We start from the raw sequence: 50466 nt of genomic DNA on the forward strand, positions 1-50466 counted from the left end.
ACATACTTTTCTCCACTTTTAAAGTAAAGTACCAGAGGTTGTTGCTGCTTTACACAAACATTATCTGTAAAAATTTTAAAATATAAAAAAATCTTACTTTTTCTTTTTCCTAATTGAAATACGGCATATTCATAATCCTCATTAAAAACACGTAATAAAATTGCTGGTGCACTTGCAAAAAGTTTCCCTGAAAGCAATAATTCATTTTGCGAAATAGAGCAATTTAAAGTATCTATCGGATTAACTTTTTGGGCTTTAATCGAATATGAAATTGAAAACAATACGATTAAAAATAAAATTTTAAGTGCATTCATGAATTTGAATTATTTGGTTTGACCATTCAAAAGATCAATGTTTTGTTTAAAAAAGGAAACACAAAGAATGTGTTTCCTTTTTATAATTTTCTATACAGCTACTATTTTTGTTCGTAATCTGTATCCCACTCTGTTCCATCATCTCCTTTTTGGCCATCCATTTTTATAAGGAAATTTTTGGCTGGAAAATATGGTTTCATATGGATATCCATATATATTCTGTCTTTTTGAATCGGATCTTGTTCGAATCTGCGAATCTCAAAATTCTCAATCAATTTGTCTGGTCCTGTTATACCATCAAGGAAAGCAACAATTTGATTCATTATTTCTTTACGAGTTTTGGCTGTAAAGTTTTCGAAAGCACGACGATTAAGAAAATCCATTAATACTTTTGTTACGTAATCAAAAACACGAACTACTGAATACGTTTGTAATCCTAAATTGTCTCCGCTAAATAATGTTTTAGCTGAGAAAGCCATCACTTTGCCATACTCATTTACCATAGGAACTAATCCTAAGTTTTCAAGATTTGCAATTTCACTTTTCTTAAGGTCAAATTTTACTCCATCAACTTCATTGATACCACCGAATTTTTTACCAGCAGTAACCTGAGACATTAATGTTTTGTATATTTTACCAGCTAGCGCTGCAGATGGAGCAATATGTAAATCTTCATTTTCACCTAATTGATCAAATCTTCCGCGTCCTACCAACCAGTTACATGTCATAATTACATTTGAGCGGTACACATCTCCTCCTGTTAAAGAAGCAGCATCAAACATTTCCATTACATCATCCGGTTCATCTAAATGCTCAAAATCTGTAACCAACATTACTTTGTTCTCATGTGCAATTTTTGCCCATTTTTCAATTACTTTATTTGATCCTAAATAACCAGGAATAACAAGAATACCATAGTTATTTTTAAGATCTAAACGATCATAATTATCTACTAACTCTGAGTGAATTGCATCAATAAAACGAGTATTATCTAGGTCTTTTAATTGCTCTAAATCAGCATTTACGATAGTAACATTCTTTACTTTATCTGTTTCGGTATTTTTGAAAAATAAAGCAACCGTTCTATATGCTGCTTCAATTTCTCTTGTATCTTCAACAGCTTTAATCAAGTTCTTTTTTAATAACGCTTCAGATTCTTTAGCTTTATCTTCACTTTGAGCCACCATATCAGTCAAAGCTTCATTATTGCTTAAAACCGAAGTCCAAAGCTCTAATGTCTTTTTAAGTGTTTCTCTTTCTTTGGCTTTGTTTACTTCTCCAAGAAAAATTTTTCTTCTTGCTTTTCTTTCCGGATTAAGATTTTGAATTCCTTCAATAGACATTTCCAACAAATCAAACCCACCGTATTTAGCTAGTTTTTCAATGTTTTTTTCAATAGAAGAACCTCCTGTTACTTTACGTTCTAATACTGCTGTATCAACGTCATTACTTTTATATGCTTCTTTATTTGACATGCTTTCTATTTTTTTAAAATTTCTTATTTATTCTCTTTCAATTCATTAATCAGAGTTCCAAGACTTTCTAATAATGCTTTTTTAGCATCAGCATCTTCTAATGCTGCCTTCAAAATTTTATTCGATTTTAACTGACGAATAATTTTTTGATATTGATCTTTCTCTGTTTCCAAATCAGATAAAAAGCTACTTTGTCCTGTAATACCTTTTATACCAAAATCACCTAAATTTTTAAATTTTAAAGCTTCTACTTTAGTAGCACCATCTACAGTTTCAAAATTTACTTTTACCTCTGGTTTAAAATGCTCAAATGCTTTTTCTATGCTTGTAATTCCTTCTACTAATTCTGGTTTTACAGGTGCATCAACTGTTAATTTTTGAGCAACAAGTGTTCTGTTTTGAGGGATTGCAATGATTGCTTCATCTGCATCTAATTTTACTTCATTACCTCCAATTCCATAATTTGATAACATAATTTTAAATTTTAAATGATTAGTTTATTAATTCGCGTTTTTTTTTAAACTCTTAGCCTATTGATTTTGATAAATTTGACGACAAACATCTAAATCTCTGCTAACTTTTTCCAACTCTTCTTTATATGTTTTGGCCGATTGGTTCAAACTATCTATTAAATGAGAATTATGTGTAAGACTCCTGATTTGTTTTTTATAATCAATAATATTTTTATAAGCTAGAATAACATTATTATATAGTTTTTTATTCTCTGTAGTATCCCTTGGGATTTTCTGGTAAATATTGGCTATCATTACATTTGCCAAACGTTGCTGAAAATCATTATCTACTTTTGGCGAATTAATAGAATCTACAGTCATCCTGATACTATCAATTTTTACCGAAAAATTAGTTTGATAATCGTATTCTCTTTTCATCATTTCATTCTCTGCTTTAAGCATTTTATTTTCAGCCATAGGCATATAAAAATTAAATGATACTGCAATTAACATCACTGCAAAAGTTAGAATAAAGGCTACTAGAAAAGCTATAAATGCTTTCTGGCGTTCTGATTTGTTTAATACTTCCATTATTTATTATTTCTATTTATTTTTAATCTTTTATAAAAAAACCATGACGTTTTGGGTTATGAACAATATCTTTTTTATCTGTTTCGGCAACAAATAATTCAATATTTTCTTTTTTCTTACCTATATAATCCAGCTTACTTAAAGTCTCGAACAATTTCTCTATTTTGACTAAGAAATTCATCGTAGGTGTAGCTGTTTTATCTATATATACATGATTATAGCCTGTATTGATAAGTGACGTAAATAATGTCTCTAAATCACCTTGTGAAAGATCACACCACTCAGCAAAATAATTTAACAACTCTTCTTTCCCTGCTCCAGATTTTGAATCAATGAAATTTTTCATCACTCTGGCGAAAGATACCACTGTACTTAACATCGATGACGGATGTTGATACAATGAAACCCAATGAAACTGTGTAAGACAATTTCCTAAAAAATAAGCAGTATTATCTGCCAACTGCAACATTGCATTAGCAAGAAGACCTGTTTGCTGAATTCGGTTTATTTTTTGAGCAATCTGTACCGAATAAACTTCAATCTGTCCAAATGACCGCGCAATTTGTGCTTGCATGTCAACTAATTTTGGATGACAAGCTACAGTCATAGATGGCGGAATATAAGCATCATCAAGAATTGTAGTATCTCCAACTAAAACCTTACCTATAGCCAGATAAAAACCTCCATACCCTATTCCTGAACGAAAATCTTCTGCTTTAATTAAATGAAGTTTATATTCTGGTTGTGAATATGGATATCTAGGTGGTACTTCTTCTGGATCAGGTTCTCCAAAAGGAATCCTTTTCATAGAATTAACAGATATACAAGCAAGTAATACCAATTGTTCTCCATCTTTTATCTGATAAGTATCTTCTGGGTATGGAACTTGCAAATCCAATGTATCTGTATGACTCTTACTTATTTCAATTCTGGATCCATTTGGGGTAATCGCATGACATTCTTCTACACGTACACGAAGTAGTTTATGATTGTCTATTCCTAATGTAATTTTTGTTGATTCTCTATTCTGATTCCCCAAATCAAGTAGTCCATAACTCATAGGTGTTGTATGAATACCTATTGCATCACTTACTAATTCAGAAACATTATCCTGCATCGATAAGAAATGACTTTTATTTATCTTCATCCCATCAATCCAGTTAACAGGAAAATGATTTAATTTTTCTATCATAATTTTTTAATTGAGTTGTGTCGCCTTATTTTCACTTTTGGCAGATTTTCCTGCTGCGGATTTTCCGTTATCACTACCTACACCATATACCGCTTGATCATCTTCATTCTTTTTACCGGAGGTCCCTACTATTTTTTCTTTTTGTCTTTTACAAATAATTACCGAATTCTCAGTAATACCGTTCATTCCCAAAGTATATTTAGCATCAACATACTTAGCACTTTGATACCATTTGGGCTGCAGAAAAAATACCCAATTAGAATTCCCTCCATCACTATCATGTAAATCAATTTTACTTTCGCTATTATGGTCATTATACCCCGAAACAGTATGATAAAATAAATTACCAAAATCGATTCTTACAGGCCCCTTAGATCTAAGAGATGTATATACAAGGCTATCTTCATTTTTTTGAATCAATAAGGTTATAAGTAATAAATCTTTCATTTCTACCCCATCAATCTCAGGATATGGATTATTTCCCTCACGTATTTTCCAGGTAACATATTCTTTGGGTGGTATTTGCATCATATAATTAAATACTGCATAAATTCCAGTAGGAACAATAAACACTAAGAAGTGTGAACACATTAGGAAAGTAAGCCCAATACCATTAAGTGCTGTATAAATAATTATAAACAGAACACTTGAATACAGAATAATTAATAAAGAAAACAACAATTCAACACCAACAGATTTGACATTAAATTCTTCAAAATACCATCTATATAAATAAACATGAAGGCATCCAAACAATAAAGAAGCTATTTGATAAAACAGAAATTCATCAGATAATTCTGTAAATAACTTATTATAACCCAAGAAGGCTACTAATGCGTAAATAAGCACAAATGAAAATATATAGATATAGAATTTCTTTTTATATTTTACTGCAAATTCTTTTATTTTATCACTAAATACCATTGTAAGAATAACACTTACTGCTATAATTACAACCAGAAATACAATGAGCCTAATATCTATAAGCGCTGTTAAATGTTTTTTTATCATTTCTAAATTCGTGTTGAATATCCCAACACAGGCTGTTTACTAAAATTAAATGCTTCTGTTTCTTCATTCATTAATAAGATTGTTTTAAGTTCAACTTCCATTGGAAAAAAATGCTCATAAAAACAATCTATAAATTTTTTAACCCCGCCTTCATGAATATAATCTTGAAAAGGCTTATTGATTATAGGTCCTATCTCGACGGTTACATTCATGGAGTAATCCATATACTTGTTACCGCAAATAAAATCGACACCCAATCTATTTTCTCCTAAATTAATTTGCTGACTCTCATCACTATATTCTTTAGAACTTGTTATTTTATATTGTACTTTTTCTTCTATAATACTGCCTAAACAGCGGCATGCTAAATCAATATCACCAACAATCTTATAAGCGTATGGCAAAAGCTGAATAAACTTAGACACCAAAACTGCTGGGTAAATATGTGGCAAACCCCAGAAATCATAAAAAAAATCTAGTGGTTTGCTTCCGTTTAATTTGTATAAAAAATCTCTCTCAACACTTTCTATCTTAGTCCTATAATGAAAAATTTCATTTTCAAAAGGAATAAAAAAATTACGAGCTTCGGCTTCTTGTTTTTTCTGATGCTTATGCTCTTTTATCATTTGCCGAACAGACTTATCAGTATTGTTCTCACTCAAACTATGAACATAACCCTCTGGTAGCGCATCATAAATACTATCTCTAGACAAGAATATGTTAAGATATTCCTGTTTATCGTAGTTATCATCCTGGATCGTTGCGCCTAAAACATCACTCCTATACGCTCTTGAGAATTGTCCTCTATTAGAAATTATAATTTCTTCGGATACAACATTATTGCTCTCAATAAGCTCATTGGCTATAATTTCGGCTCTGATATCATAAGAAATACTCTCTATTTCTTTTACCAAAGTTTCAAGAGACTGTTTATTTCTTCTTTGCATCTTCATTGATTCTTCCTGCTCCTATATAGCGCAATTGAAAATATTCGTCATTGAAATTATAAATCGCCAATCCTTTATCTGTACATGCCAAAATCCTATCGTTATGAAGGTATAAACCAACATCCGAGATAGGATGATCTTTATCGTATCGAAAAAAAACTAAATCCCCTTCTGCTAAAAAACTTCGTCCTGTAAAAATCTGAATTGCTTTAGATTTCCACATTCCAGCAGGATCTTTAGGAAGTGTTACTTTATAAACATCACTATACAGTGATTGCAGGAAATAAGAACAATCGATTCCTTTTTTCGAAAAGCTTTTTTCTTTGTACGGCGTATTAATCCAAGTATCGATATACCCATACAAATTGTAATTCGTTATTTTATTAGGAGTTACAGCAAGAACTATCGAATACTTCTCCTTTAAGGCTAAAGTAGCATCACTTAAATTTTCTGAATTATCATTTACAACAGTTTTATTCTTTAATCCTGCTTCTTCCATATGAGATTGCTTTTTTAGCAAATCCAAGGAATAATCATATTTAAAGGGAATCTGAGAAATATAACTCTGACTCCTGCATTCTGTATGTAGCAATATTGCTAGTATTAATAAAATTACTTGCTTCATTAAAAAAAATATAAAATATTATTTTACCCCGATTCAAAGAAATCAGTGGCTATAGATTTTCAATTATTGAAATCTATCAATCGTAAAAAGCTAACTGTTGTGGTATTTGTTAACTTGAATTATTTTTATTATAATTTTCTTAAAATGTCCATCTTATTTCAAACAATGCGACATCTTCAGATTTTATGATTTTTAAATTTATTCTCAAATTTTAATACTGCAATATAGATTGCAATAAAATTAAAATCAATTTCAATAAGTCATAAAAATACTACTTTAAGGCATTTTTATATTTTTTTAAATAAATCTATTGCTTCTAAAAAATGAAATAAAACATCATTTTTCAGTTTCCAAAAACTAACTGTTGTGGTATTTGTTAGCCTGGTTCTTTTATTATGAATTTATCACATCCACAATCACAAGGTTACAAACGTAATAAATTATTCTGTAAGAATACAAATTATTTTTTGTAAATTTTATAGTAATAATTCTTGGAATCTTAAAATAATAAAAACTATTTTTGCGAGTAACTTTATAAAATATATTCTGACTTTTGTGAATTCTTAAAAATAAAAAATGAATAAAAAAAACATCGACATTAGGGTTATATTCTTCTTTGCAGTTTTATTATTGATAGGAATAGTTGCGTTTATAGTCCAGTTTTTCAACCATGTAGACTGCGAAGATGTTAAGCTTTACATTTTCTCAGATCACTCGCAAAGCGAGGAATCCATTGAGTTTTATGACCGAACCCATAATGCAAAAACATGGGAATGGGATTTTGGAGATGGGTCGTTACTAGATGTAAGAAGACATACATTTCACGTGTATAAAAAACCCGGAAAATATAAAGTTACCCTAACTATAAATGGGGATTGTACCCATACTCGAGAACTCGTAATTAAGGATAAATATGCTGCCGATAAATTTGGAACTCCTCAAATTATTGTCCCAAAAATAATCACCGCAGGACAACCCACCTATTTTAGATCCGAATCTGATGATGCCAGAACATGGGAATGGTCATTTGGAGAAAATAGAAGAGGAATCGACGAAACTTCGGCAAATCCAGTATACACTTTTTCAACTCCGGGCGAAAAAACAATTACACTTATCATAAATGGAGATTTTAGCACCGTTGCAAAAAAAACAATTTATGTGCACACCAGAGTAATTAAGAAAACAAATCCGCTGGATGTAACCTCGTATGAATATGAAAAAAAGGCAGAAGCTTTTTCATTACCAAGGGGTTCTGTTAAAAAAGACCCTCTGGAAGACATGTTACAATATGTACCTGTTGCCCCAAAAACTAAAACTCAAAAAGATAGTATTAGCGCAGTAAAAAAGGCTCCAAAAATATCCGAAGATCAGTTTGAAATTTTATTAACTAAAGTTGCTGAAGGTAGCAAAGTCAAAGATGATTTCTCTGAATATCTATGTGATGATCTTGATATTCCGATTGTAAAAAATGATAAAGAATTGTTGACTTTTTCACAATTATGTGCTGCTATTAAAGGAAAAAAAATAAAAATAGAATCAATACGATTAAACAAAGACAAACAAAATAATTGCATTAAGGGACTAAATATTAGCTATAAAGTAAAAAAATACTTGATCTGGTCTAAAGATTAAAATAGTATGGAAGAAGAAAAAAACATTTTCAGCGTAGAATTACTAAGTGCATTTGAAATAGCAAGAAAAATTGCTAAAACCAATTCAAACAAATATTATTCGGCAGCCCATTTATTAAAAGCCATTTTAAACAGAGATTTATCTCTTTTAAAACAACTTGAAACTATGGGGAAAGATGTTTATTATCTTGACGAATGGGCAGAAGTTCGAATGGAAGATGAACCTAAAACAAGTCAGGTTCTTAATGCAGAACCGAGCGATGTAATTGATGAAATTATCAAAGAAGCCGAATCGGTAAGAGCTATATTAAATGAAGATGAAATTACTCTTTATGCCATTATAGTTGCCTTAAGCTCACCTGGTGTAGGTTTTAACTTCGACCAGATGAAAACTTATCCTATTTCCCGAAACGAATTACTAGAAGACCAAACTAATATACCTCAAGACCAAAACGTTGCCAAACAAGAAGTTAAAAAAGGCTTTTTAGGCAAATATTGCATTCATAAAAACCTCGAAAAAAAGAAAAAGAGAATAGTTGCTATTGGTCGTGAAACAGAATTAAACACGATTAAAGAAATTCTTTGTCGATTCTCTAAACCCAATGTATTGTTAATTGGTGATCGAGGTATTGGGAAATCAATTTTAATAGATACACTTGTTCAAAATGTAATTGCAAATCAAGTTCCAGATGTCTTAAATAAAGTACAACTTTTTGAACTAGATTTATCATCCCTAATCGCTGGAGCTTCTTATAAAGGCGAAATCGAAGACCGATTAAAGAACTGTATTCAGGAACTAAGACAGTTTCCTAAAGCGATTCTTATCATCGAAGAAATTCATATACTACTGGATAAAAACGGTGGAGATTCAGGCGTTTCTAATGTTTTAAAAGGCGAATTAGCTAAAGGATTAAACATTATTGCTACATCGACAATCGATGAATACACCAAAAGAATTGAGAAAGAACAAGGTTTGTCGGGTATGTTCGAGATTGTAAAACTAGAGGAGTCTGATGATGATACTTTGTTTCGAATGATTCGCGAGTCCATTAAAACATATCAGGAACATCATAAAATACAAATCGATGATGAGACTATTACGGAGTCCATTCGATTATCCAAAAGATATTTAAAAGAAAAAAGCCTTCCAGAATCGGCTATTAATCTTATCGATCATACCATGTCGGTTTTAAAAACGTCTGGCGAAACTTTTCTTAAAGAAAAACAATCAATTCTTGATAAATTAGAGCTTTTAAAGCAAAATGATGCTGGTTTATCTGAAGAACAATTAATAAAAGAATCAAACTGGTTCCTTACCGATTTAATCAATAAGACAACATTTTTGATGGTTGTTGATGAACAAAATGACAATAAATCATTTGAAACATCTGAGTCTATCATCAACCATATCGAAAGCCTAATAAGTACTCTTGAAGAAAGAGCTTTAGACAAACGTGTACATATCGAAGCTTTTGATTTATCGCTTATTATTGCTCAAAAAACAGGTATTCCTGCTGGAAAACTAAAAGAGGAAGAAAAGCAAAAATTAAACAATATTGAAGAAGTTTTAGGTCGAAGAGTTATTGGTCAGGACCATTGTATTGCTACAGTTGCAGGATCTATCTTAGAATCAAGATCAGGCTTAAGTAAAGCTGGACAACCTATTGCATCATTTTTCTTTTTAGGGCCTACAGGAACAGGAAAAACAGAATTAGCAAAGAGTTTGGCCGAATTCCTTTTTCAGGATGAAAATGCTATTATCCGCTTTGATATGTCCGAATTTAAAGAAGAGCACTCTGCAGCATTACTTTATGGAGCACCTCCGGGATATGTGGGGTATGAAGAAGGAGGATTATTGGTGAACAAAATAAGACAAAAACCATATTCAATCGTATTATTTGATGAAATCGAGAAAGCACATACTTCTGTGTATGATGTGTTTTTGCAAATTATGGACGAAGGAAAACTTCATGATCGATTAGGTAAAGAAGGAGATTTCTCAAACGCTATTATCCTTTTTACTTCTAATATTGGTGCAGATCATATTGTAGAAACTTTTAATAGTGGTAAAATTCCAACTTCAACTTCCTTAATGGAAATTATGGGGAATTATTTTAGACCAGAATTTTTAGGACGATTAACCGAAATTGTTCCTTTTGCTCCTATTAGCAAAGAAAACGCATTGAAGATATTTGAAATCCACCTCAAAAAAGAGTTCATGGATTTACTTAAAAACATCAATATAACTGTTGAAATCCCTATGGAAGCCAAACTATATCTGGCAGAAAATGGATATAATGCCAAATATGGTGCAAGACCTATTAAGAGTATTATTCGTAGTCACTTAAGAAGACCATTGGCCAAAAAAATAATTTCTGGTGAAGTAAAAGATGGCGATAAAATGATTGTCGTTATCGAAAATGACGAGGTAAAATGGATTAAAGAGGAAGTATTAATTAACTCAGAAAATTAATTTAATTCCCATATATTATAAATGAAAAACGCTAAGATTTACTTAGCGTTTTTTTGTGTTTATTTTCTAAAAATAATCTTTTAATCTAAAACCAACCCGATTTGTCCATCGTCGTCTAGTTCCGTTTCAACTGAATCATCATCGGATAGTTCCGGTTTTTCAGGAACTTCTTCTTTTGGTTCTTCGTATGGTAATGGATCTAACAGATTAACTTGTTTTATCTTATCACTTGTTAATTGATTCCCTAATGCTTTAAAGCCTTTTACAGCAATAAAATCTTCGATATCTACATACAAATTATCTTTTTGAACTCCTTTTACCTTAGTGAAAACTAATTCGACTACAGGGCGATAATCAGTCGCAACAATCTCTAGCTGAGAATTAGGATGTTCAGTAATAAAACATTCTTCTTTATTTTCAGTCTCAATCAAGAAACGTTTAATATAATAACGTTCTTTTTCTCCATCAAAATAAATAGCTGAAATTGGCTTTTTAGGATTCCATTTTTCCAAAACAATCATGTCTTCATCAAAATGAGTTGATAATTCCGGAATAATCACCTTCAGTTTTCCTGTCTGGCTAATGATTAATATTTTATCACTTGGCTTAAATTCTCCTAACAATTCTCCACGTGCATCTACATTCAGACGCTTTACAGTATCATCAAACCAAACTTTTCTTGGTAATAAAGTAGAGATTCCTTTCTCTTTAAGTTCGATTTTCTTAATTGGATATTTGGTTACCAAATTTCCTTTTGAAGCTCTTCCTTTAATAGCTAATTTGGCAAAATCAATATCGAATTTCAATTTTTTAATCGTTCCAACCTGACGCAGTAAAATAGTTATTACTTCAGCTTCTCCGTTTGGATTATGCGAAAAATAAACTACTTGCGAACCTGTAGTTTCATTGGTTAAATCATACGCTTTATCACGTGTAACTCCCGAAACATTAAAACGTTTTATATATGAAGGCCCTGATTTTCCGTCACGATACATCATATTGTAAATTGTACGTTTATCGCTTTTATCAAAAATAGCAACATGTATGATATCTTTACCCACAAATGTCTTAGAATCAACTTTTGTAATTATCATTTTACCATCTCGTAAAAATACAATCACATCATCAATATCCGAACAATCAGTTAAATACTCATCTTTTTTCAAGCTAGTTCCAACAAAACCTTCTTCGCGGTTTACATAAAGCTTTGTGTTACGTAAAACTACTTTTGTAGCCTCAACATTATCAAAAACACGAAGTTCTGTCTGGCGTTCACGTCCTTTACCATATTTCTCTTTTAATCTGGTAAAATAAGCAATCGCAAAATCTGTTAAGTTTTCCAGATTGTATTCTACTTCCTTCATTTCATCTTCTAACTTAGCGATAAAATCATCGGCTTTATCAGAATCAAAACGGGTAATACGTATCATCGGAATTTGAGTCAAACGCTGTAAATCATCATCGTGAATTTCTCTTACGAATGATTTCTTGAAAGGCTCAAATCGGTCATATAAATATTTATACAACGATTCTCTGTCAGAATATAATTTGAAATCAATGTACATTTCCTCACGAATGAAGATTTTCTCTAAAGTAGAGAAATGCCATTTATTTTTTAATTCCTCTAATTGAATTTCTAACTCTTGTCGAAGCAAATCGACAGTTCTGTTCGTAGAAATCTTCAACATTGCTGAAACACCAATAAACAATGGTTTATTATCCTCAATAACGCAACCTAAAGGCGCTACAGAAGTTTCGCAGGCTGTAAACGCAAACAAAGCATCAATTGTTTTGTCTGGTGAAACTCCTGGAAAAAGGTGTATCAAAATCTCTACATCTGCCGCAGTATTATCTTCAATTTTCTTGATTTTGATTTTGCCTTTTTCATTGGCTTTCAAAATACTATCAATTAAAGTAGTCGTATTGGTCGAAAACGGAATTTGCGTAATTACAAGTGTATTCTTGTCTAATTGTGCAATTTTGGCACGTACACGAACACGTCCGCCACGAAGTCCATCATTATAATTAGAAATATCTGCAATACCCTGAGTCATAAAATCAGGATATAATGTAAACGGTTTTCCTTTAAGAATTTTTACCGAAGCATCGATTAATTCATTAAAGTTATGTGGCAATACTTTCGTAGAAAGTCCAACCGCAATACCTTCGGCTCCTTGTGCCAAAAGCAAAGGAAATTTTACCGGTAGATTATTCGGTTCTGCACGACGACCATCATAAGAAACACCCCAATCGGTAATTTTTGGAGAGTATAAAACCTCCAAAGCAAATTTAGATAAACGTGCCTCAATATAACGCGAAGCTGCAGCTCCATCTCCTGTTAAGATATTTCCCCAGTTTCCCTGACAATCTATCAATAAATCTTTTTGACCTATTTGTACCATTGCATCACCAATACTCGCATCTCCGTGAGGGTGATACTGCATGGTGTGACCTACAACATTGGCAACTTTATTATAACGACCATCATCCAACTCTTTAAGAGAGTGCATAATACGACGTTGTACGGGTTTAAATCCGTCTTCGATAGCAGGAACAGCACGTTCCAGAATTACGTACGAAGCATAATCCAGGAACCAGTCTTTATACATTCCGGTAACTTTGGTGATGGTATCACCACCTTCGCCATCGTTATTATCGTAAAAATGTCCTCCTTCAAAAGATTTGGCATCTACTTCGATAATCTCTTCAGATTCTTCCTCGTCTTGATTGTCATCAAAAGAATTAGTATCCTCCGAATTATTTTCTTCGTTATCTGGAATTATGTTATCGTCTTCTTCGTCTTTCATTTAATTATATTCGAAATTATAATTTTAATATTATTTGTTTTCGATGAGTTCTTTTAAAACCTCAACACTCGGTAACACTGTTTTATATTTACTAGCAAAAATTTGCTCGTTATTTTCTGGTAAAGTATATCTTACTACTGCCTCACTTTTATTTTGGCAAAGTATAATTCCAATAGTTTTGTTTTCATCCTCCAACCGCATTTCTCTATCATAATAGTTAACATACATTTGCATCTGACCTAAATCCTGATGTTTTAATTCTCCTATTTTCAAATCAATAAGTACAAAACATTTTAAAATTCTATTATAAAAAACTAAATCAATTCGGAAGTGTTTATCATCAAATGTAATTCTTTTTTGTCTTGCGACGAAAGTAAAACCATGACCTAACTCTAGTAAAAAATGTTCTAGTTTATTAATAATTTCTTCTTCTAATTGCAATATCTGAATATTGATGTAATTCTGGCAATCCTAAAAATTCAAGTATGTAAGGGGCTTTAATAATATCTTTAGGTTTCTCAATAATCTGACCTTTTTCAGATAACTTTAAAACTCCTTCTTTATCACGACTTAATGATAATCTGTTATAAAGTGCCGAATCATACTGTCTCTTTAATTCTCGAACACTCCAATTGTATTTCTCTGATTCTATTTCGTAAAAAAGTCTTTCTTTTTCATCATCAATTCGCATTAAAAAAACATAATGAGACCAAGTCAATTTAAAAAACGAAGATAATATCTGCATTTTTTCATTTCTGAAATTCGTCGACAGCGATGACGAAATTGAATCATTAGAATTCCGCGACACTGTCTCGGAATTCTTAATTTCCAAAATACTAGACACTGTCTCGGAAATTGAATACACTAAATAAAATTTTCTTATATTCTGTAGGTTATCAACTGAAAATCCTTTTCCAAATTCCTTAATCAATTGCTGAGAAAGTCCTTTCAATAATTGTTTTCCATATTCGGCTTTATCTTTACCGTTTTGTTCCTCCTCAACAATCATTCTTCCTATCTCAAAATAGGTAATTGTCATCGTTGAATTTACGGTACGTAAAACTTGTTGTCGGGCATTTTGCAATAACTCGACTACTTGTTGAAATATGACTTTATTTTGAAGATCGGTTGACAATATATTTTATTTAAAAAACTAAACTTCCTCCTCTATAGCATCTAGTTCCACTTTCAAATTCTTGATAATAAACTCTTGTCTGTCTGGTGTATTTTTACCCATATAGAAAGATAACAATTGTTCTATCGATGTGTTTTTATCCATCATAATAGGATCAAGTCTAATCGTCTCTCCAATGAAGTTCTTGAACTCATCTGGCGAAATCTCTCCCAAACCTTTAAATCGCGTGATTTCTGGTTTTGGTTTTAATTTTTCGATAGCTGCTTTTCGCTCTTCTTCAGAATAACAATAAATAGTTTCTCTCTTGTTTCGAACCCTAAAAAGTGGTGTTTGCAAGATATATAAATGTCCTTCTTTTATTAATTCAGGGAAAAATTGCAAGAAAAAAGTAATCAACAACAAACGGATGTGCATACCATCGACATCGGCATCGGTTGCGATTACAATATTGTTATATCGTAATTTTTCTAATCCATCTTCAATATCTAAAGCCGCTTGTAGTAAATTGAATTCTTCATTCTCATACACAATTTTCTTTGTCATTCCGTAGGAATTCAAAGGCTTACCACGCAAACTAAAAACTGCTTGTGTATTTACATCACGTGACTTGGTAATAGATCCCGAAGCCGAATCTCCCTCGGTAATAAAAAGGGTGCTTTCTAAGTTTCTAGGATTCTTTGTATCTGGAAGATGCGCACGGCAATCTCTTAATTTTTTATTATGCAGATTGGCTTTTTTAGCACGATCTGTAGCTAGTTTTCTAATTCCAGATAGTTCTTTACGCTCTCTTTCTGCCTGCAAAATTTTACGAAGTAAAGCTTCGGCTGTTGGAGGGTTTTTATGTAAATAATTATCTAATTTATTTTTTACAAAATCATTTACAAAAGTACGAACTGATACTGGCGGCGTTCCATCATCAGATCCCATATCCATAGAACCTAATTTGGTTTTGGTCTGAGATTCAAATACTGGTTCCATCACCTTGATGCTAATCGCACTCACAATCGATTTACGTACATCTGATGCTTCGAAATTCTTATTGTAAAACTCACGGATAGTTTTTACAATTGCTTCTCTATAAGCGGCTAAGTGCGTTCCTCCTTGCGTGGTATTTTGTCCGTTTACAAAAGAGTGGTATTCCTCGCTATATTGTGTTTTACTGTGCGTTAAAGCGATCTCGATATCCGTATCTTTTAAATGAATAATTGGATATTCTAAATCTTCAGCACTAATTGTTTCTTCTAATAAATCTCTAAGACCATTCTCAGAAATGTATTTTTCTCCGTTAAATATAATAGTTAGGCCATTGTTTAAGTAACAATAGTTTTTAACCATTTTTATTACATATTCTAATCGGAATTTATAATTTTTAAAAATAGCTTCGTCTGGAACAAAAGTTACTTTTGTACCTTTTCGTTTTGTAGTATCAATTACATCTTCTTCAAGAACCAAATTTCCTGCTGAAAATTCGGCTGCTTTTTGTTTGTCATCACGAACAGATTCTACGCGAAAATAGTTAGAAAGTGCATTTACTGCCTTGGTTCCTACTCCATTTAAACCTACTGATTTCTGGAAAGCTTTGGAGTCATATTTCCCTCCTGTATTCATTTTTGAAACTACATCAACAACTTTTCCTAGAGGAATTCCGCGGCCGTAATCACGAACCGAAACGGTTTTATCTCTGATAGTCACTTCAATAGTTTTTCCTGCACCCATGACAAACTCATCGATACAATTATCTAAAACCTCTTTTAAAAGAATATAAATACCATCATCTGGTGAAGATCCATCTCCCAATTTCCCGATATACATTCCGGGACGCATACGAATATGTTCTTTCCAGTCGAGTGATCGAATATTATCTTCGTTATATTGATTTTGCTCTAGCATAAATGAATTTTGGATTTTTTGCTAATGTACTATATCTCCTTAAAAAATGAAAGTCAATCTTTTGAAAGTTATCAATAAAAGTATCTTTTAAACGCATTTATTTAAATTAAAAACAGAAACTCATTATTTTTATAAAAAAACTGCTTTTTAAACAATATTTTAGGATTTAATACCTAAAACTTGTTTTGCCAAAGCAATCATTTCGGGAGTTCCCGTATTTTTATTTTTTTCGTCCGAAAGTTTTACAACTCCTTCCCAATGTGTAAAATCTGGCTTCGTTTCGGTTAATTTTATAACCATATTCATTGCTGGCAAGCCTACATCATTGGTAAAATTTGTACCAATTCCGAATGACATTTTTATCTTGCCTTTACAGAAATCTGATATCACTTTTACCTTTTCTAAATTTAATGAATCAGAAAAAACTATGATTTTTGACTTAGGATCGATTCCGAGTTTTGTGTAATGTGCAATAATTTTTTTAGCAAATTCAATTGGATCTCCACTATCATGTCGAACTCCATCAAAAAGCTTGGAATACTTTTTATCAAATTGCTCAAAAAACACATCTGTAGTATAAGTATCTGTTAAGGCAATTCCTAAATCACCTCCGTAAACTTGTGTCCAGTTCTCCAGTGCAACTATATTAGCAACTTTAAACCCATATTGTGCCGCATGAAACATAAACCATTCGTGCGCATGAGTTCCTAAAGGTCGTTTACCGTTAAGCATTGCTAAATGCACATTACTTGTACCTAGAAAACTTTCCTGACCAAAAAGAGCTAATGTTTCATTAACCAAAGTATGTACTTTATACGAATGACGTCGTCTTGTACCAAATTCTAAAACTGAAGCTCCTAATGCATTATAACTTTCAATTTTGGCTTTGGTAATATCCTGAACTGCTTTATCATCTATTCTCACTAAATCCTGAGATGCGTAAAAAAGTTCCGAAATTAAAGCCATCAATGGGACTTCCCATAAAATGGTACGGTACCAGAATCCTTCGATTGTAATATCTAATTCGGAACCAACTTGTTCTATCTCTACCTCGGAAGCATCAAAAGTATATCCTTGTAAGAAATCCAAATAGGTTGGATCTAGATAAGGACAATGTTTCTTTAAATATAATTTCTCTTCTTGAGTCAATTGTAGTTTTGTCATTGCTTCAACAGAATGACGCAATAAAACAGCAAAACCCGGAGGAAAAGTATGTTTTCCTCTGTTTATAAATTTATACCGCACTTTAGCTTTAGGAAACAGCTTTATTACAGCATGCTGCATTGTAAATTTATAGAAATCGTTATCTAATATTGATTTTAGGAAGATTGTCCCCATACCCAAATTGCTTTATTAATTTTAAAAAACCTTGATTGCTAATATACGGCAATTCAACAAAAAAAGAAAATTGTTTAAACAAACATCTTTAATTATCTCTACTTTGGAATTATTTTAAAAGAAGCAACACTATTTTGATAAAGAAAAAAAGTAATAAATGAGCCTATTTTTTTGTCATAAGTAATCTGGAATTCCAAAGTTCCCCTTACTTCTTTTGGATTTTCTACTTTGACTGGCTGTCCTCTTTTTAAATAAAAAAATGTATCCGATTTTGAAATATTTTTTATTTTGAAAGATATTTTATCACCATCATTGGCTTTAATTATTCCTGATTCAGGTCTTAAAATTTCGAGATCTTCTTCAATAGCTTTATCAGAAATCAAAGGGCCATTTAAAAAATCTTCCTGATTTAATTTACGATCCAAATACATTCCTGAATCAGGAAAATGCTTCGCAAAAAAGTATTTTGGATCCGTATCAAAGTAAACTGAGTTAAAATAATTTACCATTACTTTTCTATTACTATCATAATATCCTTGCCCCCAAGTAACGTCGACCAAAATCCATTTTCCGTCAACCCAAACAGTATTCCATGAATGATTAGTCAACAAATTTTTCCGACCAATATCTGTCAATGATTGCTTGGAATCACCTCTAATTACTTGAGATTTCAAATCTACCAAAGAAGCTAAACGTTGATACAAAAGCGTAAAACCTTCGCAAACTGCTTTCTGAGAATCAAATGCCTTTTGCCACGTTTTTTCCTTTATTAACTCTATTTGTTTTTGCTTTTCCGCTTCAGTTCTATAGCTAAATTGTACGGGCTTCTGCGGATTTAAATACGCTTTGTAATCATATTTTATATTTAAAGCAATCCAGCTATAAATAGCTCTTGCCTTATCATATTCTGAAGTAAAATCTTTTTGAATTCTTGTCGCTAAATCTTCTGTTGAACTAAAATGTTTTGGGTATTTCCGCACAATATCATCAATCGCATTGTACTTTTGTGAATATGCCGAATAGAGAAAAATATAATTCAGAAAAAGAAATATAAAAGCAATCTTTTTTATTGTCATCGATTAAAAACTAGACTTAATAATGTCTTTTAATTCTTTATCTAACTCTGTATTTGATATTTTATTTTCTTCTAAATCAAAATTAGCATTAAAACTCGGCAATGAAAAACTTGCTTTAATCTCGGTACCATAACGTGGAAACAATTTTGTGGCAATTTCTAAAACTGAAGCTCCTCCTCTCCCTCCTGGCGATGTAGCTAACAACAACATTGGTTTATGCTGAAAAATATCTTTCTCGATACGTGAACACCAGTCGAAAACGTTCTTAAAAGCAACTGAATAATTCCCATTATTTTCTGCCATAGAAACTACCAAAATATCTGCTTCTGCCAATTTTCCAAGAAAAGCTTTTGCTTTTGGGTGCTGCCCTATCTCTTTTTCGACATCAACGCTAAATAAAGGCATTGCAAAATCATTTAAATCCAACACTTCTATATTGGCATCATTAAATTGATTTGCAGCATATGTTGCCAGTTTTTTATTGATAGAATGCTGACTGTTACTTCCTCCAAATGCTATGATTTTCATGATTTTATTTTTAGTGTTTACTCTATTTCTAAGATTTCTTTTTTTATTTCTACCGAATATTCATTCGGGTAAATTTTACCTCCGTATGTCTTAGCATATACCTTCGTAAATTCAGCTCCAAAATACAGAATAATTGCCGAATAATAGACCCAAACCAGAATTATTATTACGGAACCTGCCGCACCATAAACCGATGCTGTTGTAGAACTTCCTAAATAAAATCCTATTGCAAATTTCCCTATCATAAAAAGTACTGCGGTACAAGTTGCTCCAATAAAAGCGTCTTTCCATTTTATTATTCCATCTGGCAATGCTTTAAATATAATTGCAAAAAGTAACGTGATACTAATCAAGATAATGATCAGATTTATTATATTAAATAAATAAACGGTACTCTCTGGAAAATACAACTTTAAGCGTGCACTCATTAAATCTAAAATTGTACTTACAAAAAGACTCACAAGCATTAAGAATCCTACTGAAACTATCATAGAAAATGACATTAATCGGTTTTGTATAAACTTCTTAAGTCCTTTGTTTGGTTTGGCGCGTAATCCCCAAATAAAATTAATAGAACTCTGTATTTCGGCAAAAACTCCTGAAGCTCCAATTAATAACATCCCGACTCCAAAAACAGTTGCAAAAACATTGCTTCCTGATAGCTGTACATTTTTTATTGTTTCCTGAATTTGTATCGCAGCACTATCTCCCACTAATCCATTTATTTGACCATAAAGCTCGCCTGCAACAGCATCTTCCCCGAAGAAAACACCACAAATGGTAATAATTATAATTAACAAAGGTGGTAATGCAAAAATGGTATAATAAGCCAATGCAGCACTTAACTTTATTGCATTATCATCGTTAAACTCTAACACTGTAGTTTTTAACAAATACCATGATTTGGATATTATATTTTGACTTTTCACAATACTTTAATTAATTATTTCTCTCAAATATAAGCAATTAAAAAAATAAAGTTATTCTCATATTTCCTGTAAATGTTATACTTTGTCCATGACTACCCCAGATTGTAGTGGAAAGCATTTTGAGAGGAAAACCACTTTTTTGTTACTGTAAAAAAGCGACCAGCGGAAGCTCTTTTTATAGTATTACAAAAAAAGGTTTTACCGAAAAATCTTGAAACGGAAAGCTGGAAATGGGTTCTGAAAAATAAAAATTTAAACCATTAAGACATTGAGTTTTATTAAGACTTAACTTCTCTTAATCCCTTAATGGTAAAAACAAAAAAACTGCTGAATATCTTCAACAGTTTTCCTTTTTATACATTTAAAACCAAGCTATTTTGAAACTTTTTTGAATTCTTGCTGATATCCAAAATTCTTTAATTTCAACACGCTTTTAAATTCTCTGCGAGTTGGTTTAACCACAAAAGAAGTTGAATCTAGCTTTTGTGATTTAATCGCTGTAATAGAATCTAATCTCCTCAAATCCTCCATTGAATGGATATCATTAATCTTTATAACATTATTATCTATTGAGAAAATTTTTGCTCTCCAGAAAATAGAATCACGTATGCTTAAAACCAATTTACCATCAATTCGTTTTGCTTTATTATAGTATGAAAATCTAAATAATGTATCTACATGTTTTTCGATTAATTCTATTGAATCACCCTTTGAATTCATATCATACTTCTGATTCTTCTCTTTTCTTATTAATTTCCCATCTACAATATCATATTCTCCTTTTAAAGAATCTAATTTATTTTTATGGATTATAAATTTATTATAATTCTCAAACCTAATTGCATTTTCATCAATTCTTAAAAATGTAGAATCACTATCCATAAACAGCCCTTTAAATTTATCAGGAAATCGGTCTAACTCAGAATCATTAACAGGCTGAGGATTTTCAAAATATAAATCAAAACCTTCATAAGGAGCACGATTGGCTTTTCTACAAGATGATATAACAATTAATATTCCTAAAATTAGAATGATTTTTTTCATAAGTTTCTTTTAGTCAGTTTTACCAAAATTCAAGCCAAATGTTAAAAAAAATAAAAACAAACACAAAAATTCTTTTCACGCAGATTTTACAGATAAAAGCAGATTAACCTCTTTATCACCTTTAAAAACAAAAATTTAAACAAAAAAAAACTGCTAAATTTCTTTAGCAGCTTTGTCTATTCTCTTTAATCTTGATTCTTTTTTCTAAAGAAAAATTATACGTTAAAACGGAAGTGCATTACATCTCCATCTTTTACGATATATTCTTTTCCTTCTACTTTGAATTTCCCTGCTTCTTTAGCTTTTGCCTCTGAACCGTAATGAACGAAATCTTCGTATGAAATTACTTCAGCACGGATGAATCCTTTTTCAAAATCGGTATGGATAACTCCCGCAGCTTGTGGCGCAGTAGCTCCGATATTGATTGTCCAGGCACGAACTTCTTTTACTCCTGCTGTAAAATAAGTTTGTTGTTTTAATAATTTATAAGCAGCACGAATTAAAACTGATGCTCCTGGCTCTTTCAAGCCCATATCTTCTAGAAAAACCTGACGCTCTTCGTAGCTTTCTAATTCGGTAATATCTGCTTCTGCTCCTACTGAAAGGATAATAACTTCTGCATCTTCATCTTTTACCAACTCACGAACCTGATCTACGTATTTGTTTCCGTTTACAGCAGAACTTTCGTCAACATTACAAACGTACAATACTGGTTTTGCAGTAATTAACTGAAAAGATTCCATTAAAATCTCTTCATCATTACCTTGTGGCGTAATAGTACGAGCTGATTTAGCTTGTAATAATGACTCTCTAATTCTGTCTAAAAGTGCTTTTTCTGTCTGAGCTTCTTTATTTCCAGTTTTAGCTGCACGATTTACTTTCTCTAAACGTTTTTCAACAGTTTCTAAATCTTTCAATTGCAACTCAATGTCAATTGTTTCTTTGTCACGAATTGGGTTTACATTCCCATCTACGTGAACAATATTATCATTATCAAAACAACGTAAAACGTGAATAATCGCATTACACTCTCTGATGTTTCCTAAAAATTGATTCCCTAGTCCTTCACCTTTACTTGCTCCTTTTACCAAACCTGCAATATCTACGATATCTACAGTTGCCATTTGCACACGTTCTGGTTTTACCAATTCTTCTAATTTTTCAATTCTTGGATCTGGTACGTTTACAACACCAATATTTGGCTCGATTGTACAAAACGGAAAGTTTGCACTTTGTGCCTTTGCATTTGATAAACAATTAAATAATGTTGATTTTCCAACATTTGGCAATCCTACAATTCCTGCTTTCATATGTAGTTTCTATTTATTTTTATTTGCAGCGCTTCAATTCTGCTGAAATTTATGTTCTCGCTTTTAAAAGTTTGCAAATATAAGATTTAATACTTCGTTGCCGAACAAAAACTGCGTATTAATACACTTTTAAACAAACCCTTAAAAAAAATTAAACATTATATTAATATTTTGTTAAAAAGAATTACTTTTAGCTAAACATCTAACCAAACAACAAAACCAAACTCAATTAATTATGAAAAAATTTACAGTATTAGTATTTATACTAAATATTACATTTCTTTTTGCTCAAAAAGAAATTAGTGGCGTCGTAAAAGACCATAATGGCGTAGCGCTTCCGGGGGTAAACATTATAGAAAAAGGAACTAATAACGGAGTATCTACCGACATACAAGGTGGTTACATTATTAAGGTTAAAGAAGGTGCAGTCTTAGTTTTTAGTTATGTTGGGTACACAAATACCGAAAAAAATGCTACAAGTGGCATTATCGATATTACTATGAACGAAAACGGCGGACAAACCTTAAAAGACGTTGTAATTGTTGGTTCCAGAAACACCAAAAGGACAGTTGTAAACTCTGCTGTACCTATTGATATCATTAACATAAAAGATGTTACTACACAAAGCGGAAAACTAGAAATTAATCAATTACTGCAATATATAGCTCCCTCTTTTAATGCTAACAAACAATCTGGATCTGACGGAGCAGATCACGTTGACCCTGCTTCTTTACGTGGTTTAGGTCCTGATCAGACTTTGGTTTTAATAAATGGTAAAAGAAGACACCAATCTTCTCTCGTAAATTTATTTGGAACTCGTGGACGCGGAAATACTGGAACAGATTTAAATGCTATTCCTGCTTCATCTATAAAAAGAATTGAGATTTTAAGAGATGGTGCGGCGGCTCAATATGGCTCTGATGCTATTGCGGGAGTTATTAATATCGTACTAAACGACAATATGAACGAACTGAATGGCTCGGTTACTTACGGAGTTTTTAATACTAAAGCCAAAGGTGATTTTCTTCCTGGAACTCCTAACACTAAGGGATACCGTTTGGATAAAAACGGAAATGGAAACTCGTATGGAAAAAATCAAGATTTTGACGGTGGCTCGGTAAAAGTTGCTGCCAATTATGGTGTTGCCATTGGAGAAAAAGGTGGATTTGCTAATTTTACTACTGAATATATCAACAAAAACAAAACACTTCGCCCTGCTTACGATTTTAGAAAAGGTTTTGGAGATGCTGCAATTCAGAGTTTTAATCTTTTTGCAAATATTGCTATCCCAATTTCGGATAAAACGGAGTTCTACGCCTTTGGAGGAAGAAATTACAGAGATACTGATGCTTATGCATTTACTCGTAATGATGGCGAGAGAGTCGTAGAATCTATATATCCTGGCGGATACACACCAAGAATTACATCGAATATTATTGACAACTCATTATCCGCAGGATTTAGAACTGTAACTACTGGTGGATGGAAAATAGATATTAGTAATACGTACGGAAAAAACCTTTTTCACTATTATATAAAAGGAACTATAAATGCTTCTCTTGAAGCTGCATCTCCAACTGAGTTTGATGCTGGAGGTCATACGCTGACACAAAACACTACTAATTTTGATTTTTCTAAAAATTACGACTCTGTTCTTGATGGACTAAACTTAGCTTTTGGAGCTGAATATCGTACTGAAAATTTCACCATTTTTGCTGGCGATGAAGGCTCTTACGCTACTTATGACACAAACGGAATTCCGATAAGAGATCCCGCAAATCAAAATGCTCCAATAGATCCTATTTCTGGCAATCCAAGACCTGGAGGCTCTCAAGGTTTCCCTGGATATAGTCCTCTAAACACTGTTGATAAAGGTCGTACTAATTTATCTTTGTACACTGATGCCGAACTAGATATTACAGATGCTTTCTTAATTAGTGGTGCAGTTCGTTTTGAAAATTATAGCGATTTTGGAAGCACTTTAAATGGTAAACTTGCTATGCGATTAAAAGCGAGCAAAAATATCAATTTTAGAGGATCTGTAAGTACTGGATTCCGCGCTCCATCATTGGCACAAATATATTATAATCTACATTTTACAAACTTTAATGCTGGTGGAGCAACAGAAGTATTGCTTGCGCCAAATAACAGCCCAATTACCCGCGCTTTTGGTATCCAAAAACTAGATGAAGAAAAAGCGTTGAACGCTTCTTTGGGTTTCACTGCAACTTTTGGTGATTTTACAGCAACTGTGGATGGGTATTTTATAAAAGTAAAAAATCGTATCGTACTTACGGGTTATTTTGATGCAACCGCATTAAACATTGGTGTCTCTGAAGCTCAATTTTTCGTTAATGGTGTTGATACTAAAACAACTGGATTGGACTTGGTTCTTGCATGGAAGAAAAAATTTGGAGAATCGCTATTTAGTGCAACACTGGTAGGAAACATCAATAACATGAAAATTGACAATATAAAAAATGGCAGCTTACCCGAAGAAACTTTTTTCGGAAGACGCGATAGAGCATTTTTATTAGCTTCGGCTCCAAAAAATAAATTTGGTTTGAACTTAAATTATGCTCGTCATAAATTTGATGCTGGTTTAGCTTTTACCCATTTCAGCAAAGTAGTTTTAGTAGATTATGGTGATGAAGATGATACGTATTACCCAAGAATTGTAACAGATTTAACTGTAGGATACCAGCTTACAAAATCATTAAAATTAAGTGTTGGTAGTAACAATTTATTTAATGTTTACCCAACAAAACAAGATGAACAAGGAAATACTGAGGCTGGTGGATATTGGGACGCTGTACAAATGGGTTTCAGCGGAGCGTATTACTATGCAAGACTTGGATTTACGTTTTAATACAATGCCTTTCTTTTATCAGCCTGAGCGAAGTTGAATGGACTCAGCCTGACAAAACAAAAAAAATCCTGAGCATCAAACTCAGGATTTTTTTATATAAAGATTACATCTCACAATTCACAACTTATAATCTAAAGAACTTATTATTTCTTTTTCTTTATCGGTGGCGGTAAATCCCGAAACATCCCAGTAATTGGTTAGGATTTTATTCTTTTTATTAAAGAGTGTTTTTTCTTTAAAAACATCGCTTTCGTTATAAGTGAATTTTTGTTTATTGAAATTGGTCGTTATAAAACTATTCCGAACTTGAATATTCTTGACTTTGTCTTTTAAAATAAGATTATAAGCTATTTCTTCGTTAGAACTCAATAAATAATAATCCGACCCATCTATTCTGTATTTTACTTTTATGAATGATCTCGTAATATTTTTAGAACCTACATCTGGTTTTTCTTCCGTTTCAACTGGTTTTGCAGGAATCAAAGCACACGTAAACTCAATAATTATCTTTTTTTTGTGGTCATAAATAACTTCAAAACTATCCATCTCCTTCTTAGACTTGTCCAGCGGAGTAATACTCATTACATAATAGTCTTTATTACCCGGAAATCCTTTTACTATAAAATCATATTCTTTTTTTGCTTTTGAATCTAAAATAGGCTCAAAATAATCCAAATTAGAATAATTCTCCATGATATTATTCAGATTATATCCTTTTAAATCAGCACTTACATCTGCTTCTAACAAACCATAAGATCGATTTTGCTCTACCAATAATGTTGTTGTTGCTTTTTTGCGATTTCCTGAGAACTGAAAATTTACAAGTCCGTCATTATAATACGAATATTTATCATCAAGCATAAAATACTCTCGTACATATACTTTTAATCGATATGGCATTGTTAGTTTTTCTACCGAATTAGAGACAATTTTTTGAAGTATTTTTTGTGGAGATTCTTTAGACACAACAATCTCGGTTAACTTATTCTTCTTGTTCTTTAAATAAACTACAAATTCATTCCCTTTTAAAGTTATCCAACGAGTTGTTAAGCTCTCATAATTTGTCTCGGAAGTCTGAACATTTGAAGCTCCTGTTAACATAAAAGTAACCTTACCTTCTTCGTTACTCAATAAAACTTGCTTAGTTTTCATTATAACTACCATTGCATTTTCTATCGGCAACTGCGTTTCTATATCTTTTACGATTATAGAATATTCTTTGCTTTGTGCAAAAATACTCACGTTAAAAAACACAATAAATAAAAGTATAAGTCTCTTCATAGGCTTTGTTAAAAAAATTAACCGCTATAAAACTACAAATAAAACATTAAAAACCAATACAATACAAAAAAAAGGTTATATACAAAAAAATCCTGAGCGTAAACCCAGGATTTTCTTTATGTTTAAAATCTAAAAAGACTTTAGTATTTATTCGTTATGTAAAAACGCTTGTCTGTTTAATAGCGTCTCTTCATCTTCTACATGATTATCATCTGGTACACAACAATCTACAGGACATACTGCCGCACATTGTGGTTCATCATGAAAACCTTTACATTCTGTACATTTACCCGGAACGATATAATAAACTTCGTCAGAAATAGGAGTCTGAGCATCATCTGCGTCAACTTCTGTACCGTCTGGCAAAATTACTTTTCCTTTTAAAGCTGTTCCATCCTTGTATCTCCAATCATCAGCACCTTCATAGATTGCTGTATTTGGGCACTCTGGTTCACAAGCACCACAATTGATACATTCGTCGGTTATAATTATTGCCATTGTTTTTTAGTCTTAAAGTTAAAAGCTTTAAAGTTATCAAAGTCAAAAAAAAACAAAAAAGAGCATTTTAGCGTTTTGACTTAATGACTTTTGACTTTCGACTTATTTATCCTTATTTTTGTGCAAAATTACAATCAAAACTATTCATATACAAATTACTTATGTTACAAAACGAAAAAAAACAATCTTTTATAGAACTGGGCAAATTTTTGAGCCAATTTTCAGAAAATGATTGTAAAAAACACAATAATGTTTTATGTAATGACTTGTTTTTTGATGATTTCATAAAACTGATTCACTTGTCTCAATCACATAACGGTTGGTACACTCCTGAACAAGTTTTTTTTTCTATCCAATCATGGGCCAATGCTTTAACAGAAGAGAACCTTAATAAATGGCTTTCTGCTTATTCTTTTGACTCTGTTAAAGAAAGTAAAAACGTAGCCTTAATACTAGCTGGAAACATTCCGCTAGTTGGTTTTCATGATTTTCTATCTGTTTTAATTACCGGACATAATGTCTTGGTAAAAACATCTTCTAATGATCAACATTTACTTCCTTTCTTGGCGAAATATCTTATTGCTATCAATCCTGATTTTGCTAATAAAATCACTTTCGTGGAAGGAAAACTAGAAAATTTTGATGCTGTAATTGCTACAGGAAGTAATAATACGGCACGTTATTTTGAATACTATTTTAAAGATAAACCTTCGATTATTCGAAAAAGCAGAAACTCTATTGCCGTTTTAAACGGAAAAGAAACTAAAGAGCAACTTATTGCTTTGGGTGAAGATATATTTAGATATTTTGGTTTAGGATGCCGAAATGTTTCTAAACTATTTGTTCCTGAAGGATATAAATTTGATGCTTTTTTTGAAGCAATTTTCGAATATCAGGATGTTATTCATTATGAAAAATACGCTAACAATTACGATTACAATAAGGCAGTTTTCTTAATGAGTAATTTTAAATTACTAGATAATGGCTTCTTAACTTTAAAAGAAGATACAAGTCACGCCTCTCCTATTTCGAGTGTTTTTTATGAAACCTACAATAATATTGAAGATTTAAAACAAAGATTACAAGCTGAGAATGAGCAAATTCAATGCATTGTAAGCGATAACCTGATAGAAAACAGCATTTTATTTGGAAAAACGCAAACTCCTGATTTGTGGGATTATGCAGACAATATAGATACTATATCGTTTTTGTTAATAACATAAGTTAAAATCTGATAATTATTGCGAATAATTTAACGATTTTTCGGGCGCTATTACCGAAATTTGCGTTTCTAAAAAATATTGGAATTTAACTACACCATGAAAAAACACAACTACAGCGCAGGACCAAGTATCTTACCTCAAGAAGTTTTTGAGAAAGCATCAAAAGCTATTTTAAATTTTAATGACTCAGGATTATCAATTTTAGAAATTTCGCACCGAAGTAAAGATTTCGTTGCTGTAATGGAAGAAGCTCGTTCTCTTGCTTTAGAATTATTAGGACTTCAAGGAAAAGGATATCAAGCCCTGTTTTTACAAGGTGGTGCAAGTACAGCATTCTTAATGGCTCCTTATAACTTAATGAAAGAGAATGGTAAAGCAGCTTATTTAGATTCTGGAACTTGGGCAACTGCCGCTATAAAAGAAGCAAAACTTTTTGGAGAAACTATTACTGTAGCTTCATCTAAAGAAGAAAATTACAACCATATTCCAAAAGGTTACGAAATACCTGCCGATGCAGATTATTTTCACTGTACAAGTAACAATACCATTTTTGGAACTCAAATGAAAGAATTCCCAACAACGAGTGTACCAGTAGTTTGCGACATGAGTTCGGATATATTTTCTCGCAGTTTAGATTACTCAAAATTTGATTTAATTTATGCTGGAGCTCAAAAAAATATGGGTCCTGCAGGAACTACTTTGGTAGTTATTAAAGAAGAAATCTTAGAGAAAAACGGTAGAACAATTCCTAGCATGTTAGATTATGCTAAACATATTAAAGCAGAAAGTATGTATAATACTCCTCCTGTTTTTGCAGTTTATGTTTCATTATTAACATTACAATGGATTAAAGAAAAAGGTGGTGTTGCAGCCGTTGAGAAATTAAACGACGCAAAAGCGGCGCTACTTTATGCAGAAATTGACAGAAACCCTTTATTTAAAGGAGCTGCAGTTGTAGAGGATCGTTCTAACATGAACGTTACTTTCTTATTAAACAATCCTGACCATACTGCAACATTTGATGCTATGTGGAAAGAAGCCAACATTTCTGGTTTACCAGGTCACCGTTCAGTTGGTGGTTACAGAGCATCTATATACAATGCAATGCCTATAGAAAGCGTTCAGGTACTGGTAGATGTAATGAAAGCTTTGGAAGCGAAAGTTTAATCGCTTTCTTCGGTTAATCGTTAATTTGGTTAACTGTTTAATCGAAATATCCTTTTACACAAAAAACAGTAATTGAATACCGGATTCCTAGCCCCGATAGAAGTGGAAATCCTTTTATTTTTTTCTTTAAAAAATAAAAGATTGTAACGAATAGCGGGATTAGCTCCTAAAAAAGAAAAAAATTAATATCGAGGATGAGATTGCTTCGTTCCTCGCAAAGACATAAACTAAAATGAAAGTATTAGCAAATGACGGAATTTCTAAAAGTGGAATTCTAGCTTTAGAAAAAGGTGGATTTGAAGTTATAACTACAAAAGTGGCTCAAGAACAAGTAGCTAATTTTGTAAACGAAAACAACGTAGATGTAGTTTTGGTACGTAGTGCTACCAAAGTACGTAAAGATATTATTGATGCTTGCCCAGGATTAAAAATTATTGGTCGTGGTGGTGTTGGTATGGATAACATTGATGTTGACTATGCAAAAAGCAAAGGAATTCATGTAATTAATACTCCAGCTTCATCATCAGAATCTGTTGCTGAATTAGTTTTTGGACACTTATTTAATGGAGTTCGTTTTTTACACGATTCTAACAGAAATATGCCTTTAGAAGGTGACACAAACTTTGATGGTTTGAAAAAAGCGTATGCAAATGGTACTGAATTAAGAGGTAAAACTCTTGGTATCGTTGGTATTGGTCGTATTGGTCAAGCTACTGCAAAAATGGCTCTTGGTTTAGGCATGAAAGTTATTGCTGCTGATAGTTTTATTCCAAAGGTTGATGTAAAAGTTGAATTCTTTGACGGTCAATCTATCACGACAACAATAGAGTCTCAATCATTAGAATCTTTATTTAAAGAAGCTGATTTCATTACTTTACACGTTCCTGCTCAAAATGGTTACATCATTGGAGAGAAAGAATTTGAAATTATGAAAGATGGTGTTGGAATCGTAAACTGTGCTCGCGGAGGTGTTATCGACGAAGTGGCGCTAGTAAAAGCATTGGATAGCGGAAAAGTATCGTTTGCTGGTTTAGACGTTTTTGAAAGCGAACCAAAACCAGAAATGGCTATTTTAATGCACTCAAAAATCTCTTTGACTCCACACATTGGAGCCGCAACTGGAGAGGCACAAGACAGAATTGGTACTGAACTAGCTTCACAAATTATTACTTTGTTGAGTTAAGTAATTAAAAAATAGTTTAACTTTAAAGGGATTTACTGCGCATTGTAGTAAATCCCTTTCTTTTTATTAAATTTGTCGTCTAATCTAAATGTAAACATCATGTTTGAACAATTAACCCAATTAGTGCAACAATACGGAGGCAGTGCAGTCGTAAACAACCCCGCTGTTCCTAATGAACACAATGAAGCTGTAATAAGTGAAACAAGTAATTCTATTTTTGCAGGATTGCAAAAAATTGCTTCGGAAGGTGGCGCAGAACAACTCGCCAGTTTATTTAGCGGAAAATCACCTATTGACAGTTCGAACCCTGTTGTACAACAAATAACACAACAGTTGTCTGGTAATCTTGGAGAAAAATTTGGATTAAGTAGTGAAGCATCTAGTGGTGTTGCTGCAGGTATGATTCCGCAAATTTTAGGTTCTCTTGTAGGGAAAGCAAAAGACTCAAACGATAGTAGCTTTCAAATTTCAGATATTATTACTGCTATTTCTGGTAACGGAGGACAAGCTTCGGGTATTATGGATGCAATTTCTAAATACGGAACTCAATTTGGCTTAGACCAAAATGGTGACGGGAAAGTAGATGTTAGCGATGCTATGGCACTAGGAAACAAAAGCGGTGGCATAGGTGGTTTACTAGGTAAATTATTCGGGAAATAGTTTTTTTTAGGAAGGTACTGAGGTGCTAAGGCTCAAAGACACAAAGGTTTTCTATAGAGACGCAACTCAGTACGTTTAAAGTTTCTAAATTCTAAGTTAAAAAAATAATCAAAAGCTGTTTACAATTATGTAAGCAGCTTTTTTTGTGAGTATGTTTATTGATGTTTTTATTACTAAAACATTGTGTCTCTGAAGATTTTAAACGCACTATGGTGCGTCTATACAGAAACCTTTGAACCTAAATATTATGCACCCAAACAAAAAACCTTTGTCCCTTTGAACCTTAGTACCTCAGTACCTTCTTAAAAAACCTTTGAACCTAAAAATTATGCGCCTCAATAAGAAACCTTTGTCCCTTTGAAACTTTTAGACGCACTGCGGTGCGTCTCTACAGAAAACCTTTGAACCTAAAAAGATATGCAATTACACCCCAACAAGAAACCTTTGAACCTTAGTACCTCAGTACCTTCCTAAAAAACCTTTGTCCCTTTGCACCTTTTAGATGCACTGCGGTGCATCTCTACAGAAAACCTTTAAACCTTAGCTCCTCAGAACCTCCCATGAAAAAACTGTTAAATAAGAAAGGCCTTCGCTGATTTTTTTGTAAATTTATATCTCAATTTTAGACCATGAAAAATAGTATCTACATATTGCTTATTCTATTTGTTATCGTTGCGTGTTCTACTAAAAAAACAAGTATGGCTATTACAAAACAACCTGCTACATCGGTAAACGATACAGTTCGTATTGCAAACGACGATTTAGAATATGAAGTAATTATAATAGACAACGGTTTTAGTACCTGGCTAGCTTCTACGGCATTACCTCGAAATTATTATTCGCAAGCTTATCTTGAAAATAAAAACCAACAATATGTACGTGAATGGAATAACAGGGTTTTACAACCACAGCGTTTCAGTCCCAATTTATACGAAATGAGAATTGATTACGACCCTACAATTAATTATGGATACGAGGTAAATTACTTAATTTACAACTACATGATTTATTTTCAAAATACTTACAAACAAAAGCTAGCAGGATATGTCCCATCAAGATAATGTTACTATATTTGTATTCATTATAAATAGAAATGAATAAATTAAAACAACGTTGGGGGATTACTTCTAATTTTCAACTCACTATCATATTTATTGTATTTGCTATAACCGGTTCTACTTCGGCATGGTTATCAAAACCTTTTTGCGTTTGGTTAGGAATTACAAAAGAAGATTTTGGCTTTTGGTTTACCCTTATCCGCTTAATAATTATTTTCCCTATCTACCAAGTATTACTTGTAGCAATAGGAGCTATTTTTGGGCAATTCCGTTTTTTCTGGAACTTCGAGAAAAAAATGCTTAAAAATATGGGGCTAGGATTCTTGTTTAAAGAATAATATCGTTATCAATATGCTTATCTTTCTTTTGAATAAAATAAGTATAAATCCATGTTAGGGTAAATGATGGAATAATATCTGTAAACGGAAGTATCTCTTCGACAAAAGTTAAGATTCCTGCCACCTTCCCTACTCGACCTTTATACATATAAGTCATTAAGAAACCAGCTAGTGGCGCCCAAATTACATCGGCAAATTCCCCTAAAAAAGGAATTGTAAAACTCACCATACCGATTGCATCAAAAAGCAATCCTAATAAAAGTTTTTTTGTTCTCTCGTCTTTCACAAGTGTTTTTTCTTCCATTTTAATATATATTAAAACCTGAGTTACTTCAAATATAATTCATTTTGAACAGATTATCTATTTATTTTTTTTTGAATAAACTTATCATTCCGTAACCATTAATCAAATTTCATTCCTAAAATAATCTTCATCAAAAAAGAGATTTCCTTTTTTAGAATCCTCTTTCTTTTTTTTACAATTTACTTTTACCAAAAAATGTTCCTAAAATTCTGTTACAACACATTTTTATATCGGTAGAATCTTTGTTTCTTTGTAAAAACAGTTTCGTAATGATAAAGGCAAAAAATATACATAAATTCTATGATCAACTTGAAGTTTTAAAAGGAGTTGATTTGCATATAAAAAAAGGAGAAATTGTTTCTATCGTTGGAGCTTCTGGAGCAGGAAAAACAACACTTTTACAAATTTTAGGAACATTAGACAAACCTGAAAGAAATAAGGAATCCTCTCTAACAATCAATGGAGAAAATATTTTAGCACTTCAGGATGTAGAGAATGATAATTCGAAACAAGAAAAAAGACTTCGAATTGTTACTTGGATAGGAGGAATTTATGCTGTAGTTTTAGCCATATACTTATTATTTTTTAGATCAAAAATAGGAGATGATTTGCTTGGAACAGTTACCTTAGTATCAATATTTTTACCAATAGTATCTCTATTTATTTATTACTTTAGATATTTTAAAGAGAAAAGTAAAAAAGATAAAACATTGTCTGAATTTAGAAATCTGAATTTAGGTTTCATCTTTCAGTTTCACCAACTATTACCTGAATTTACAGCATTAGAAAACGTTTGTATACCCGCATTTATATCCAATAAATCTAAAAGCGAAATAGAAAAAGAAGCTAAAAAACTTTTAGAATATTTAGGTTTATCTCACAGAATACATCATAAACCAAATGAACTTTCGGGTGGAGAACAACAACGTGTTGCAGTTGCCAGAGCATTGATTAATAAACCCGATGTTATTTTTGCCGATGAACCTTCAGGGAATTTAGATACTCATTCTGCAGAGAATTTACATCAATTATTCTTCCAGCTTCGTGACGAATTTGGACAAACTTTTGTTATCGTAACTCATAACGAAGAACTTGCTAATATGGCCGATAGAAAATTAGTAATGGTGGATGGGCAAATTATTGGTTAGAAGCTACTTCCAGCTGTCCGTTATATCTTTTATGGCGAACATCGCCACAAAAGGATGCCACTACCATCTGGGCTAAGGCTTTCCGGATAACAAATACTTTCAATTTAAATTATGAATCAAACTGAGCTTAAAGATTTTCTTGACGAAAAAGTCATTCAATATAACAATCAGGATTTTATAGAAAGTGATCCGGTACAGATTCCGCATTTATTTTCACAAAAAGAAGACATTGAGATTGCTGGTTTCCTGAGTGCAACAATTGCATGGGGAAATCGCAAAATGATTATTAAAAACTCACATCAAATGATGGAATTAATGGGTAACACGCCCTACGATTTTATCATGAGTCACAACGATGAAGACATAGCAAGATTAGAAAATTTTGTACACCGCACCTTCAACGGAAAAGACTTTGGAAGTTTTATAAAAGGATTGCAACACATTTATAAAAATCATGGCGGCTTAGAAGCTATTTTCTCTAAAAATCAGGAAAAAGATAGTTTACAAAAAAGCATTCACGAATTTAAAAAAGCATTCTTTGAAATCGATCATTTACAAAGAACTCAAAAACACATTTCAGACCCTTTAAACAATTCGGCAGCCAAACGCATTAATATGTACCTAAGATGGATGGTTCGCGAAGATACAAAAGGAGTAGATTTAGGAATATGGAAAAATATTTCGCCTGCAAAACTTTCTTGTCCGCTCGATGTACATTCTGGAAATGTCGCTCGTAAACTAGAACTGCTTTCGCGAAAGCAAAACGATGGTAAAGCACTGGCAGAACTAGATTTAAACCTTCGCAAAATGGATCCACTTGACCCAGTAAAATACGATTTTGCATTATTTGGACTAGGCGTTTTTGAAGGCTTTTAAGATTGATAATTAGGTTGTTATATCACTAAATCAACAGATGACTCTAAGATTCTAGTGAACTAACCATGATTTTAATGTACCTTTGCACAAAATTTAATGCAAATGAGCACTTTCGAGACATTCAATCTTCCTAAATCCGTACAAAAAGCAATCGATGAATTAGGCTTCGTTACGCCTACTCCTATCCAGGAAAAATCTTTTTCTGTAATTATGTCCGGTCGTGATATGATGGGAATTGCACAAACCGGTACAGGTAAAACATTTGCCTATTTATTACCTTTATTAAAACTATACAAGTTTACTCCAACCAATACGCCAAAAATTGTAATCCTTGTTCCAACACGTGAATTAGTAGTTCAGGTTGTAGAAGAAGTTGAGAAATTAACCAAATACATGTCGGTTAAAACATTAGGTATTTTTGGTGGTGTAAATATCAATACACAAAAGAAAGCTGTTTACGAAGGAATCGATATTTTGGTGGGAACACCAGGACGAACTATGGATTTAGCCTTAGATGCGGTAGTTCGTTTTGATGAAACTCAAAAACTAGTTATTGATGAGTTTGACGAAATGCTTAATCTTGGTTTCCGTACGCAATTAACTGCACTTTTGGCAATGATGAAAACCAAACGTCAGAACATATTGTTTTCTGCAACGATGACAGATGAAGTTGATGCGGTTTTAAATGACTTTTTTGATTTCCCTGAAGAAGTTACACTTGCAGCATCTGGAACACCTTTAGAGAACATTGAGCAAATTACATACAACGTTCCTAACTTTAATACCAAAGTAAACTTACTGAAACACTTATTACAAACTAACGAAAACATGAGTCGTGTCTTGGTATTTGTAAACAATAAGAAGATTTCGGATATGCTTCATGACCGTATCGAAGAAGATTTTGAAGGTCAGTTTGGAGTAATTCACTCTAATAAATCACAAAATTATCGTTTGAGCACGATGGCTTCTTTCCAAGAAGGAAACCTACGCGGACTTATAACTACCGATATTATGGCGAGAGGTTTAGATATCTCTAATATTACTCACGTTATAAACTTTGAACTTCCTGAATTCCCAGAATTGTATATGCACAGAATTGGTAGAACTGGTCGTGCCGATGCAACAGGAACTGCAATAAGCTTCATCACGCCACGTGAAGAGGAATTTAAAGTAGAAGTAGAAGTTTTAATGAACAGAGAACTTGAGATTGCCGATTTCCCTGAAGAAGTAGAAGTTTCGATAAAACTAATTGAGCCTGAAAAAGACAGACAACCTGTTAAGTTTTTGATGAAAAAACAAAAACTAGATGGTGACGGAGCTTTTCATGATAAAGCCAAAAAGAACAAGAAAATCAACTTGGGAGGTCCTTCTAAAACTAAAAAGAAAACGCACGGATCTGTTAACAGAAACATGCTAAAAACAAGAGATAAGAAAAGAAAAGATAAGAATAAATAAGTTTTTTTAGGTTCAGAGTTACAAAGGTTCAAAGGTTTCTCTGTCTTATGCGTAAAATATAAAAGGTTCAAAGATGTAAAGTTTCAAGTTATTAACTTAATTCTACATCTTTAAGCCTTTTTTTTACTTAGAATCTAAGTATTCAGTCGCAGTTTCAGTATTAAGTAATATCATTTTGATGAATACTGAAACTGCGACTGATACTATACTAAGAACTAGTTAAGCACCAAACATACAGGCGCACACAACTCAATTCTCTTTCCTGTATCTGTAAGTTTTCCTGTTGCTTTATCTCTTTTAAATACTACAATATTATTGGTGTATTGATGTCCTACCAAAAGGAATTTCCCTGTAGGATCTATAGAAAAATCTCTTGGTCCTTTTCCTAATGTACTCACTTGTTCTACTAATTCAATTTTTCCATTTTTAAGAATTTTATAAACTGAAATATTATTAGCATCTACACGATCAGATACGTATAAAAATTTACCGTCAGGCGAAATTTTGATAGCTGCTGCTCCTGTTCCTCCCTTAAAATCTTTAGCAAGAATATTTGTTTCAGCGATTAATTTCAAACTTCCGTTTTTATCATAACTAAACGTAGTTAAGGTAGCATCTAATTCCTGAATTAAATACACAAACTTCCCGTCTTTGCTAAACGTTAAATGTCTTGGACCGCTTCCTGCTTTTACATCAACACTTCCTTTTAAGGTAAGGACTTTATCTTTTGAAGTTGGATTGTAATTGTAGATAAAAACTTTATCAAGACCTAAATCATTCGATAAAACATATTTCTTGTCTGGCGAAAAATAAACCATATGCACGTGAGCGCCTTCTTGTCTTTGTGGGTTAACTCCTTTTCCTGTGTGTTGAATCACTTGTTTTGCTTCCGAAATTCCTTCGGCAGTCTTTTTAAATACTGAGATGTTTCCTCCAGAATAATTAGCTGTAATTACATTTTCTCCATCATTAATTAAGTAACATGGATCTGCCCCCATTGCTTTTTGCTTGTTCAAAAAAGTAACCTTTCCTGATGCAGGTACATATCCAAAAGCACTAACTGTACTTTCTGCTCCACTTTCGTTAACAGCATAAATAAATTTATTATCTGCAGAAACCGATAAATAGCTTGGACTTACGGTACTTTCTGACGTGTTTTTTAATTTAGATTCACCCGAATTAGTATCGAATTCATACACATAAATACCTTTGCTATCACAACTATTAGTGTACGTTCCTACTAATAAATTAACTTTGTTTTGCGCCTTTAAATTTGTAACAGCAAAAGCCACTAAAAGTAGTATATATGTTCTTTTCATAGTATAAAAATGTTTTTTTGAGTATGCTAAAATACTCAATATTATCAATAGAGATTGTTTTTTTTATAACAAATGGAATCTCAAAAATTAAATTGTACTTTTGTTTTTAATTAAGAATATTCTTCTTTTTTATTTTAAATCAAAACATTATAAATGAAACAACTTTCAGTTTTATTATTACTTATGATTATTTCTAGTTGCAATGCTCAACAACCAGAAATATTTGGAGAAAAGCCTTTAAATCTTAAAAATAAAATATTTGATTTGAACATTCCCGTTTTTTTTCCTGAAAAATATAAGTTGAAAAATAATCCCGAATATTATGAAATCCCTATAAATAATAATTTAGGGATTGATTTACATACGCAATTAATTAAGAAAGACACACTATTTATTAACGATGATGGTACGCTTGATAATTCTAATTTTACAAAAAACAAAACTTCAAAATGGATTGTATATACTAAAAAGAATTACTCTTCTATAGATACCGTAGCAGTGTATGAAAAATTTCCTTTTCAAGCTATAAATGTACTGACTACATTAGACAATGAACTAATCTTAGTGAGTGGATTAATTGATGAAATTAGCTTAGAAAATTCAAACAAATTCATTCATTTATTAATCTCAGATTATGGCAAACCAATTATAACCAAAAGCAAAGTATTTTCTAAAAATATAATTATTTATACTTGGGTAAATGATGATAAGTTATTAAAATATTGCACTTTTTTAAATAATGAAAGTAATACTATAGTTATAGAAGTTGACAAAGATAATTCTATTATAAAAAAAGGAGATAAAACGCCTCATCTTGAAGGATATTTTTATATTGCAAAAAAAGAATTTACTAACCACCTAATAGGTAATATAAATGTGGGAGATTTTACTTTTTTTGATTAGATAAAAACTGAGCAACATACTTATTTTCAATAAAAAATAATCTTTAAAACCTTTAACTCTAAACAAATTTGTATTTTTGACCAGCATCTTCGCGAAAAATAAAACGTAGTGAAATAAACTAAACTTTAGAATGCATTTTAAACATCCCGAAATTTTATACTTTCTGTTCTTATTGATTGTTCCTATTTTGGTTCATTTATTTCAATTACGCCGTTTTAAAAAATCCTATTTTACCAATGTTCGACTTTTAGCAAAACTCTCTATTCAAACCCGAAAAAGTTCTAAAATCAAGAAATGGCTATTACTAGCTTCTCGATTATTGTTGCTTACTTGCCTTATTCTTGCCTTTGCTCAACCTTTTTTTACCGCCAAAGACAGTAAAAATGCCAATAACGAAATGTATATCATTCTAGATAACTCGTTTAGTATGCAAGCAAAAGGTAAAAAAGGCGAACTACTAAAACGTGCCGTTCAGGAATTATTAGAGAATACGCCCGAAAATGCTCAATTTTCTTTATTGACTAACACTGATAATTATTGGAATACCGATATAAAATCAGTTCGTAACTCATTGCAAAGTCTAAATTATAGCGCAACTCCTTTTGAGCTGGACAATATAATGGCAAAAGTAAAAGCTCGCAAATCGGCCTTTAAAAAAGATATCATCATTATTACAGATGCCGTTGGACTAGACGAAAAACAATTAAAAAATATAAACACTGAAGATGCTCCGTATTTTATAATTCCAAAAGCAGAGCAAAAAAATAATGTGGCGATTGATAGCGTTTTTATCAATCAAACTTTGGATAACTTTTATGATATTGGAATTAATTTATCTGGTTATGGTGATGATTTCAAACCTATTTCTATGTCTTTATTCAACAATGGCAAACTAATAGCTAAAACCATTGTAAACTTTGATACCAAAAAGAAGAAAGTCAATTTTACCATTCCTAAACAAGCTTTTCATGGCTATGTAGCTATTGAAGACAATGGTTTAGAATATGACAATAGATTGTATTTTAGTATTTCTGACCCTAAAAAAACCAATGTTATTAGTATTGGAGATCCTGCAAAAAGTAATTTCTTATCCCGCATTTATACTTCGGAAGAATTCAACTATCATAATTTTGATATACGTTCGCTTGATTACAATAGTCTGGATAAACAAGACGCAATTGTCTTGAATGAGTTAGAAGAAATTCCTCAAGCATTGCAAACCACTTTAAAATCATTTGTATCCAAAGGAGGAAACGTTATTATTATTCCATCAGAAAAAATGGCTGTAGCCAATATGAATTCGTTTTTATCAAATTTTGGTAAAATGCAAATGGGTTCACTTGAAAACAAAGAAAAACTGATTACCAAAATCAACTTTGATCATCCTATATTCTCGGGTGTTTTCGAAAATAAAATCAAGAATTTTCAATATCCAAAAACGAAGAGTTCGTTCCCTATTACAAGTTCTTATTCATCGGCTTTGTCCTATGAAGATCAAACTGCATTTTTAACTTCGATACAAAATCAAGTTTCGGCAGTTTCAGTTTTTTCAGCACCTATAAATAGTATTAATTCTAACTTTCAGCAATCACCATTAATTGTTCCTGTTTTTTATAAAATGGCACAAAGCAATCAGAAATCTGGAATAGTAGCAATAACAATTGGTAATAATCAGCCTTATTTTGTTGAAGCCTTATTATCTAAAGATGCAATTCTGGAAGTACGAGGAACTGACGAACAATTTATTCCGATTCAACAGATTTTAAATAATAAAGTAAAAATCGTTTTCAACGATTATCCTGAACAAGCTGGTAATTATACCATTTACAATAAAAAAGAAGCATTAGAGAACGTAAGTTTTAATTACAAACGAAGCGAAAGTGATTTAAGTCAAGTCAATTCAAATCTAGTTTCTGATTACAAAACTGCCGATACGATTTCGACAATTTTTAACACCTTACAAACTGAACGAACTGACAATCAAATTTGGAAATGGTTTGTTATCTTTGCACTGTTATTTTTAGCATTAGAAATGGCAATTATCAGGTTTGTGAAGTAATTTTTTACAACTAAGACATTAAGAAAATTAAGTTTTTCCTTTATCAACTTAATTCCTTAATGGTTCAAATAAATTAAGCTTTACTATTTTAAAACTTAATTGTTTCAATTAAAATAAATTTATCTACATATGAAAATAATCATCCGTGAAGCAAAAATTATAGATTCTAAAAGTCCGTTTCATAATAAGACTGCAGATATTTTAATTAAAGATGGTTTAATCGAAAAAATAGGAACTTCACTTCCTAATACTGAAAATGCCGAAGAGATAAAACTCGACAATTTACATATTTCGCAAGGATGGTTTGACAGTAGCGTTTCACTTGGAGAACCAGGTTATGAAGATCGCGAAACAATCTCAAACGGATTAAATGTAGCTGCAAAAAGTGGATTTACTGCCATTGCTTTACAACCTAACTCCTACCCGATTATTGATAACCAATCACAAGTTAATTTTGTAAAAAACAAAGCCAATGGTTTTGCTACAGAACTTTTCCCAATAGGAGCTTTAACCAAAGCTAGCGAAGGAAAAGATATGGCCGAACTATTTGACATGAAAAAAACAGGAGCTGTAGCTTTTGGTGATTATAATAAAAGCCTTGACAATGCCAACTTACTAAAGATTGCTTTGCAATATGTACAAGATTTTAATGGTTTGGTAATTGCTTACTCGCAAGATCAAAATATAAAAGGAAATGGTGTTGCCAATGAAGGAATCGTTTCGACAAAATTAGGATTAAAAGGAATTCCAGATTTAGCCGAAGAATTACAAATCGTTCGCAACTTATTTTTATTAGAATATACAGGAGGAAAACTTCACATACCAACTATTTCGACTGCAAAATCGGTTCAATTAATTAAAGATGCTAAAGCAAAAGGACTAAACGTAACAACTAGTGTTGCTGTACATCATTTGGTTTTAACCGATGAAAAATTAGAAGGTTTTGATACCCGTTTTAAAGTTACGCCTCCATTACGAACTGAAACTGACAGACAAGCGTTGCTAAATGGTGTTCTAGACGGAACTATCGATATGATTACATCTGATCATAATCCGATTGATATTGAATTCAAAAAAATGGAATTTGATATGGCGAAAAACGGAACTATTGGTCTGGAAAGTGCTTTTGGTGCTTTACTAACTGTATTACCTCTAGAAACTGTAATCGAGAAACTAACATTAGGGAAATCTATTTTTGGTATCGAGAACGATACAATTACCGAAGGCTCTAAAGCAAATATCACGTTGTTTAATCCTAATGGAGAAAGTATTTTCGCAAAAAGTAACATACAATCTAAATCTAAAAATTCTGCCTTTTTGGGAACACAATTAAAAGGTTCTGTTTACGGAATCGTGAATCAGAATCAGTTGGTATTAGAAAAATAATAAAAAATTAAAATTTCACCATTAAGAGATTAAGAAAAATTAAGTTTAATTAATACACCTAATTTCTCAATGGTCGAAAAACCTTTTTAATCTGAACAATTTGATGCAAAAAAGATAATCATTAAAGAATTAAGAAAAGTCAACTTAATTTTTCTTAATCTCTTAATGGTTTAAAACAAATTGTTAAAAACAACTATAAAACACAAGAATGAACAACTCAATCGAAGAAGGAAAAACTCCCGCTATTACCAGTTATATATTAATTATTGGTGTTTTAATCGCGATGTCGATGAACTCGGAAAATAAAAATAGCTTTGCTTCTTTTCATATACGTCAGGCGTTAGGGTTATCATTAACTTTTATCTCCTTCGGACTTATCATAAGCAACTTTGACAGCTTTATGATTACTTTCCCAATGTGGATTTGTATCTCTATTTTATGGACATACGGGATTTTCAGCGCTATACAAGGGCAAACAAAACCAATACCATTAGTAGGTGCACTTTTTCAAAAATGGTTTAAAAGCATTGGTTAGTATTTTTAAATTCAGATATAAACTAAGAGCCGACAACTGCATTTCACAATTTACAACTCACAATTTACCATTAAAAGAATGAATTTATCTTTAGAATATAAAATAAGAGAACCAAAAGTTATCTTAGACAAAAACCCACTATTACTATTACTTCACGGATATGGCAGCAACGAAGAAGATTTATTTTCTTTTGCCAGCGAACTTCCTGATAATTATTATGTTATTTCGGCCAGAGCTCCTTATGACTTACAATATGGCAGTTATGCATGGTACGCCATTAATTTTGATGCAGATCAAAACAAATTCTCTGATAACGAACAAGCTAAAACATCTCGTGATTTAATTGCAAATTTCATTGATGAGTTAACTGCAAATTATCCAATCGACTCAAACAATATAACTTTAATTGGCTTTAGCCAAGGATCAATTTTAAGTTATGCAACAGCACTTTCTTATCCTGAAAAAATCCAGAGAGTAGTTGCAATGAGTGGTTATTTTAATGATGAAATCATTAAAGATGGTTACGAGAAAAACGACTTCAAAAACTTAAAAATATTTGCTTCTCACGGAACTGTAGATCAGGTAATCCCTATTGATTGGGCTAGAAAAACACCTGCAATTCTAGAAAATCTAAATATTCCTGTTTCTTATAAAGAATATCCAGTTGGACATGGAGTTGCTCCCCAAAATTTCTTTGATTTTAAGAATTGGTTAGCTCAATAGTTCACTGAATTCAGTTTAAAAATAGTAACAACAAAACACAATTATGGGAATAGAAAGTTTAATTGGTTTTATTTTACCAATAGTATTAATTGCCAGTGGTCTTTTTATAAAAAACACTAAAAATCCGAACTTCCAAACTTCTAAAAAATATTGGAAGATATTATTCATTTTAGGGATTCTAAATTTATTAATGAAGTTATATCTTCTATTTTTTCTTTAATATCAGTTTTGATATTTTGAATTGTCTCCAGCCTTAGCTGGAGTAATAATATATTGACTTTAGTCAAAATGCCCCGTTATTTTGACTAAAGCCACATTTATAAACAATTCTTAAACCTCCAACTAAAGCACAATGCCATTAAGTTAAGAAAAAAACTTTTAATACTGTACTGAATAAATCTCTCGCAAAGCCGCCAAGTTTAATCCTAAAATCTTTGCACTTTTGCGACTTTGCGAGAAAATAATTAACCATGATCAGTTCAAAAAAGCTTAACTTAATGACATCGAACTAAAGCAGGAGGCAATTCAAGAATAGGAATTTAAACTCACTTTTTACATTTCCTTTTTACAACACACATTTCACCTTCTTGCTTTTTTTTACATTTTACTTCTCACTTTTTACATATAATAATAAATCATCTTATCTTTAAACTATTATACTTTGTAACAAATAACAAAGTATAAGACTAACTCGATAAACCTGATTTAACTAACCATGAAACAACTATTATTTTCACTGCTTTTTATTGGCATTTCTTTTTTCGCAAAAGCACAATCGGATAACAAAATTACTATTGGTACGATTGAAACCATTCATTCTAAAATACTTAATGAAGATCGAAAAGTTTGGATATATGTCCCAGATGGTTATACCAAAGGCGCACCCAAAACTGAGAATTATCCCGTTCTTTATTTATTAGATGGAAACGTACATTTCACTTCTATTGTTGGTATGACGGAGCAATTAAGTACCATGAACGGTAACACAATTTGTCCAAAAATGATTGTAGTCGGAATACTCAATACTGACAGAGCCCGTGATTTAACTCCTACTCATATCGAATCTGATTTACCAATGATGACTAGTGAAGCGAGTAAAACTAGTGGCGGGAATGAAAATTTTATTGCATTTATTGAAAAAGAATTAATACCATACGTTGAAACCAACTATCCTACTGCTCCATACAAAATGCTAATTGGTCATTCTTTTGGCGGTTTAACAGTTATAAATACACTTGCAAATCATACTAATTTATTTAATTCTTATATTGCTATCGACCCAAGTATGTGGTGGGACAAACAGAAATTTTTAGAGCAAAGCAAAAAAACATTTGCTGAGAAAAAATTCAAAAACACTAGTTTATTTTTAGGTATTGCAAACACGATGGAAGCCGGAATGGACACTCTTAGAGTAAAGAAAGATACTACTCAAGTTACAAGACACATTCGTTCAATATTAGATTTAGCCAATGATTTAAAAAAGAACAAACAAAACCAATTACACTTTGAATACAAATATTATGATAAAGACAGTCATGGTTCTGTTCCGTTTATTGCCGAATATGACGCACTTAGATTCATTTTTGATTTCTATAATCTGAACTTGACTATTACTGATTTAATGGAAACAGGGATGGCATTACCTACAAAAATTGAAAAACATTATCTAAATGTTTCCGAAAAAATGGGGTATAAAATACCACCTCCCGAAGCTCCTATTAATCAATGTGGATATATGGCACTAGGCAGAAAGAACTTAGCTCAAGCCGAGTATTTTTTCAAACTAAATGTAAAAAACTATCCAGAAAGCGCTAACGTATATGATTCTCTAGGAGATTATTATAAACAAGTGAATGATAAAACTAATGCAATAAGCAATTACAAAAAAGCGTTATCCATCAACAAGGAAAGTGCCGAAACGAAACAAAAACTGGAAGAACTTCAAAAAGGAAAATAACGCATAACAGTCTCCTTTTAAACTAAAAAAATTATAAAAACAGTGTTGGCTTTATTGTGTGAAAATTTGATTTTCATCTCTCTTTTCACTTTTTACTTTTTTACAACATCAACTAAACTATAAAAATGAAAATATCTAAACTTGACAATCCCGCATTAATTCTAATTGATATCCAGAAAGGTTTTGATAATATAGAATATTGGGGCGGAGAACGCAATAATCCAAATGCCGAAAAAAATGCAAGTGAGCTTCTCGAAATTTGGCGAGCTAATAAATTACCTATTTTCCATATTCAGCATTGTTCTTCTAATCCCAATTCATTGCTCCATGAAACCAATCCTGGAAATGCATTTAAAGATATTGTAAAACCTTATTTAGGAGAAACCGTAATTCAGAAGAATGTAAATAGTGCTTTTATTGGTACCAATTTAAAAGAACAACTTGATGATGATAAAATCGATACGCTTGTTATTGTAGGTTTAACAACCGATCATTGTGTTTCGACAACTACAAGAATGGCTGGGAATTTTGGTTATAATACCTTTCTAATTTCTGATGCAACTGCCACTTTTAATAAGAAGGGATTGAATGGACAGGAATTTAGTGCCGAGACAATTCACGAAACTGCTCTTGCCAGTTTAAACGAAGAATTTGCTCAAGTAGTAACAACCGATTTTATAAAGCAGAATATTTAGACTGTGAAAATTTAACCGCAAAGCGCGCAATCACGAAGCGTCGGGATACGCAAAGGTCGCAAGGTTTTAAAATCATTCTAATCTTTATCTGAAGCAGAAAAGCAACAGATTTACATAAAAATAAGAAAGGCGAGAATTACTTCTCGCCTTTCTTATTTTGTCTTTTTTATAATCTGTAAACTGCAACTAGATACTGCAAACTTTACTCTCCTGTATAAATAATCTTTCCAGCTTTTTTAAGTACGTAACCTTTCCAAGGTATTAACTCATAATTTCCATTGATCCAAGGCTCACCTTCGGATTTGCGCTCTAAAATAATTGTTCCATCTTCAGTATCAAGAAAAAGTTCGGCTTTGTTTCCGTCTTTTTCAAAAATAACATAAGCAACTGTAGAATACGTCTTACCATCTTTGGCATGCTCTAACTTTGTACCTACTTCAAATAATCGTACACATTCATTTTTAACAACCGACCAAGTATAACCAGCAGATCCTTTACATCCATGTGCATCTGAATCTCCTCCTACAATACGCTCGGGTTTAACTTCTTCTTTAATAGGTTTTGTTTCTTCCTGAGAAACTTTTTTAGCACAAGAAAATGTAAGACCTATAATAATCGAAAATAAAAATACTTTTTTCATATGTTCTATTTATTAGTTGTTACAATTATTACACTGTGTTAGGAATCCTATTTTTGGTATAATAATGATTGATTTACTTCAAAAGTAATACTTTCATCATTATTAACAAAGTATTTTAATAAGACTTCTCCCCATATTTCTCCATCACTAAAGTCAGCAATAATCCATCGGTGGTTTAAAACCTTAACTTTATTGATGATAAATTTATTGGCGCCTATTTGGTCTTGTCCTGTATATGGATTCCCTTTTGGATTCGCATTTAAATCCATTAATTTCTCAGTAACAATAGGAATTAGTTTCTCGTACTGAATAGTTTTAGAAGCATCTGCTGAATCAAAGTAATTTTGGGCGTTTTGATTATTTTCTAATGAAAAGTAATTGGCTTCGTTTAATTTAGTTTCTACTAAATTAAGGCTATCTCTAAGCTTTTTAGTTGTTTTAACATAACGTTCCTGTTCAAACTTTACTTCTTTACTATAAAACATATAGGTAAATATATTCATAAGTATCGCAATGATAAAAAGGTAAAGCAATAGGGATTTTTTCATTTTTAAATGTAATTAAATTGTGATTTCTAAATTATCATAGGCTAGAAAAACATTTTTAGGCAGCATTTTTTGTACCTCTTCATGAAATCCTAATACATGACTAATATGTGTTAAATAAGCCTTTTCTGGCTGAACCAAAGTTATAAAATCTAGGGCTTCCTGCAAATTAAAATGTGTATCGTGTGGCTCAACACGTAATGCATTTATCACTAATACTTTTAAGTTTTTTAGTTTCTTGATTTCGACTTCTTCAATAGTTTTTACATCTGTTAAATAAGCAAAATCATCTATTCGATACCCAAAAACCTGTAAATCTCCGTGCATAACATTTACCGGAATTGCCTTTTTATCACCCACAGCAAATGGTTTATCATTAACGACCTCGATTGTTTTTACTGATGGTGCTCCTGGATATTTATTTACGGTTTCAAAAACATAATCAAAACGTTTTTTTAAGTTACCAATAACACGCTCGTGTGCATAAATTGGCATTTCGCCTTGTCTGAAATTGTACGGACGTATATCGTCCAAACCTGCAGTGTGATCTGCATGCTCATGTGTAAATAAAATTGCATCTAATTTCTGACAGTTACAAGATAACATTTGTTGCCTGAAATCAGGACCACAATCTATAACATAAGAATGTTCATCCCAACTAATCCAAATCGATACTCGAAGCCTTTTATCCTTAGCGTCAGTACTTTTGCATACAGGATGATCTACCCCTATTATCGGAATGCCTTGTGATGTGCCTGTGCCTAAAAAATATACCTTCAATTGTACTTTATTTTTTTACAAAAATAGGATTAATTATCTTTCATTAGAAGCCTAATTTACTAACTTTGTAACAAATCAGCCATATTTAAAATAAAATGGGTATAGAAATAAAACTTAAAGGTGACAAAGTCATCGCTCAGATACCATCCATAAAAGACAAAGCACTACGCATAAATCTAAACGAAAATATTTACGGGACCTTTGCAGAGATTGGTGCGGGGCAAGAAACTGTAAGGCATTTTTTTAGATCTGGTGGTTCGTCTGGAACAATTGCGAAGGCGATGTCTGCTTACGACAAAGATTTTAGTGATGCCATTTACGGAATTGAAAGTGATGGCCGCTATGTAACTGAAGAGAGATTAAAGAAAATGTTAACTCTTGAAGGGCAAATAATTGAAGAACGTTTAAGCAGAGAAAAACACCCTACAAAACTTTTCTTTAGCTACGCTAATACTGTTGCAACAATAGATTTTGCAAAACAATTTAAAGGTCATGGTTGGGTAGGAATAAGATACCAAATTGAACCTGATGAAGCTTATAATGAAATTATACTTCACATTCGTTTTAAAGAAACTGATGCTCGATTACAACAAGAAACATTAGGTATTCTTGGGGTAAACTTAATTTATGGAGCGTTTTATAAATACAATGATCCTAAAAGATTACTTCGTTATTTATATGATCATTTAGATAAAGATCAACTAGAAATTGATACTATTAACTTTTCTGGTCCACGTTTTGCCGATGTAGATAATCGATTGATTAGCTTACAATTGGTAAAAAACGGAATGACTGATGCCGTAATGTTCAATCCTGAAGGTAAAAATATCCTTCCTGCTGCCATTTTATACAAAAAGAATATTCTTGCCTTACGCGGGAGTTTTCGTCCTGTAACGAAGGTTAATATGGATATGTATGAGAAATCATTAAAAATGTTTCTCGAAGAAAATAAAGTCGAAAAAGACAATACGCTGGTAATTTTTGAAATCACTTTATCTAATCTTCGTTCTGATGGAGAAATCGATGAACGCGATTTTATGGATAGAGCCGAATTACTTTGTTCGTTAGGACAAACTGTAATGATCTCGAACTTCCAGGAATATTATAAAGTTGTTGAGTATTTTGCAAATTATACTAAAGCCCGAATGGGATTAGCAATGGGTGTTAACAATTTAGTCGACATCTTTGATGAGAAATACTATCGCCATTTAAGTGGAGGAATTCTTGAAGCTTTCGGAAAATTATTCTACCGCGATATGAAAGTATTCTTATATCCTATGATTGATGAAGATGGTACTATCATGAATTCGACTAACTTAAAAGTACATCCTAGAATGAAAGAATTGTACAAATTCTTTAAATTCAATGGTAAAGTTGTCGATGTAGCCGATTTCGATCCTCATACATTAGAAGTATTCTCGAGAGAAGTATTAAAAATGATTAGTCAAGGAAAACCTGGATGGGAACCAATGCTTCCTGTAGGTATTGCCGAAATTATAAAAGAACATCACTTATTTGGTTATGAACCGAATAAAGTTTTAAAAGAGTCTAATTAGTTTTCTGAGGAACTAAGATTCTGAGAAACAAAGGTTCAAAGGTTTTAAATAGGAAAGCATCAGTTTTATAACTGGTGCTTTTTTTGTTTTGGGAGGATTTGAGATACTAAGTAACTGAGGTTTTGTTTATGTACAAAATTATCGCAATATTGTCAAGCTAAGTCCCTTCGACTCCGCTCAGGGTGACAAGAATGAGGGTATCTACTCTATGTTATGTTGTATTGCTATTTATACTCAAGTAAAAATATCAAGTTTGTAAAAAAACACTAAACCTCAACAAATAAAAAACGAGTGGTAATCTTTGTCAAAGTTCAAAACCAAGGCTGTAAGGAACTTGGTTTCATGTATTAAATGTTTCTAATTTAGTAGGATCTCCACCACAATGTATTACTACTTGTTGAATAATGTCATTTTGCAATTGATTACAAAATGACATTTTGGGGATTTTATATCCTTTTAATTGATTTAGTTTTATGTAACTCAAAAGCAATATTGATGCAATTAAAATAATGTAAATCATTACTTGAATTCCGTTCCACT

The 50466-nt window shown here is 32.0% G+C and carries 44 protein-coding genes and 3 pseudogenes; 21 read left to right on the forward strand and 26 right to left on the reverse strand.

Going from position 1 to position 50466, the window contains the following annotated elements:
• The 8 genes and pseudogenes from B8T70_RS13405 to B8T70_RS13440 form a co-directional block, all read right to left on the reverse strand.
• Positions 1–314, reverse strand: a pseudogene (locus B8T70_RS13405) (hypothetical protein); the annotation flags it as partial.
• A 101-nt stretch (positions 315–415) separates the two neighbouring features.
• Complete coding sequence (locus B8T70_RS13410; protein ID WP_086895169.1) at positions 416–1789, reverse strand: DUF5458 family protein; 1374 nt, start codon at positions 1787–1789, stop codon at positions 416–418.
• Between the two features lie 23 nt (positions 1790–1812).
• Complete coding sequence (locus tag B8T70_RS13415) at positions 1813–2262, reverse strand: hypothetical protein (protein WP_086895170.1); 450 nt, start codon at positions 2260–2262, stop codon at positions 1813–1815.
• 57 nt (positions 2263–2319) lie between these two features.
• Positions 2320–2832 carry a type VI secretion system TssO gene (gene tssO / locus B8T70_RS13420; protein ID WP_086895171.1) on the reverse strand — a complete coding sequence of 171 codons (513 nt, stop codon included), beginning with the start codon at positions 2830–2832 and terminating at the stop codon, positions 2320–2322.
• Positions 2833–2854: 22 nt separating this feature from the next.
• Positions 2855–4024, reverse strand: coding sequence for a hypothetical protein (locus tag B8T70_RS13425; protein ID WP_086895172.1), 1170 nt, complete (start codon positions 4022–4024; stop codon positions 2855–2857).
• 6 nt (positions 4025–4030) lie between these two features.
• Positions 4031–5035: a TssN family type VI secretion system protein gene (locus B8T70_RS13430; protein WP_165763213.1), complete on the reverse strand. Its 1005-nt coding sequence runs from the start codon at positions 5033–5035 to the stop codon at positions 4031–4033.
• Between the two features lie 2 nt (positions 5036–5037).
• Positions 5038–5982, reverse strand: coding sequence for a hypothetical protein (locus B8T70_RS13435; RefSeq protein WP_242667475.1), 945 nt, complete (start codon positions 5980–5982; stop codon positions 5038–5040).
• Positions 5966–6607, reverse strand: coding sequence for a C40 family peptidase (locus B8T70_RS13440; RefSeq protein ID WP_086895174.1), 642 nt, complete (start codon positions 6605–6607; stop codon positions 5966–5968). Before B8T70_RS13440 ends, B8T70_RS13435 begins: the two co-directional genes overlap by 17 nt.
• A gap of 576 nt (positions 6608–7183) precedes the next feature.
• On the opposite strand from B8T70_RS13440, the gene B8T70_RS13445 reads away from it, so the two are divergent.
• Together B8T70_RS13445 and B8T70_RS13450 are read left to right on the forward strand one after the other, a co-directional pair.
• A complete protein-coding gene (locus B8T70_RS13445) occupies positions 7184–8239 on the forward strand; it encodes a PKD domain-containing protein (protein WP_086895175.1) in 1056 nt (351 codons plus the stop codon).
• Positions 8240–8245: 6 nt separating this feature from the next.
• Positions 8246–10711, forward strand: coding sequence for an AAA family ATPase (locus tag B8T70_RS13450; protein ID WP_086895176.1), 2466 nt, complete (start codon positions 8246–8248; stop codon positions 10709–10711).
• 80 nt (positions 10712–10791) lie between these two features.
• On the opposite strand, the gene B8T70_RS13455 is transcribed toward B8T70_RS13450, so the two are convergent.
• The 10 genes from B8T70_RS13455 to ychF all read right to left on the reverse strand — a co-directional run bounded on the left by B8T70_RS13455 (position 10792) and on the right by ychF (position 22768).
• Positions 10792–13518 carry a DNA gyrase/topoisomerase IV subunit A gene (locus tag B8T70_RS13455; RefSeq protein WP_086895177.1) on the reverse strand — a complete coding sequence of 909 codons (2727 nt, stop codon included), beginning with the start codon at positions 13516–13518 and terminating at the stop codon, positions 10792–10794.
• Between the two features lie 30 nt (positions 13519–13548).
• Positions 13549–13959: a PDDEXK nuclease domain-containing protein gene (locus B8T70_RS24240; RefSeq protein WP_242667476.1), complete on the reverse strand. Its 411-nt coding sequence runs from the start codon at positions 13957–13959 to the stop codon at positions 13549–13551.
• Entirely contained in the window at positions 13934–14653 is a 720-nt protein-coding gene (locus B8T70_RS13460; RefSeq protein ID WP_242667477.1) for a DUF1016 N-terminal domain-containing protein, read from the reverse strand. The genes B8T70_RS24240 and B8T70_RS13460 overlap by 26 nt, the downstream gene beginning before the upstream one ends.
• A gap of 18 nt (positions 14654–14671) precedes the next feature.
• Positions 14672–16543, reverse strand: a complete 1872-nt coding sequence (locus B8T70_RS13465; protein ID WP_086895178.1) for a DNA topoisomerase IV subunit B — start codon at positions 16541–16543, stop codon at positions 14672–14674.
• A gap of 159 nt (positions 16544–16702) precedes the next feature.
• Entirely contained in the window at positions 16703–17881 is a 1179-nt protein-coding gene (gene pncB / locus B8T70_RS13470) for a nicotinate phosphoribosyltransferase (RefSeq protein ID WP_086895179.1), read from the reverse strand.
• A gap of 98 nt (positions 17882–17979) precedes the next feature.
• Positions 17980–18957 carry a transglutaminase domain-containing protein gene (locus B8T70_RS13475; RefSeq protein WP_086895180.1) on the reverse strand — a complete coding sequence of 326 codons (978 nt, stop codon included), beginning with the start codon at positions 18955–18957 and terminating at the stop codon, positions 17980–17982.
• 3 nt (positions 18958–18960) lie between these two features.
• A complete protein-coding gene (locus B8T70_RS13480) occupies positions 18961–19485 on the reverse strand; it encodes an NADPH-dependent FMN reductase (RefSeq protein ID WP_086895181.1) in 525 nt (174 codons plus the stop codon).
• A 17-nt stretch (positions 19486–19502) separates the two neighbouring features.
• Positions 19503–20414: a YihY/virulence factor BrkB family protein gene (locus B8T70_RS13485; RefSeq protein ID WP_086895182.1), complete on the reverse strand. Its 912-nt coding sequence runs from the start codon at positions 20412–20414 to the stop codon at positions 19503–19505.
• A gap of 372 nt (positions 20415–20786) precedes the next feature.
• Positions 20787–21458, reverse strand: coding sequence for a hypothetical protein (locus B8T70_RS13490; RefSeq protein ID WP_039117159.1), 672 nt, complete (start codon positions 21456–21458; stop codon positions 20787–20789).
• A gap of 215 nt (positions 21459–21673) precedes the next feature.
• Complete coding sequence (ychF, locus tag B8T70_RS13495) at positions 21674–22768, reverse strand: redox-regulated ATPase YchF (RefSeq protein ID WP_086895183.1); 1095 nt, start codon at positions 22766–22768, stop codon at positions 21674–21676.
• Between the two features lie 235 nt (positions 22769–23003).
• Here ychF and B8T70_RS13500 point away from each other — a divergent pair, with 235 nt between their 5' ends.
• On the forward strand, positions 23004–25637 hold the full coding sequence (locus B8T70_RS13500; RefSeq protein WP_086895184.1) for a TonB-dependent receptor: 2634 nt from the start codon (positions 23004–23006) through the stop codon (positions 25635–25637).
• Between the two features lie 117 nt (positions 25638–25754).
• On the opposite strand, the gene B8T70_RS13505 is transcribed toward B8T70_RS13500, so the two are convergent.
• A complete protein-coding gene (locus B8T70_RS13505; protein WP_086895185.1) occupies positions 25755–26918 on the reverse strand; it encodes a hypothetical protein in 1164 nt (387 codons plus the stop codon).
• A gap of 147 nt (positions 26919–27065) precedes the next feature.
• Complete coding sequence (locus tag B8T70_RS13510; protein ID WP_035624858.1) at positions 27066–27416, reverse strand: 4Fe-4S dicluster domain-containing protein; 351 nt, start codon at positions 27414–27416, stop codon at positions 27066–27068.
• A gap of 161 nt (positions 27417–27577) precedes the next feature.
• On the opposite strand from B8T70_RS13510, the gene B8T70_RS13515 reads away from it, so the two are divergent.
• The 6 genes from B8T70_RS13515 to B8T70_RS13540 all read left to right on the forward strand — a co-directional run bounded on the left by B8T70_RS13515 (position 27578) and on the right by B8T70_RS13540 (position 33045).
• Positions 27578–28639: an acyl-CoA reductase gene (locus tag B8T70_RS13515; protein WP_086895199.1), complete on the forward strand. Its 1062-nt coding sequence runs from the start codon at positions 27578–27580 to the stop codon at positions 28637–28639.
• 96 nt (positions 28640–28735) lie between these two features.
• On the forward strand, positions 28736–29806 hold the full coding sequence (gene serC, locus B8T70_RS13520) for a 3-phosphoserine/phosphohydroxythreonine transaminase (protein WP_086895186.1): 1071 nt from the start codon (positions 28736–28738) through the stop codon (positions 29804–29806).
• A gap of 232 nt (positions 29807–30038) precedes the next feature.
• Positions 30039–30989, forward strand: coding sequence for a D-2-hydroxyacid dehydrogenase (locus tag B8T70_RS13525; RefSeq protein ID WP_039112660.1), 951 nt, complete (start codon positions 30039–30041; stop codon positions 30987–30989).
• 99 nt (positions 30990–31088) lie between these two features.
• Positions 31089–31649: a hypothetical protein gene (locus B8T70_RS13530; RefSeq protein ID WP_039112659.1), complete on the forward strand. Its 561-nt coding sequence runs from the start codon at positions 31089–31091 to the stop codon at positions 31647–31649.
• A gap of 629 nt (positions 31650–32278) precedes the next feature.
• Complete coding sequence (locus tag B8T70_RS13535) at positions 32279–32710, forward strand: DUF6146 family protein (protein WP_086895187.1); 432 nt, start codon at positions 32279–32281, stop codon at positions 32708–32710.
• A 32-nt stretch (positions 32711–32742) separates the two neighbouring features.
• Positions 32743–33045, forward strand: a complete 303-nt coding sequence (locus B8T70_RS13540; protein WP_039112657.1) for a DUF6787 family protein — start codon at positions 32743–32745, stop codon at positions 33043–33045.
• Here B8T70_RS13540 and B8T70_RS13545 read toward each other — a convergent pair.
• Positions 33035–33349 (reverse strand): hypothetical protein, encoded by a 315-nt coding sequence (locus B8T70_RS13545; RefSeq protein ID WP_086895188.1) that lies wholly within the window; start codon positions 33347–33349, stop codon positions 33035–33037. The genes B8T70_RS13540 and B8T70_RS13545 overlap by 11 nt on opposite strands.
• A 269-nt stretch (positions 33350–33618) precedes the next feature.
• Here B8T70_RS13545 and B8T70_RS24420 point away from each other — a divergent pair.
• The 4 genes and pseudogenes from B8T70_RS24420 to B8T70_RS13560 all read left to right on the forward strand — a co-directional run.
• A pseudogene (locus B8T70_RS24420) lies at positions 33619–33852 on the forward strand (ATP-binding cassette domain-containing protein); the annotation flags it as partial.
• Positions 33853–34047: 195 nt separating this feature from the next.
• A pseudogene (locus B8T70_RS24425) lies at positions 34048–34497 on the forward strand (ABC transporter ATP-binding protein); the annotation flags it as partial.
• 111 nt (positions 34498–34608) lie between these two features.
• On the forward strand, positions 34609–35373 hold the full coding sequence (locus B8T70_RS13555) for a TIGR02757 family protein (protein WP_086895190.1): 765 nt from the start codon (positions 34609–34611) through the stop codon (positions 35371–35373).
• A 102-nt stretch (positions 35374–35475) separates the two neighbouring features.
• The gene (locus B8T70_RS13560) at positions 35476–36828 is read left to right on the forward strand and encodes a DEAD/DEAH box helicase (RefSeq protein WP_086895200.1); all 1353 of its coding nucleotides are present in this window, start codon (positions 35476–35478) and stop codon (positions 36826–36828) included.
• A 215-nt stretch (positions 36829–37043) separates the two neighbouring features.
• Here B8T70_RS13560 and B8T70_RS13565 read toward each other — a convergent pair whose 3' ends face one another.
• Entirely contained in the window at positions 37044–38147 is a 1104-nt protein-coding gene (locus tag B8T70_RS13565; protein ID WP_086895191.1) for a lactonase family protein, read from the reverse strand.
• Between the two features lie 153 nt (positions 38148–38300).
• On the opposite strand from B8T70_RS13565, the gene B8T70_RS13570 reads away from it, so the two are divergent.
• The 7 genes from B8T70_RS13570 (at position 38301) to B8T70_RS13600 (ending at position 46405) form a co-directional block, all read left to right on the forward strand.
• Entirely contained in the window at positions 38301–39050 is a 750-nt protein-coding gene (locus B8T70_RS13570) for a hypothetical protein (protein ID WP_086895192.1), read from the forward strand.
• Between the two features lie 130 nt (positions 39051–39180).
• Complete coding sequence (locus B8T70_RS13575) at positions 39181–41109, forward strand: BatA and WFA domain-containing protein (RefSeq protein ID WP_086895193.1); 1929 nt, start codon at positions 39181–39183, stop codon at positions 41107–41109.
• A 129-nt stretch (positions 41110–41238) separates the two neighbouring features.
• Positions 41239–42495, forward strand: coding sequence for a dihydroorotase family protein (locus tag B8T70_RS13580; RefSeq protein ID WP_086895194.1), 1257 nt, complete (start codon positions 41239–41241; stop codon positions 42493–42495).
• Between the two features lie 208 nt (positions 42496–42703).
• The gene (locus B8T70_RS13585) at positions 42704–43030 is read left to right on the forward strand and encodes a membrane protein (protein ID WP_039112645.1); all 327 of its coding nucleotides are present in this window, start codon (positions 42704–42706) and stop codon (positions 43028–43030) included.
• A 78-nt stretch (positions 43031–43108) separates the two neighbouring features.
• Complete coding sequence (locus tag B8T70_RS13590; RefSeq protein WP_039112644.1) at positions 43109–43753, forward strand: alpha/beta hydrolase; 645 nt, start codon at positions 43109–43111, stop codon at positions 43751–43753.
• A gap of 715 nt (positions 43754–44468) precedes the next feature.
• The gene (locus tag B8T70_RS13595) at positions 44469–45710 is read left to right on the forward strand and encodes an alpha/beta hydrolase-fold protein (protein ID WP_086895195.1); all 1242 of its coding nucleotides are present in this window, start codon (positions 44469–44471) and stop codon (positions 45708–45710) included.
• A gap of 125 nt (positions 45711–45835) precedes the next feature.
• Positions 45836–46405: a cysteine hydrolase family protein gene (locus B8T70_RS13600; protein ID WP_039117148.1), complete on the forward strand. Its 570-nt coding sequence runs from the start codon at positions 45836–45838 to the stop codon at positions 46403–46405.
• Between the two features lie 202 nt (positions 46406–46607).
• Here B8T70_RS13600 and B8T70_RS13605 read toward each other — a convergent pair whose 3' ends face one another.
• The 3 genes from B8T70_RS13605 to B8T70_RS13615 are packed head-to-tail and all read right to left on the reverse strand — an operon-like array spanning position 46608 to position 48370.
• Entirely contained in the window at positions 46608–47045 is a 438-nt protein-coding gene (locus B8T70_RS13605; RefSeq protein WP_086895196.1) for a hypothetical protein, read from the reverse strand.
• A 47-nt stretch (positions 47046–47092) separates the two neighbouring features.
• Entirely contained in the window at positions 47093–47593 is a 501-nt protein-coding gene (locus B8T70_RS13610) for a hypothetical protein (protein ID WP_039117146.1), read from the reverse strand.
• 12 nt (positions 47594–47605) lie between these two features.
• On the reverse strand, positions 47606–48370 hold the full coding sequence (locus B8T70_RS13615; protein ID WP_086895197.1) for an MBL fold metallo-hydrolase: 765 nt from the start codon (positions 48368–48370) through the stop codon (positions 47606–47608).
• Positions 48371–48465: 95 nt separating this feature from the next.
• Between B8T70_RS13615 and B8T70_RS13620 the strand changes: the two genes are divergently transcribed.
• The gene (locus tag B8T70_RS13620; RefSeq protein WP_039112636.1) at positions 48466–49926 is read left to right on the forward strand and encodes a TonB-dependent receptor; all 1461 of its coding nucleotides are present in this window, start codon (positions 48466–48468) and stop codon (positions 49924–49926) included.
• Between the two features lie 340 nt (positions 49927–50266).
• Here the strand turns inward: B8T70_RS13620 and B8T70_RS23835 are convergent.
• The coding region (locus B8T70_RS23835; RefSeq protein WP_207621536.1) for a hypothetical protein at positions 50267–50466 on the reverse strand (200 nt) is incomplete at its 5' end.

The sequence above is a fragment of the Flavobacterium sp. AJR genome, assembly GCF_002156885.1.
In the GTDB taxonomy this organism is placed as follows: Bacteria; Bacteroidota; Bacteroidia; order Flavobacteriales; family Flavobacteriaceae; genus Flavobacterium.

What these genes read in the sequence shown, in the direction of transcription:
- B8T70_RS13410 (WP_086895169.1), bottom strand. Translation starts at nt 1,789, where the DNA reads ATGTCAAATAAAGAAGCATATAAAAGTAATGACGTTGATACAGCAGTA.
- B8T70_RS13415 (WP_086895170.1), bottom strand. Translation starts at nt 2,262, where the DNA reads ATGTTATCAAATTATGGAATTGGAGGTAATGAAGTAAAATTAGATGCA.
- tssO (WP_086895171.1), bottom strand. Translation starts at nt 2,832, where the DNA reads ATGGAAGTATTAAACAAATCAGAACGCCAGAAAGCATTTATAGCTTTT.
- B8T70_RS13425 (WP_086895172.1), bottom strand. Translation starts at nt 4,024, where the DNA reads ATGATAGAAAAATTAAATCATTTTCCTGTTAACTGGATTGATGGGATG.
- B8T70_RS13430 (WP_165763213.1), bottom strand. Translation starts at nt 5,035, where the DNA reads ATGATAAAAAAACATTTAACAGCGCTTATAGATATTAGGCTCATTGTA.
- B8T70_RS13435 (WP_242667475.1), bottom strand. Translation starts at nt 5,982, where the DNA reads ATGCAAAGAAGAAATAAACAGTCTCTTGAAACTTTGGTAAAAGAAATA.
- B8T70_RS13440 (WP_086895174.1), bottom strand. Translation starts at nt 6,607, where the DNA reads ATGAAGCAAGTAATTTTATTAATACTAGCAATATTGCTACATACAGAA.
- B8T70_RS13445 (WP_086895175.1), top strand. Translation starts at nt 7,184, where the DNA reads ATGAATAAAAAAAACATCGACATTAGGGTTATATTCTTCTTTGCAGTT.
- B8T70_RS13450 (WP_086895176.1), top strand. Translation starts at nt 8,246, where the DNA reads ATGGAAGAAGAAAAAAACATTTTCAGCGTAGAATTACTAAGTGCATTT.
- B8T70_RS13455 (WP_086895177.1), bottom strand. Translation starts at nt 13,518, where the DNA reads ATGAAAGACGAAGAAGACGATAACATAATTCCAGATAACGAAGAAAAT.
- B8T70_RS13465 (WP_086895178.1), bottom strand. Translation starts at nt 16,543, where the DNA reads ATGCTAGAGCAAAATCAATATAACGAAGATAATATTCGATCACTCGAC.
- pncB (WP_086895179.1), bottom strand. Translation starts at nt 17,881, where the DNA reads ATGGGGACAATCTTCCTAAAATCAATATTAGATAACGATTTCTATAAA.
- B8T70_RS13475 (WP_086895180.1), bottom strand. Translation starts at nt 18,957, where the DNA reads ATGACAATAAAAAAGATTGCTTTTATATTTCTTTTTCTGAATTATATT.
- B8T70_RS13480 (WP_086895181.1), bottom strand. Translation starts at nt 19,485, where the DNA reads ATGAAAATCATAGCATTTGGAGGAAGTAACAGTCAGCATTCTATCAAT.
- B8T70_RS13490 (WP_039117159.1), bottom strand. Translation starts at nt 21,458, where the DNA reads ATGAAAAAAATCATTCTAATTTTAGGAATATTAATTGTTATATCATCT.
- ychF (WP_086895183.1), bottom strand. Translation starts at nt 22,768, where the DNA reads ATGAAAGCAGGAATTGTAGGATTGCCAAATGTTGGAAAATCAACATTA.
- B8T70_RS13500 (WP_086895184.1), top strand. Translation starts at nt 23,004, where the DNA reads ATGAAAAAATTTACAGTATTAGTATTTATACTAAATATTACATTTCTT.
- B8T70_RS13505 (WP_086895185.1), bottom strand. Translation starts at nt 26,918, where the DNA reads ATGAAGAGACTTATACTTTTATTTATTGTGTTTTTTAACGTGAGTATT.
- B8T70_RS13510 (WP_035624858.1), bottom strand. Translation starts at nt 27,416, where the DNA reads ATGGCAATAATTATAACCGACGAATGTATCAATTGTGGTGCTTGTGAA.
- B8T70_RS13515 (WP_086895199.1), top strand. Translation starts at nt 27,578, where the DNA reads ATGTTACAAAACGAAAAAAAACAATCTTTTATAGAACTGGGCAAATTT.
- serC (WP_086895186.1), top strand. Translation starts at nt 28,736, where the DNA reads ATGAAAAAACACAACTACAGCGCAGGACCAAGTATCTTACCTCAAGAA.
- B8T70_RS13525 (WP_039112660.1), top strand. Translation starts at nt 30,039, where the DNA reads ATGAAAGTATTAGCAAATGACGGAATTTCTAAAAGTGGAATTCTAGCT.
- B8T70_RS13530 (WP_039112659.1), top strand. Translation starts at nt 31,089, where the DNA reads ATGTTTGAACAATTAACCCAATTAGTGCAACAATACGGAGGCAGTGCA.
- B8T70_RS13535 (WP_086895187.1), top strand. Translation starts at nt 32,279, where the DNA reads ATGAAAAATAGTATCTACATATTGCTTATTCTATTTGTTATCGTTGCG.
- B8T70_RS13540 (WP_039112657.1), top strand. Translation starts at nt 32,743, where the DNA reads ATGAATAAATTAAAACAACGTTGGGGGATTACTTCTAATTTTCAACTC.
- B8T70_RS13545 (WP_086895188.1), bottom strand. Translation starts at nt 33,349, where the DNA reads ATGGAAGAAAAAACACTTGTGAAAGACGAGAGAACAAAAAAACTTTTA.
- B8T70_RS13555 (WP_086895190.1), top strand. Translation starts at nt 34,609, where the DNA reads ATGAATCAAACTGAGCTTAAAGATTTTCTTGACGAAAAAGTCATTCAA.
- B8T70_RS13560 (WP_086895200.1), top strand. Translation starts at nt 35,476, where the DNA reads ATGAGCACTTTCGAGACATTCAATCTTCCTAAATCCGTACAAAAAGCA.
- B8T70_RS13565 (WP_086895191.1), bottom strand. Translation starts at nt 38,147, where the DNA reads ATGAAAAGAACATATATACTACTTTTAGTGGCTTTTGCTGTTACAAAT.
- B8T70_RS13570 (WP_086895192.1), top strand. Translation starts at nt 38,301, where the DNA reads ATGAAACAACTTTCAGTTTTATTATTACTTATGATTATTTCTAGTTGC.
- B8T70_RS13575 (WP_086895193.1), top strand. Translation starts at nt 39,181, where the DNA reads ATGCATTTTAAACATCCCGAAATTTTATACTTTCTGTTCTTATTGATT.
- B8T70_RS13580 (WP_086895194.1), top strand. Translation starts at nt 41,239, where the DNA reads ATGAAAATAATCATCCGTGAAGCAAAAATTATAGATTCTAAAAGTCCG.
- B8T70_RS13585 (WP_039112645.1), top strand. Translation starts at nt 42,704, where the DNA reads ATGAACAACTCAATCGAAGAAGGAAAAACTCCCGCTATTACCAGTTAT.
- B8T70_RS13590 (WP_039112644.1), top strand. Translation starts at nt 43,109, where the DNA reads ATGAATTTATCTTTAGAATATAAAATAAGAGAACCAAAAGTTATCTTA.
- B8T70_RS13595 (WP_086895195.1), top strand. Translation starts at nt 44,469, where the DNA reads ATGAAACAACTATTATTTTCACTGCTTTTTATTGGCATTTCTTTTTTC.
- B8T70_RS13600 (WP_039117148.1), top strand. Translation starts at nt 45,836, where the DNA reads ATGAAAATATCTAAACTTGACAATCCCGCATTAATTCTAATTGATATC.
- B8T70_RS13605 (WP_086895196.1), bottom strand. Translation starts at nt 47,045, where the DNA reads ATGAAAAAAGTATTTTTATTTTCGATTATTATAGGTCTTACATTTTCT.
- B8T70_RS13610 (WP_039117146.1), bottom strand. Translation starts at nt 47,593, where the DNA reads ATGAAAAAATCCCTATTGCTTTACCTTTTTATCATTGCGATACTTATG.
- B8T70_RS13620 (WP_039112636.1), top strand. Translation starts at nt 48,466, where the DNA reads ATGGGTATAGAAATAAAACTTAAAGGTGACAAAGTCATCGCTCAGATA.